Source organism: Geodermatophilus chilensis (genome assembly GCF_002802985.1).
GTDB lineage: Bacteria > Actinomycetota > Actinomycetes > Mycobacteriales > Geodermatophilaceae > Geodermatophilus > Geodermatophilus chilensis.
Genome location: NZ_NVPT01000001.1, coordinates 1 through 55174, shown reverse-complemented (window position 1 = coordinate 55174; position 55174 = coordinate 1). Strand labels below are relative to the sequence as shown.

Sequence of the window (55174 nt, the reverse complement as noted above, 5' to 3'; positions counted from 1 at the left end):
AGCCGCGCCGACCGGCCCGGGGACGACGACACCGCGGCGCCCGTACCGACGGGTGCTGCGGATCGGTGTCCCCGCCGTTGCTAACCTCATCCGACCGAGCAGGGGAGGGCACGTGCTGCAGGCGTTCGCCGCGGCGTTCCGGACGCCAGACCTCCGGCGCAAGCTGCTGTTCTCCCTGGCGATCATCGCCGTGTACCGCCTGGGTGCCGCCATCCCCGGACCGGGCGTCTCGGTGGAGGCCATCAACAGCTGTCTCGAGCAGGCCCAGGCCTCCGACCAGCGGGACCTCTACTCGCTGGTCAACCTGTTTTCCGGCGGCGCACTGCTCCGGCTGTCGGTCTTCGCGCTCGGCATCATGCCGTACATCACCGCGAGCATCATCGTGCAGCTGCTCGTCGTGGTCATCCCACGCTTCGAGCAGCTGAAGAAGGAAGGGCAGTCGGGTCAGGCCAAGCTGACCCAGTACACCCGCTACCTGACGATCGCCCTCGCGGTCCTGCAGAGCACCGGCATCATCGCCCTCGCCCGCAGCGGCCAGCTGTTCCCGGGCTGCTCGCAGGACATCATCCCCTCGGACTCCATCTGGACGACGGTCGTCCTGGTGGTCGCGCTGACCGCCGGCACCGCGGTGATCATGTGGCTGGGCGAGCTGCTGACCGAGAAGGGGATCGGCAACGGCATGTCCGTGCTGATCTTCACGTCGATCGCCGCCCGGATCCCCGCCGAGGGCGGGGCGATCCTGCAGACCCGCGGCGGCGTCGTCTTCACCCTGGTCTGCCTCCTGGCCCTGGTGGTCATCGGCTCGGTCGTCTACGTCGAGCAGGCCCAGCGACGCATCCCGGTGCAGTACGCCAAGCGCATGGTCGGCCGCCGGATGTACGGCGGGACGTCGACCTACCTGCCGCTGAAGGTCAACCAGGCCGGTGTCATCCCGGTCATCTTCGCCTCGTCGCTGCTCTACCTGCCGCAGCTGATCACGCAGCTGCAGGGGGACGAGACCGGCCCGGTGCGCCAGTTCTTCGAGAACTACGTCGTCGACCAGAGCAGCCCGGTGCACATCGCGATCTACTTCGGTCTGATCGTCTTCTTCACGTACTTCTACGTGTCCATCACGTTCAACCCGGAGGAGCGGGCCGAGGACATGAAGCGCTACGGCGGCTTCATCCCGGGTATCCGCCCGGGCCGGCCCACCGCCGAGTACCTGCAGTACGTGCTGTCCAGGATCACCCTGCCGGGGTCGATCTACCTGGGGCTGGTGGCAGTGTTGCCCAACCTGTTCCTCTCCATCACGCAGGAGGGGCAGAACCAGAACTTCCCGTTCGGAGGCACCGCGGTGCTGATCATGGTCGGAGTGGGGTTGGAGACGGTGAAGCAGATCGAAACGCAACTCAACCAGCGTAACTACGAAGGGTTCCTGAAGTAGTGCGCGTCGTCCTGCTGGGCCCTCCCGGAGCGGGCAAGGGGACCCAGGCGCAGATCATCGCCGGCCGGCTCGGCGTGCCGGCCATCTCGACGGGTGACATCTTCCGCGCCAACGTGAGCGGCAAGACCGAGCTCGGGCTGCAGGCCAAGAGCTACATGGACGCCGGCGACCTCGTCCCCGACGAGATCACCGTGGCCATGGTCAAGGACCGGCTGGCCGAGGACGACGCCAAGGGCGGGTTCCTGCTCGACGGCTTCCCGCGGACGATCGCCCAGGCCGAGCAGCTGCGGGACTCGCTCCGCGAGCTCGGCCACGGCCTCGACTGCGTGCTCGAGCTGGCCGTGGACGAGGACGAGCTGGTCCGCCGGCTCTCCGGTCGCCGGACGATGGTCGACGGCGAGTGGGTGCAGCGCTCCGACGACGAGCCCGAGACCGTGCGGCACCGGCTGCGGGTGTACCGGGAACAGACCGCGCCGCTCTCGGGTTGGTACGAGGGCGAGGGGCTGCTCACGCGCATCGACGCCATCGGCGCGGTCGAGGAGGTCACCGAGCGGGCGATGAGCGCGCTGGAGGCCTGCGGGGGCACGCGTCCCGACGGGCCGGGCGCGGGCTGAGGGCAGGCGGCACATGACGGCCGCGGGGATCCTCGGTCGGATCCCGCTGCTGGCGAAGTGGAGTGGACGGATGATCCAGATCAAGACGCCGCAGGAGCTGGAGCTCATGCGGGGTGCGGGCCTCGTCGTGGCGGGCGCGATCGCCGCCGTCCGGGCGGCCATCCGGCCCGGTGTGACCACCGGTGAGCTGGACGCCATCGCCGAGGACCACATCCGCAGCGCCGGTGCCGTGCCGTCCTTCCTGGGCTACCACGGCTTCACCGGCAGCATCTGCGCGTCGATCAACGACGAGATCGTCCACGGCATCCCGGACCGGGGCCGCACCCTCGCCGAAGGCGACAACATCTCCATCGACTGTGGCGCCATCCTCAAGGGCTGGCACGGCGACTCGGCGGTCACCGTGACCGTCGGGCCGCCGTCGGCGGAGGACGCCGCGCTGATGGACGTCACCGAACGGTCGATGTGGGCGGGCCTGGCCAAGGCGCTGGCCGGCGGGCGGCTGACCGACATCAGCCACGCCGTCGAGGGGACGATCACGGCCGAGCAGCACCCGTACGGGATCGTCGACCACTACGGCGGGCACGGCATCGGCACCGAGATGCACCAGGACCCGCACGTGCTGAACTACGGCCGGCCCGGGCGGGGCCCCCGGCTGGTGCCGGGGCTGGCGCTGGCCATCGAGCCGATGGTGACCGTGGGCGACCCGGCCACCGTCGAGCTCGAGGACGGCTGGACCGTGGTCACCAAGGACGGGTCGCGTGCGGCCCACTTCGAGCACACCGTCGCCATCACCCCCGAGGGCCCGTGGGTCCTCACGGCGGAGGACGGCGGCGTCGCGGGGCTGGCTCCCTTCGGGATCACCCCGCGCACCTGAAAGAGGACCCGCCTGCCCCCCACCACTCGCTCCGCTCGTGGCGGGGTCCTGCAGGCGGGCCGCCGTCCTCCCCACCCTCCGCAAGCTCGGGGTCGGACCCGGGACGGGGCCACTGCTCCCACCCTCGTCCCGCTCGTGGCGGGGTCCTGCAGGCAGGCCGCCGTCCTCCCCACCCCCCGCAAGCTCGGGGTGGGACCCGGGACGGGGCGCTGGCCCCACTCCTCGCCGGCTCGCGGTGGGCCGCCAACATGCCTCACGAGGCCGGGGCGGCGCTCTTCCGAGACCGCTGGCTGTGATCGAGGCCGGGTTGGAGAGGCGCGCCGGGGCGGGGTAGAGTGGCCGATGGCGCTCGCGCCGCTCTGTCGTCGTGCTGTGGCCGTACGACCCGGAGCGCCCTCGCGGGAGCGTCTGCACCACCCGTTCTGTACACCACCAAGTGCGTTAGCCCGGGTTCCGGCATGGGCGCCCGAGGACACCAGCACCACCGAGACAGGGAGGCCGTGTAGGGCATGGCGAAGAAGGACGGGGCCATCGAGGTCGAGGGTCGCGTCGTCGAGCCGCTGCCCAACGCGATGTTCCGGGTCGAACTGCAGAACGGGCACCGGGTGCTCGCCCACATCAGCGGCAAGATGCGGCAGCACTACATCCGCATCCTGCCCGAGGACCGCGTGGTCGTGGAGCTCTCGCCCTACGACCTGACCCGCGGTCGCATCGTCTACCGGTACAAGTAACCGCCGCCGCGCGCAGCCCCGAGGGGCGGGCGCGCTCGGCGCACGATCGACAGGAATGAGGGGCGGCACCGGTGAAGGTCCAGCCGTCGGTGAAGAAGATCTGCGACAAGTGCAAGGTGATCCGCCGGCACGGCCGGGTCATGGTCATCTGCGACAACGCCCGCCACAAGCAGCGGCAGGGCTGAGGGAGTACCTGGACATGGCACGACTGGCCGGCGTCGACCTGCCCCGCGAGAAGCGGATGGAGATCGCGCTCACCTACATCTACGGCATCGGCAAGACCCACGCCAAGGAGACCCTGGCCGCGACGGGCGTCAGCCCGGACCTGCGGGCCAAGGACCTCACGGACGAGGACCTGCTGAAGCTGCGCGACTACATCGACGAGCACTTCCGCGTCGAGGGTGACCTGCGCCGCGAGGTGGCCGCCGACATCCGCCGCAAGGTGGAGATCGGTTGCTACCAGGGCCTGCGTCACCGTCGCGGTCTGCCCGTGCACGGGCAGCGCACCCGCACCAACGCGCGCTCGAGCAAGGGCCCGCGCAAGACCATCGCCGGCAAGAAGAAGGCCGGCAAGAAGTAAGCCGCGCCGCGCGCCGTCGCACAGTCCCGTGAGGGCGGGAGCGACGGCGCGCCGCACGTGCTCACCTGGCCACTGATCGTTCAGAAGGAAACCGGAGAGACATGCCTCCCAGGGCTCGCGCCGCGGCTGGTGCCAAGAAGGTCCGCCGCAAGGAGAAGAAGAACGTCGCCCACGGCGCCGCGCACATCAAGAGCACGTTCAACAACACGATCGTGTCGATCACCGACCCCAACGGGAACGTGATCAGCTGGGCCTCGGCCGGCCACGTCGGCTTCAAGGGCTCGCGCAAGTCCACGCCGTTCGCCGCGCAGATGGCCGCCGAGAACGCCGCGCGCAAGGCGCAGGAGCACGGCATGCGCAAGGTCGACGTCTTCGTCAAGGGCCCCGGCTCCGGCCGTGAGACCGCCATCCGGTCCCTCCAGGCCACCGGCCTCGAGGTCGGCCAGATCCAGGACGTGACCCCGCAGCCGCACAACGGCTGCCGCCCGAAGAAGCGTCGCCGGGTCTGACCGGCCACTGACGAGACTGACGAGGAGTACCTGACGTGGCCCGTTACACCGGAGCCGACTGCCGCATGTGCCGGCGCGAGAAGATGAAGCTGTTCCTCAAGGGCAGCAAGTGCGAGTCCCCGAAGTGCCCGATCGAGATCCGGCCCTACCCGCCGGGCGAGCACGGCCGGGGCCGCAGCAAGGACAGCGAGTACCTGCTGCAGCTGCGGGAGAAGCAGAAGGCGCGCCGCATCTACGGCGTCCTGGAGAAGCAGTTCCGCGGCTACTACGAAGAGGCGAACAAGAAGTCGGGCAAGACCGGTGAGGTCCTGCTGCAGATCCTCGAGTCGCGCCTCGACAACGTCGTGTACCGGGCCGGCTTCGCCGAGTCCCGCGACATGGCCCGCCAGCTGGTGCGCCACGGCCACATCCGGGTGAACGGCCGCAAGGTCGACATCCCGTCGTACCGGGTCAGCGCCAACGACATCGTCGAGGTCGCCGAGAAGTCGCGGCGCATGCTGCCCTTCGAGGTCGCCCAGGCCCGCGCCGGTGAGCGTCCCGTGCCGCCGTGGCTGGAGGTCATCAGCAGCCAGCTGCGCGTGCTGGTCCACAGCGTCCCGGCCCGTCAGGTCATCGACACCCCGGTCCAGGAGCAGCTGATCGTCGAGCTCTACTCCAAGTAGGAGTTCGTCGCCTGGTGCAGGGACCCCCGGGGTCCCTGCACCAGGCCGGCTCCGGCGGGCGGACAGATGTCTGCCGGGGCCTGCACCACCCCCTCACGGCGTCATATGGCGGTCGCCGGAGGACTCGAAGGAGAACAGCACCATGCTCATCGCACAGCGCCCCACGCTGACCGAGGAGACCATCTCCGAGCAGCGCTCGCGGTTCGTCATCGAGCCGCTGGAGCCCGGCTTTGGCTACACCCTCGGCAACTCCCTGCGCCGCACCCTCCTGTCGTCGATCCCCGGTGCTGCTGTCACCAGCATCCGGATCGAGGGCACCCTGCACGAGTTCACCACCGTGCCGGGCGTCAAGGAGGACGTCACCGAGATCATCCTCAACCTCAAGGGCCTGGTCGTCAGCTCCGACTCCGACGAGCCGGTGACCATGTACCTGCGCAAGCAGGGCCCCGGTGAGGTCACCGCCGCCGACATCGCGCCCCCGGCCGGTGTCGAGGTGCACAACCCCGAGCTGCACATCGCCACGCTGAACGGCAAGGGCCGGCTGGAGATCGAGCTGGTCGTCGAGCGGGGCCGCGGCTACGTGCCCGCGCCGCAGAACAAGCAGCCCGGCCAGGAGATCGGGCGCATCCCGGTCGACTCGATCTACTCGCCGGTCCTCAAGGTGACCTACGCCGTCGAGGCCACCCGTGTCGAGCAGCGGACCGACTTCGACCGCCTGGTCGTCGACGTCGAGACCAAGCCGTCGATCGCCCCGCGTGACGCGATCGCCAGCGCCGGCTCCACCCTGGTCGAGCTGTTCGGCCTGCTGCGCGAGCTGAACATCGACGCAGAGGGCATCGAGGTCGGCCCGAGCCCGGCCGAGGCCGCGGACATCGCCAACTTCTCGATGCCGATCGAGGACATGGACCTCACCGTCCGGTCCTACAACTGCCTCAAGCGCGAGGGCGTGCACACCGTCGGTGAGCTCGTGACCCGCTCCGAGGCGGACCTGCTGGACATCCGGAACTTCGGGGCCAAGTCCATCGACGAGGTCAAGATGAAGCTGGCGGCCATGGGCCTGGCGCTCAAGGACAGCCCGCCCGGGTTCATCCCCACCTCGGTCGAGAGCTACGACGAGGGCTACGAGACCGACGCCTACCAGGGCCACGGCGAGTTCGCCGCGGGCTATGACCAGGCGCAGTACGACGACGGCTCCTACCAGGAGACCGAGCAGCTCTGACAGCGCGTGCCGGACGGCGGGGCGACCCGCCGTCCGGCACCGCTGCCGGGCCCGCCACACTGGCCCGGAGGCACCACCCGCGCGCAGCGCACGAGACGTCAGCACCACCATGGAACGCAGCCGGCACCGCGGCCCGGCAGCCTGAGGAAGGACCGACATGCCCACCCCCACCAAGGGCCCCCGTCTCGGCGGTTCCCCCGCGCACGAGCGGCTGATGCTGGCCAACCTGGCCACGTCGCTGTTCGAGCACGGGCGGATCACCACCACCGAGGCGAAGGCCAAGCGGCTGCGTCCCCTGGCCGAGAAGCTGGTGACCTTCGCCAAGCGCGGTGACCTGCACGCCCGCCGTCAGGTGATGACGACCATCCGGGACAAGGACGTCGTCCACACGCTGTTCGCCGAGATCGGGCCGCGCTTCGCGGACCGTCCGGGCGGTTACACCCGCATCACCAAGGTGGGCCCGCGCAAGGGCGACAACGCCCCCATGGCGGTCATCGAGCTGGTCGAGGGCCAGACCGTGGCCCAGCAGGCCGTCGGCGAGGCCGAGCGTGCCCGCGGCACCCGGTTCGCCGGTGCCGCCTCGGGTGCCGGTGCCGTTGCCGCCTCCGGTGAGGTCACCGCGGACGCGCTCCAGTCCGCTGACGCCGACGCCACGGACGCCGCGACCACCGACGCCGAGGCGACCGACACCCCGGCCACCGACACCGACACCGACGCCGCTGTGGACGACGCGGACGCCACCACCGAGACCGTCGCGGCCGACGCCGAGACCCCGGGCGACGCCGAGGAGACGGGCGGCACCCGATGAGCGAGCGGGAGCCGGGCGTGGGCGGCAACGCCGGCGCCGCGGGCGTCTCCGCCGGCGGCGGTGACCAGGGCGCGACCTTCGAGGGCGAGACCACCGGCCCCGGTGGCGACACCTCGCCGGCCGTGACCTCCGGCGACGTGGACGCCGAGGCGCAGGAGGTCGTCACCGACCTCTACAACCCCGACGGCGAGCGTCAGGACGACGGCGACGCCACGCCCGAGCCGACCGCTGAGAACACCGCGGTGGTCGCCGACCCGGTGCTGTCCCCGGACGTGGCTGCTGCCGCGGCTGCCGAGGTCGAGGCCGCCGAGCTCGGCGACGCCGCCACCGCCGGCACGCACGCGCCCGGGGGCGAGTCCGCTCCCGACCCCCGGTGAGCGGTCGCTGACCACTCACCGCACTCCTGACGAGCCCGCCACCGCACCCGGTGGCGGGCTCGTCCGTCTCCGGTCCGCCCCGAGTGGCGGTGACGTCCGGCTCCGGTTGGGGCTCGCCTACGACGGCACCGCGCTGCACGGCTGGGCGCGGCAGCCCGACCAGCGGACCGTGCAGGGCGACCTCGAGGAGGCCCTGGCCCGGGTGCTGCGGCAGCCGGTCGCGCTGACCGTCGCCGGGCGCACCGACGCCGGGGTGCACGCCACCGGCCAGGTCGCGCACGCCGACGTCCCGCGCACCGTGTGGGAGGAGCAGCGGGCGAAGCTGGTGCGCAGGCTGCGCGGGGTGCTGCCGCCCGACATCGCCGTCCACTCGGTGGAGGAGGCGCCGCCGGAGTTCGACGCCCGTTTCGGGGCGTTGCGCCGGCACTACGTCTACCGGCTCACCGACGCCGAGAGCGGCCCGCCGCCGCTGCGCCGGGCCGACACGGTCGGCTGGCCCCGCAGGCTGGACGCCGCCGCGATGGCGGCCGCCGCGCAGCTGCTGCTCGGCCTGCACGACTTCGCCGCCTTCTGCCGCCACCGGGAGGGCGCGACGACGATCCGCAGGCTGGTCACCCTGGCGGTGACCCGCGAGGGTGACCTGGTGACCGTGCGGGCGTCGGCGGACGCCTTCTGCCACTCGATGGTGCGCAGCCTCGTCGGCGCCCTCACCGCGGTGGGGGAGGGCCGGCGCCCGCCGGAGTGGCCGGCCGCGCTGCTGGGCCGCAGCGAGCGCTCCAGCGAGGTGCCGGTCGTCCCGGCCGGGGGGCTGACGCTGGTCGCCGTCGACTACCCGCCGGACGACCAGCTCGCCGCCCGGGCGGTCGTCACCCGCGCCCTGCGCTCCTGAGGAGAACGCCCGGAGCGGCCCCGTCCCGGGCCCCGCTGGCCCCCTGCAGGTCCCGCCGGCCGCGTCCCGGGTCCCGCCCCGAGCCTGCGAGGGGTGGGGAGGACGCGGCCCTTCCTACGAGTGGCGGGGAGCAGGCGGTCCTCCCACGAAGGGTGGGGAGGACGGCGTCCTTCGTCAGGGGAGGGCGGCGACGGCCTCGTCGATCGGGATGTCGCCGCTGACCAGTTCGACGACCTCGTTCGTCTTCCCGGCGTCCAGCAGCGCGGCCAGCACCGCGGCCACGTCGTCCCGCGGCACCTCGCCGTACTCGACGCCGTGGGCGAGCGTCACGCGGCCGGTGCCCGGCTCGTCGGTGAGCCGGCCGGGCCGCAGGACGACCGTGTCGAGGCCGGGCCGGGGCAGGATCGCGTCCTCGGCGGCCAGCTTGGCCTGCAGGTAGACGGCGAAGACCGGGTCCATGCCCCGCGGCGTCCCCTGACGGGCCTGCTCGACGCCCATCGACGACACCAGCAGGTAGGGCCGGACGCCGGCCCGCTCGGCCGCGTCGGCGAGCAGCAACGCCGCACCCTTGTCGACGGTGTGCTTGCGGGCCTCGCCGCTGCCCGGGCCGGCGCCCGCCGCGAAGACCACGGCGTCCGCCCCGGACAGCACCTCGGCGACCTGGTCGACGCCGGCCTGCTCGAGGTCGAGGACGACCGGCTCCACACCGTCGGCGCGCAGGTCGTCGGAGTGCGCGGGGTTGCGCACGATGCCGATCACCGTGTCGCCGCGGCCGGACAGCAGGCGGCCGAGGCGGCGGGCGACCTGCCCGTGGGCCCCGGCGATGACGATGCGCATGGAGGAGGCCCTACCCCTGGGGCCGGCGGGGAACCCGGCGGGCTGCCGCGGCCCGGGCGCGGGCGAGGTCGGCCGGGGTGTCGCAGTCGGTCCACGGCGGCGGCTGCCCGGGCGCGACCTGCGGGTGCAGCCGGCGCACCGCGAGCGGGGCGAGTACCCGGCGCACCGAGGTGGGCCCGTCGACGTCGGCGACCGCCGCGCGCAACGCCGCCGTCCGCCACACCCCGAGGAGCAGCTGGTCGCGTCCGGTGTCGTCGACCACCAGCACGCCGTCGCCGGTCAGCCGCTCGCGGAGCGCGTCGACGAGTCCCCGGGTCAGGAACGGCAGGTCCCCGGCGAGCAGCGCCACCAGCTCGGTGGGGACGTGGGCGAGGCCTGCCCGCATCGCGGTCACCGGGCCGCCGCGCGGCGGGTCCTCGCGGACGACGAGGACGCCCGGCGGCACCGGCTGCGGTGGGCCGACGACGATCCGCGGGGAGGCGTCGGGGACGGCGGCCAGGACCGCCTCCAGGATGGTGCGGCCGCCCACCTCGAGCTGCGGCTTGGCCTGCCCGCCCAGCCGCGCCGCGCGGCCGCCGGCCAGGATGACGGCGGCGTAGGGCTGCAGCGCGGGCACCCCGCGACCGTAGGGCGCGGACGTGGGTACCGTCGCCCTCCGTGGGACGAGTCACGAGCCGGACGCCGGTGCTGCGGATCCGCGGCGCCGCGCACAGCACCCGCCCGGACACCGTGGCGGCCGAGGAGCCGCTGGAGATCCGCCTGGCCGGGACACCGCTGGCGGTCACGATGCGCACGCCGGGCGATGACTTCGACCTGGTGCACGGCTTCCTGGCCACCGAGGCGGTGATCGGGTCGGCCGACGACGTCGCCGGCCTGCGCTACTGCAACTCGGTCAACGAGGACGGCCGCAACACCTACAACGTCGTCGACGTCGACCTCGCGCCCGGCGTGGAGCCGCCGGACACCGCGCTCGACCGGAACTTCTACACGTCCAGCTCCTGCGGGGTGTGCGGCAAGGCGAGCATCGACGCGATCCGCACGAAGACGCGGCACGACGTCGCCGGGGACGACGTCCGGCTGCCCCTGGCGACGCTGCTGGCCCTGCCCGACCGGCTGCGTGCCGCCCAGCAGGTGTTCGACAAGACCGGCGGGCTGCACGCGGCCGGGCTGTTCACCGCGGACGGCGAGCTGGTGGCCCTGCGGGAGGACGTCGGCCGCCACAACGCCGTGGACAAGGTGATCGGCGACGCCGTGCGCGAGGGGCGGCTGCCGCTGGCCGGGCACGTGCTCATGGTCAGTGGGCGGGCGAGCTTCGAGCTGACCCAGAAGGCGGCGATGGCCGGGATCCCGGTGCTGGCCGCGGTGTCGGCGCCGTCGTCCCTGGCGGTGGAGCTGGCCGCCGACGTCGGCATCACGCTGGTCGGCTTCCTCCGCGGCGACGGGTGCAACGTCTACACGCGCACCGAGCGCATCGTCGTCGACGACTAGCCCGCGGCGTCTCCGACCGGAGCCCGACGAGGACGCGAACTCGCCGGGGACCGGCAGGTACGTCCGCGGCCCCTCCCGCCGCCAGGTCTGCAGGACCACCTGGACCCGCACGCCGGGGTGGCTCAGCCCGACGGGGGGACGGCAGGTGGCCGCGGTGTCGCCCGGAGGGCGACGTCAGACGTGGTCGCCGCCACGGAGCTGCGAGACCACGTGGGGGAGCAGGGGGCCGAGCACCGCCAGGCCGTCGCGCACGCCGCCGGTGGAGCCGGGCAGGTTGACGACGAGCGTGCGCCCGGCCGTCCCGGCGATCCCGCGGGAGAGCACCGAGGTCGGCACCTTCGACTCCCCGTACCGCCGGACCGCCTCGGCGATGCCCGGCGCCTCCCGCTCGAGCACCCGCCGGGTGGCCTCGGGGGTGACGTCGGTCGGGGAGAGCCCGGTGCCGCCGGTGGTGAGGACGACGTCCGCGCCGGAGCCGATGGCCTCCAGCAGCACCATCTCCAGCTCGGCGACGTCGTCGGGGCGCACGTGCGGGCCCTCGACGGCGAACCCGAGCGCGCGCAGCCCCTCGACGAGGGCCTGCCCGCTGCGGTCCGAGTAGACGCCGGCGGAGGCCCGGTTGGAGGCGGTGACGACGACGGCGCGGGCGTCGTCCGGGAGCGAGGCGTTCACCGCCGCCACTCCCCGCTCTTGCCGCCGGACTTGGCCAGCAGCCGGACGTCGGTGATGGCCGCGCGCGGGTCGACGGCCTTGACCATGTCGATGACGGTCAGCCCGGCGACGGCGACGGAGGTGAGCGCCTCCATCTCCACGCCGGTGCGGTCCGCGGTGCGGGCGGTGGCCACGATCTCGACGGCGTCGTCGGCGACGGTCACGTCCACGGTGACGCCGTGCAGGGCGATCGGGTGGCACAGCGGCACGAGGTCCGGCGTCCGCTTGGCCCCGGCGATGCCCGCGATCCGGGCGACGGCGACGGCGTCCCCCTTGGGCACCCCCTCGCCGCGCAGCAGCGCGACCACCTCGGGGCTGACCAGCACCCGGCCGGCCGCGGTGGCCTCGCGGGCGGTGACCGGCTTGGCCGAGACGTCGACCATGCGGGCGGCCCCGGCCTCGTCGACGTGCGTGAGCCGCTGTTCCGTCACTGGAGTGCTCCCTCGATCAGCACGACGTCCACCGGGGCGCCGGCGGGCAGTTCGGTGACGTCCTCGGGGACGACGACCAGGCAGTTGGCGCGGGCCAGGTGGGCGACCAGGTGCGAGCCGGGCCCGCCGACCTGGGAGACGGTGCCCGCGTCGTAGCGGCCCCGGAGGAACTGGCGGCGCCCGGCGGGGGAGCGCAGCGCGGCGGTGAGCGTCGCCGGCGCGCGCAGTCGGCCGGGGTCGGCGTGGCCCAGGGCGCGGCGCAACGCCGGCCGGACGAAGACCTCGAAGGAGACGAACGAGCTCACCGGGTTGCCGGGCAGGGTGACCACCGGGACGCCGTCCACGGTGCCGGCTCCCTGCGGGCCGCCGGGCTGCATCGCGACCTTGACGAACTCGACGGTGCCCAGTGCGCGGAAGGCGTCCTTGACCACCTCGTAGGCGCCGGCGCTGACCCCGCCGCTGGTGACCAGGAGGTCGGCGGTCGCGAGCTCGGCGCGGACGGTGGACAGGAACTGGTCGACGTCGTCGGGCACGAAGTGCAGCCGCCGCGCCGTCCCCCCGGCGTCCTCGACGGCGGCAACGAGCAGCGCGGAGTTCGACTCGTAGATCTGGCCCGGCAGCAGCGGCTCGCCCGGCTCGACCAGCTCGCTGCCGGTGGAGAGCACCAGCACCCGGGGCCGGCGGCGCACCCACAGCGTCCGTGCGCCGACGGCGGCGGCCAGGCCCAGTTGCGCCGCGCCGAGCGGGGAGCCGGCGGTGAGCGCGACGGTGCCGGCGGTGATGTCCTCACCGGCCCGCCGCAGGTGGGTGCCGGCGGCGGGGGCGTCGCGGATCTCCACGACGTCGGTGGCGCCGTCGGTGAGCTCGACCGGGACGACCACGTCCGTCCCCTCGGGGAGCGGCGCGCCGGTCATGATCCGCTGCACGGTGCCCGGCTCCAGCGGGCGGACGTCGGTGCGCCCGGCCGGGACGTCGTCGGCGACCGGCAGCCGCACCGGCAGGGCGGCGACCTCGGCCGAGCGGGCGGCGTAGCCGTCCATCGCGGAGTTGTCGAAGCCGGGCAGCGACACCTGCGCGGTCACGTCCCGGGCGAGCACCCGGCTGTGCGCGGCCGCCAGCGGCACCTCCTCCTCCCCCAGCGGGGCGAGGAGCGCCGCGACGACCGCCTGGTGTTCCTCGACCGTGCGCACGGGGCACATCCTGACCGATCCACGCCGCGAGCACCGGGGAGGGCGGACAGCGATGGCCGACGTCGTGGTCCTGGGCCAGGTCGGCCGCGACCTCGTCCTCCGCACCCCGGCCCTGCCGGAGGCCGGCGGCTCGGCGACGGTCGGCGAGCGCCGCGAGCTGCTCGGCGGGAAGGGCGCCAACCAAGCGGTGGCGCTGGCGCAGCTCGGCGTGCCGGTCGCGCTGGTCGGCGTCGTGGGCGACGACCACCCCGGTGTGGAGGCGGTCGCGCAGGCCGCGGCCGACGGGATCGACGTCTCGGCGGTGGTGCGCCGCCGCGGCGCCAGCACCGCGCTGCTGGTCGACCTCGTGGAGGACGGCGGGGTGCGCCGGCTGCTCGAGGACGTGCCCGACGTCGTCCTGCTGACCCCGGACGACGTCGCCGCGGCCACCGACCAGATCGCCGCCGCGCAGGTGGTGAGCCTGCAGCTGCAGCAGCCCGGGCCGGCCGTGGTCGCCGCGCTGCAGCGGGTGCCCGAGGGGGCGGTGGTCGTCGTCGACGGTGCGCCGGAGGACGACGCCACCCGTGACGCGGTGCTGGCCCGGGCCGACGTCGTCCGCGCGGACGCCATCGAGGCGCGGCTGCTCGCCGGCCGCGAGCTGTCCGGGGTGGACGACGCCCGGGACGCGGCGGCCGAGTTGCTCACCGCCGGGGCGCGGGTGGTCGCGATGGGCGTGGGGGAGGAGGGCGACATGGTCGCCTGGCGGGCTGGGCCGCGCTTCGGCGTGGCCGCGGGGGAGCTGGAGGTCGACCCCGGTTGGGCCGACGGCGACGTCGTGGTCCCGCTGCTCGGCGGGCAGCCGGTCGACCCGACCGGGGGCGGGGACGCCTACGTCGCCGCGCTCACCGCCACGCTGCTCGGGGGCGCCGCCCCGGAGGACGCCGCCTGGGTCGCCTCCGCCGCGGCCGGGCTGACCGTGGGGCACTCCGGCGGGCGCCCCGAGCTGACGCCGGACCGGCTGCGCGAGGCCGTCCGCCTCTCCCGCGGCCGCTGACCTGCCCGGCTAGGGTCGCAGGACCTGGCTGGTGCGCGACGGAGGTGGGCGATGTCCGAGGTCGACCGGATGCTGGCGGCGAACGCGCAGGGGGCACCGCAGCCGCCCGCGGAGCTCCCGGCGCGGCCGGGCCGTGGAGTCGCCGTCGTGGCCTGCATGGACGCGCGGATGGACGTCTACCGGATCCTCGGCCTCGAACCCGGCGACGCTCACGTCATCCGCAACGCCGGTGGGGTGGTCACCCAGGACACCCTGCGCTCGCTCGCCATCTCCCAGCACCTGCTGGGCACCCGCGAGGTCCTGCTCGTGCACCACACCGGCTGCGGCATGCAGGGCGCCGACGAGGCCGCGGTCCTCGACCGGATCGAGCAGGTCACCGGCACTCGGCCCGACTGGGCGGTCCAGGGCTTCGCGGACGTCGACGAGGACGTGCGCGAGTCGGTCCGGCGACTGCGGGAGTGCCCGTACCTGGTCGCCACGGAGGTCCGCGGGACCGTCTACGACGTGACGACCGGCAAGCTGCGCGAGGTCGACGCGGAGGGCTGACCGCGCCGCGGAGGGGCCGGGGCGTCGGCTGGTATCGTGATCGGCTGGCGCGCGCGGCCGGCTGGTGCCCGCGTGTCCCGCACCGTCTCCCGTGCTCGGTGAGGCGATCCCACCAGCCGATCCGACGACGACGGAGGACACGAGCGCCGTGCGCACGTACACCCCGAAGCCCGGCGACATCAGCCGGGCCTGGCACGTCATCGACGCCACCGACGTGGTGCTCGGTCGACTGGCCAGCCAGACCGCGATCCTGCTCCGCGGCAAGCACAAGCCCCAGTACGCCCCGCACGTCGACGTCGGCGACTTCGTCGTCATCGTCAACGCGGGCAAGGTCGCGCTGACCGGCTCCAAGCGCGACGAGAAGATCGCCTACCGCCACTCCGGCTACCCGGGTGGCCTCAAGCGGATCCCCGTCGGCGACCAGCTGCGCACGCACCCCGACCGCGTCATCGAGCGCGCGATCAAGGGCATGCTGCCGCACAACAGCCTGGGCCGTCAGATGCTCAAGAAGCTGAAGGTGTACGCCGGGCCCGAGCACCCGCACGCCGCTCAGCAGCCCCAGTCCTACGAGATCAAGCAGGTGGCCCAGTGACGACCGCCCTCACCGTGACCGACGCCGAGGGGCGTCCGGTGCAGACCGTCGGCCGGCGCAAGGAGGCCATCGTCCGCGTGCGCCTGCTGCCGGGCACCGGCCAGTTCCGACTCAACGGCCGCACCATCGAGGAGTACTTCCCGAACAAGGTGCACCAGCAGCTCATCCGTGAGCCGTTCGTGACCGTCGAGCGGACCGAGCAGTACGACGTCGTCGGCATCCTCCGGGGTGGCGGCGTCAGCGGCCAGGCCGGCGCGCTGCGCCTGGCCATCGCCCGCGCGCTCATCGCCGTCGAGGCCGAGGACCGCCCGGCCCTCAAGAAGGCCGGCTTCCTGACCCGGGACCCCCGCGTCACCGAGCGCAAGAAGTACGGGCTCAAGAAGGCCCGCAAGGCGCCCCAGTACTCGAAGCGCTGACCGGTACGTCCGTGGGTCGCCTCTTCGGGACCGACGGCGTCCGGGGTCGGGCCAACGCCGACCTCACGCCGGAGTTGGCCCTCTCGGTGGCACGTGCTGCCGCCGGCGTGCTCGCCGACCGCGACGGGACCCAGCGTCCCGTCGCGGTCGTCGGCCGCGATCCCCGCGCCAGCGGGGAGATGCTCGAGGCCGCCGTCGTGGCCGGCCTCGCCAGTGCCGGCGCGCAGGTGCTGCGGGCCGGGGTGCTGCCCACCCCGGCGATCGCGCACCTCACCGCGCACACCGGCGCAGACCTCGGCGTGATGATCTCCGCCAGTCACAACCCGATGCCCGACAACGGCATCAAGCTCTTCAGCCGGGGTGGGCACAAGCTGCCCGACGCGGTCGAGGCCGCCATCGAGCAGGCCGTGACCGCCGGTCAGGGCGACGGTCCGCGTCCCACCGCTGCCGAGATCGGCCGGGTCTCCGACCTCCCCGGCGCGGGCGCGGTCTACGTCGAGCACCTGCTCTCGACCGTCGACCGGCCGCTGTCCGGCCTCACCCTCGTCGTCGACTGCGCCCACGGCGCGGCCGCCGTCTGCGCGCCCGAGGTCTACCGGCGGGCCGGGGCGACCGTGCACATCATCGGTGGCGAGCCCGACGGCTGGAACATCAACGACGGGATCGGCTCCACCCATCTGGGCCCGCTGACCGAGGCCGTCCGTGCCCACGGCGCCGACCTCGGCATCGCGCACGACGGGGACGCCGACCGCTGCCTGGCCGTCACTGCCCAGGGCGACGTGGTCGACGGCGACGCGATCCTCGCCGTCTGCGCGCTCGGGCTGCACGAGCACGGCCGGCTCACCGGCGACACCGTCGTCGCCACGGTCATGAGCAACCTCGGCTTCCACCACACCATGCGCGACGCCGGCATCGCCGTGCACACCACCGCCGTCGGCGACCGGTACGTGCTCGAGGCGCTGCGGGCGCGGGGGCTGAGCCTGGGCGGCGAGCAGAGCGGCCACCTGGTGTTCCTCGACCACGCCACGACCGGCGACGGGCTGCTCACCGGACTGTCGCTGCTGTCCCGCATGGCCGAGACCGGATCCTCGCTGGCGGAGCTGGCCTCGGTGGTGCGGCGGCTGCCGCAGACGCTGGTCAACGTGCCGGTCCGCGACCGGCTGGCGGTCGTGGAGAGCGACGAGGTCGCCGCTGCGGTCAACCGGTGCGAGGCCGAGCTCGGGGACGACGGCCGGGTGCTGCTGCGCCCCTCCGGCACCGAGCAGCTCGTGCGCGTGATGGTCGAGGCGCCCACCCAGGAGCGGGCCGACGCCATCGCCCGGCGCCTCGCGGACGTCGTCGCCGCCGTCGACTGAGAAAGGACCCCGTCCTCCCCACCCTTCGCAGGCTCAGGGCGGGGCCCGGGGTGGGGAACGGCACCTGGCCGCGGTGTCGTCCGGTAGGACGACGGTGTCATGGCGGTGTCGTCGGGTGGGACGACGATGTGACGACGCTCGCGTCACATCCGTCTCGTCCCACTCGTGTGAGGGACGGGTCCGGCCGGTCCCGCCGGTAGCCTCGCTGGAATGTGCGGCATCGTGGGATACGTCGGCCCGCAGAGCGCCCTGGACGTCGTCCTGGAGGGTCTGCGCCGGTTGGAGTACCGGGGGTACGACTCGGCGGGCGTCGCCGTCCTCGCTGACGGTGGGCAGGCGGCGGCGAAGAAGGCCGGCAAGCTGGCCAACCTGGAGAAGGTCCTCGCGGACTCCCCGCTGCCCGAGTCGACGATCGGTATCGGGCACACCCGATGGGCCACGCACGGCGGGCCGACCGACCGCAACGCCCACCCCCACCTGTCCGCGGACGGCAAGGTCGCGGTCATCCACAACGGGATCATCGAGAACTTCGCCGCGCTGCGCGCCGAGTGCGAGGCGGCCGGCGTCGAGTTCTCCTCCGAGACCGACACCGAGGTCGCCGCACACCTGCTGGCCACGACCTACGCCGAGACGCCCGAGGGCCCCGGCCGCCTGGCCGAGGCGATGCGCGTGGTCAGCCGTCGCCTCGAGGGTGCGTTCACGCTGGTCGCCTCGCACGCCGACGAGCCCGACACCCTGGTGGCCTCCCGCCGCAACAGCCCGCTGGTCGTGGGCGTCGGCGACGGCGAGTACTTCCTCGGCTCCGACGTCGCCGCCTTCATCGCGCACACCCGCGAGGCCCGTGAGCTCGGCCAGGACCAGGTCGTGGAGATCCACCGCGACCGCGGGCTGACCGTCACCGACTTCGACGGCACCGTCGTCGAGCCCATCGCCTACACCGTCGACTGGGACGCCGCGGCCGCCGAGAAGGGCGGTCACGACTGGTTCATGCTCAAGGAGATCGCCGAGCAGCCGCAGGCGGTCGCCGACACCCTCCTCGGCCGGCTCGGCGACGACGGCCAGCTGGTGCTCGACGAGGTGCGCCTGACCGACCAGGACCTGCGCGACGTCGACAAGGTCTTCGTGGTCTCCTGCGGGACCTCGTACCACGCCGGCCTGATCGCCAAGTACGCCATCGAGCACTGGACCCGCATCCCGGTTGAGGTCGAGGTGGCCAGCGAGTTCCGCTACCGCGACCCGGTGCTCGACCGCTCCACGCTGGTCATCGTCATCAGCCAGTCCGGCGAGACGATGGACACGCTGATGGCGCTGCGGCACGCCAAGGACCAGAAGGCCCGCGTGCTGGCGATCTGCAACGTCAACGGCTCGACGATCCCGCGGGAGTCCGACGCCGTCCTCTACACGCACGCCGGCCCCGAGATCGCCGTCGCGTCGACCAAGAGCTTCCTGGCGCAGATCGTCGCCTGCTACCTGGTCGGCCTCTTCCTCGCCCAGATCCGCGGCATGAAGTACGCCGACGAGGTCGCCGCGATCGTCGAGGACATCCGCGGCCTGCCCCGGGCCGTCGAGCAGGTGCTCACCCAGATGGAGCCGGTGCGCGCCCTGGGCCGGACGCTCGCCGACGCGGACACGATCCTCTTCCTCGGCCGCCACGTGGGCTTCCCCGTGGCGCTGGAGGGTGCGCTCAAGCTCAAGGAGCTCGCCTACATCCACGCCGAGGGCTTCGCCGCCGGCGAGCTCAAGCACGGGCCGATCGCCCTGATCGACCAGGGGACGCCGGTCGTGGTCGTCGTCCCTTCGCCGCGCTCGCGGGAGTCGGTGCACGGCAAGGTCGTGTCCAACATCCAGGAGGTGCGGGCCCGCGGGGCGCGCACGATCGTGATCGCCGAGGAGGGGGACGACGACGTCCTGCCCTACGCCGACCACGTCATCCGGGTGCCCCGTACGCCCACGCTGCTGGCGCCGATCGTGACGACGGTGCCGCTGCAGGTGCTCGCCTGCGAGATCGCCGACTGCCGCGGCTACGACGTCGACCAGCCGCGCAACCTGGCCAAGAGCGTCACCGTCGAATGAAGGACCCCGACCCTCTCGAGAAGGACCCCGTCCCCCTCACCCCTCGCACGCTCGGGGCGAGCCTCCGGACGGGGCCTTTCGCGCTCGGGTGAGCCTCCGGTCGGGGCCGGGACTACGAGCTGGACGGCGGCAGGGACGGCGGCACGGCAGACTGACCCGGTGATCATCGGGGTCGGGATCGACGTGGTGCCGGTCGACCGCTTCGCCGAGTCCCTCGTCCGCACGCCGGGCCTGCGCGACCGGCTGTTCACCGCCGAGGAGCAGCGCACGCCCCGCGGCGGCGTGCGCACCGGGGAGTCGCTGGCCGCCCGGTTCGCCGCCAAGGAGGCCGTCGCCAAGGCCCTGGGGGCGCCCGGTGACCTGCGCTGGCACGACGCGGAGATCACCGTCGGCGAGCACGGCCGGCCGCACCTGACGGCGCGCGGGACGGTGGCCGGCCGGGCGGCGCAGCTCGGCGTCACCTCCTGGCACCTCTCGCTCAGCCACGACGGCGGCATCGCCTCCGCGGTCGTCGTCGCGGAGGGCATGCCGCACGGGGAGGGACCGTGATCGGGCTGTACACCGCCGCCGAGGTGCGCGCGGCCGAGGAGCCGGTCCTGGCCGCCACCCCGGAGGGCACGCTCATGCAGCGGGCCGCGACCGGCCTGGCCACCACCTGCCTGGGGCTGCTCGGCCGTGCGCACGGCACCCGGGTGACCGTCCTCGCCGGCGCCGGCAACAACGGCGGGGACGCCCTCTTCGCCGGCGCGCACCTGGCCCGCCGGGGCGCGCGGGTGACCGCCGTCCTGCTCGACCCTCAGCGGGTGCACGCCGCCGGGCTGGCCGCGCTGCGCGCGGCGGGTGGGCGGGTCACCGCCCCCGACGGGCCGACCGGGCTGGAGCGCGCGGACCTCGTCCTCGACGGGATCGTCGGCATCGGCGGCCGCGGGGGCCTGCGCCCGCCGGCCGCCGCGCTGGTCGAGCGGGCCGCCACCGGGCCTGGGCTGATGGTCGCCGTCGACGTCCCCAGCGGGGTGGACGCCGACACCGGAGCGGTTCCCGGAGCCGCCTTCCCGGCCCAGCACACGGTCACCTTCGGCGCGCTGAAGACCGGGCTGGTCGTGGGGGAGGGCCGCGGGTACGCCGGCCGGGTGCACCTGGTCGACATCGGCCTCGACCTACCACCAGCCGGCGCGCACCGGCTGACCGACGCCGACGTCGCCGACCGCATCCGCCTGCCGCACGCCGGCGACGACAAGTACACGCAGGGCGTCGTCGGGATCGTCGCCGGCTCCTCGACCTACCCCGGCGCCGCCGTGCTGTGCACCGGGGCGGCGCTGCGCGCCCGCCCGGGGCTGGTCCGCTACGCCGGGACGGCGGCCCCGGGGGTGCGGGCCGCCTGGCCGGAGGTGATCGTCACCGAGGGCCGGCCCTCCGACGCCGGGCGGGTGCAGGCGTGGGTCGTCGGCCCCGGGATGGGCACCGACGACGACGCGCGCAGTGTGCTGGCCGAGGTGCTGGCCACCGACCTGCCGGTGCTGGTGGACGCCGACGCGCTCACGACGGCCGCGCAGGAGCCCGACCTGGTGCGGCAGCGGCGCGCGCCGACCGTGCTCACTCCGCACGACCGCGAGTACGCCCGTTTCGGCCAGGAGGTGGGGCACGACCGGGTCGGCGCGGCCCGCCGGCTGGCCGCCGACCTGGGCGCCGTCGTCCTGCTCAAGGGCGACGCGACCGTCGTGGCCGCGCCGGACGGCACCGCCTACGTCAACGGCACCGGCACGCCGTGGCTGGCCACGGCCGGCACCGGCGACGTCCTCTCCGGGCTCACCGGGGCGCTGCTGGCCACCGGCCTGCCGGCCGCCGAGGCCGCGGCCGTGGGCGCGCACGTGCACGGGCTGGCCGGGCAGCTGGCAGCGGAGGAGGGGCCGCTGATCGCGGGCGACCTGGTCCGCGCCCTGCCGGCCACGCTGGCCCGCCTGCGCCGGGCGCCGGCGGACCGGCTGGGACACTCGGGCGCGTGAGTGATCGAGCCCGGGCCGAGGTGGTCGTCGACCTCGACGCCATCGCCGCCAACACCGCGGCGCTGCGCGAGCGCGTCGGCCGCCCGCTGATGGCGGTGGTGAAGGCCGACGGCTATGGCCACGGCATGGTCCCGGCCGCGCGCGCGGCGCTGGCCGGGGGAGCCGACGCGTTGGGCGTCGCGGTGCTGGAGGAGGCGCTGGGGCTCCGTGCGGCCGGCGTGACCGCTCCGGTGCTGGCCTGGCTGCACGCCCCCGGCACCGACTACGCCGCCGCCCTCACCGCCGACGTCGAGGTGTCGGTCAACGCCGAGTGGGCCCTGGCCGAGGTGGTCACAGCCGCCCGCGCGACCGGCCGCACCGCCCGGGTGCACCTGTTCGCCGACACCGGTCTCTCCCGCGAGGGCGCCACCGAGGCCGAGTGGCCGGGCCTGGTCGCCGCCGCGGTGCGGGCGCAGGCCGACGGCGAGCTGGAGGTCGTGGGCCTGTGGAGCCACATGGCCTACGCCGACGCTCCCACCCACCCGACGATCGGCGCGCAGGTGCGGGTGTTCGAGGAGGCGGTCGCGCTGGCCCGGGCGGCCGGGCTGACGGAGGCGCGGCTGCACCTGGCCAACTCCGCGGCGACGGTGGCGCTGCCCGACACCTGGTACGACATGGTCCGCCCGGGGGTCGCCGTCTACGGGCTGGACCCGCTCGGCGGGGACCCGGCCGCCTACGGGCTGCGGCCGGCGATGACGGTGCGGGCCCGCGCCGCGCTGACCAAGCGGGTGCCCGCCGGCGTCGGCGTCTCCTACGGCCACACCTACTTCCCGGACACCGAGACGACGTTGCTGCTGGTGCCGGTCGGCTACGCCGACGGCGTGCCGCGGGCGGCGGGCAACCGGGCGCCGGTCCTGGCCGCCGGGGCGCACCGGACGATCGCCGGTCGCGTCTGCATGGACCAGTTCGTGCTGGACGTCGGCGACGCCGAGGTGCACGCGGGCGACGAGGTGGTGCTCTGGGGGCCGGGGGACGGCGGTGAGCCGACGGCGCAGGACTGGGCCGACGCGGTCGACACCATCCACTACGAGCTGGTCACCCGGATCGGTGGCCGCTTCACCCGCCGCTACGTCGGCTCGGCGGGGGCGGTCTGATGGCGGCGCACCGGCACGCCAGGCCGCGCCGGCAGTCGACGCCGCAGCCGCACCACCGGGCCGGGGTCCTCGGCGCCGTCCTCGGCCTGGCCGCGGCCGGCACCGCCGTCGGCGTCGCGGTCAGCCGGGCCGCCGCCCGGCGGGTGGGCGCCGAGCGAGTGGGCTCCGCGGCCGGGCTGCCGGCGGGGGCGACCGACGCCGAGCTGCGCGAGGACGACCCGCTCGGCCTGGCGTCCCGCCGCGCCGACCGCACGGCGCTGGTGACGGCGGACGACGGCGTGCTGCTGGCCGTGGAGGAGGTCGGCCCGCCCAACGCCCCGCTGACCGTCGTCTTCTGCCACGGCTACTCGCTGTCGATGGCCTCGTGGACCTTCCAGCGCAAGGCGCTGGGCGCCGCGTTGGCCACCGCCAACGGCTCCCGCCCGACGGCGCGACTCGTCTTCTACGACCAGCGCGGGCACGGCGCGTCCGGCCGCGGGCCGGCCGAGCACTCGACGATGGCCCAGCTGGGCCGCGACCTCGACGCGGTGCTGCGGTCGCGGGTGCCCACCGGGCCGGTGGTGCTGGTCGGGCACTCGATGGGCGGCATGACCGTCATGGCCCTGGCAGCGCTGCGCCCGGAGCTGTTCGGCACCCGGGTCGTGGGCGCGGCGCTGATGAGCACCTCCAGCGGCAACCTCGCCGACCTGGACTTCGGCATGCCCGAGTTGCTCACCCGGGTGCGCGCGGCGGTGGTGCCGATCGCGGCGTACACGATGCGCCGCCGTCCGGGTCTCGCGGAGGGCACCCGCCGGCTGGCCGCCGACCTGATCTCGCGCGTCACCTGGTCGCTGTCGTTCGCCTCGCGGGACGTCGACCCGGCGCTGGGCCGCTACGTCGACTCGATGATCGCCGGCACCCCGGTCGAGGTGATCGCGGAGTTCTACCCGGCGCTGGCCGGCCTGGACGAGACCGCCTCGCTGGTGCCGCTGCGCGCCGTCCCGGTGCTGGTGCTCACCGGCGACAAGGACACGCTCATCCCACCGAAGCACAGCGACATGATCGTGGAGCCGCTCGGCGGGTCCGAGGCGCCGGGCGTCGACCACGTCGTCGTCGCGGACGCGGGCCACATGGTGCCGCTGGAGAAGCCCGACCAGGTGACCGCGGCGCTGTCGGCGCTGCTGCGCCGGGTGGTGGCCGACCTGTCGACCGGGGTGGACCGGTGACCCGCGCACCGCGCTTCGACGCCGCGGCCGAGGAGGTCGCCCGCGTCGCCGCGGCCGCGCCCGACTGGGAGGCGCTGGCCGCCGCCGCCCGGCCCTGCGTGGCCTGCCCCGAGCTGGCCGCCACCCGGCAGCACGTGGTGGTGGGCGACGCCCCGGCCGGCGGGCGCCCGCGGTTCGCGCTGGTCGGGGAGGCGCCGGGGGCGACCGAGGACGAGACCGGCCGGCCGTTCGTCGGGAAGTCCGGTCAGCTGCTCGACCAGCTGCTGGCCGAGGCCGGGCTGGACCGCGCCGAGGCCGCCGTGCTCAACATCGTGAAGTGCCGCCCGCCGGGCAACCGGACGCCGAAGACCCCGGAGGTGGCCCGCTGCAGCGGCTGGCTGCGCCGCCAGCTCGAGCTCCTGGACCCGCCGGTCGTCGTCGCGCTGGGGCTCTCGTCGGCCAAGTGGTTCCTCGGCCCGCGCACCGTACTGGCGCAAGCCCGCGGCCGGGCCCACGACGTCGACGGCCGGGCCGTCTGGGCGACCTACCACCCATCGGCGGCGATCCGGTTCGGCCCGAACGGGGCGCCGCGGGCCGGGCTGCTGGCCGACCTCACCGCGGTCGCGGGGACGCTGGCGTGAGGCGCGAGCACGTGCTGCCGACCCCGGCGGACACCCGGGCGCTCGGCGCCGCGCTGGCCGGGGTGGTGAGCGCCGGTGACCTGATCGTGCTCGTCGGGCCGCTCGGTGCGGGCAAGACCGCGCTGACCCAGGGGCTGGGCGAGGCGCTCGGGGTGCGCGAGCCGGTCACCTCCCCGACCTTCGTCATCGCCCGCGTGCACCGCGGCGGCCGGCTGCCCCTGGTGCACGTCGACGCCTACCGCCTCGGCGGGGTCGCCGACGTCGACGACCTGGACCTCGACGCGTCCACCGACGAGTCGGTCACCGTCGTCGAGTGGGGCCAGGGGCTGGTGGAGCAGCTGGCCGACGAGCACCTCGAGGTGCGGCTGGACCGCCGCGACGACGACGTCCGGACGGCGGTGCTCGTGCCGCACGGTCCCGGCTGGGAGCAGCGCCTGGACGGCGAGCCGCGGTGACCGCCGGCGGCCCGCGGGTCGAGGTCCTCGCGCTGACCGGCCCGGTGTTCGCCGCCCTGGCCGACGGGGACCTGGCCGCCGCGAACGCCGCCGCCCCGGTGCCCCTGACGCCCGTGTTCGCCGGACCGGAGTGGGCGCCGGTGTGGCGGATGCGGGCGGCGCAGGTGGCGGCCGATCCCGCGTCCGCCGCGTGGGTGACCGGCGTCGTGTGGGACCCCGACCGGCGGCTGGCCGTCGGCCGCGCCGGCTTCCACGGCCCGCCGGACGACCGCGGCATGGTCGAGGTCGGCTACGCCACCGCTCCCGGGCACCGGCGCCGCGGATACGCGCGCGCCGCCCTGGCCGTCCTGCTCGACCGCGCCCGCCGCGAGCCGGACGTGCGGGTGGTGCGGCTGTCCATCGCCCCGGACAACGCGGCCTCGCGGCGGGTGGCGCTGCCGTTCGGCTTGGTCGAGGTGGGGGAGCAGGTCGACGAGGAGGACGGCCTCGAGGTCGTGTACGAGCTGCCCACGGCGGAGGACACCTGACGCCGGGCAACTAGGCTGGGTGGTCGTGCTCGTCCTCGCGCTCGACACCGCCACGCCGACGCTGGTCGCCGGCCTCGCCCGGTGGTCGCCGGACGGCGCGACCGAGGTGCTCGCCGAGCGGGCGGTGCCCTCCGGCAACCGGCACGCCGAGCTGCTCACCGTCGCGGTCACCGAGGTCCTGGGCGACGCCGGTCTGGCGCTCGCCGACGTCGACGCCGTCGTGACCGGGCTCGGCCCCGGGCCGTTCACCGGCCTGCGCGTCGGGGTGGTCACCGCCGCGGCCATCGGCGACGCCCGTGGGCTGCCCGTGGTGGGGGTCTGCTCGCTGGACGCCGTCGGCTCCGGCGCCCGCACGGTGGTCACCGACGCCCGGCGCAAGGAGGTCTACTGGGCCGCCTACGACGCCGACGGTGCGCGCACCGACGGTCCGGGCGTGGTGCGCCCCGAGGAGTCGGCGGTCGCCGGCCCGGTCGTCGGCGACGCCCGGTTCGCCGAGCGCCTGGGCGTCGAGGTCACCCCGGCCGAGGTGACGACGGCGGGGCTGCTGCGGGCCGCGGCGCCGCAGCTGGCCGACCCGTCGTCCGCCGGCCCGTTGGTGCCGCTGTACCTGCGCCGCCCGGACGCCGTCCCGCCGACGTCCTTCAAGCCGGTGACGACGGCGTGAGCGCCCGGCTGCGGCCGATGCGGCTGGCCGACCTGGACGCCGTCCTCGAGCTCGAGGAGCAACTCTTCGCTCCGGACACCTGGACCCGGGCGATGTACCGCGACGAGCTGGCGCGCACCGACACCCGCTCCTACCTGGTGGCCGAGGACGGCGACCGGGTCGTCGGCTACGCCGGGCTGATCGCCTACGACGACGAGGCGCACGTGGCCACCATCGGCGTGGCCGAGGACCGGCAGGGCGAGGGGATCGGCGCCGCGCTGCTCGACGCGTTGCTGGCCGAGGCCGACCGGCGCAGCCCCGTGGTGCTGCTGGAGGTGCGCGCCGACAACGAGGTGGCGCAGGGCCTGTACCGGCGGCGCGGGTTCACCGAGATCGGCCGGCGCCCGCGGTACTACCAGCCGAGCGGCACGGACGCCGTCGTGATGAAGCGGGAGAGGTTGTGAGCGGCTCTGCAGTCCTGGCGGCTCCGCCGCCCGGGAGCGAACGGGAGAGGTTGCGTGGCTGAGCCGCTGGTCCTGGGGTTCGAGACCTCGTGCGACGAGACCGGGGTCGGCCTGGTGCGCGGGCGCACGCTGCTGTCCGACGCCCTGGCCACGTCGATGGCGGAGCACGAGCGCTTCGGCGGGGTGGTGCCGGAGATCGCCTCGCGGGCGCACCTGGAGGCGATGGTGCCGACCGTGCACCGCGCGCTGGCCGAGGCCGGGGTGCGCGCCTCCGACGTCGACGCGGTGGCGGTCACCGCCGGGCCGGGGCTCACCGGCGCGCTGCTGGTCGGGCTGGCCGCGGCCAAGGCCTACGCCCTCGCCCTGGACAAGCCGCTGTACGGCGTCAACCACCTGGCCGCGCACGTCGCCGTCGACGAGCTGCAGCACGGCAGGCTGGCCGAGCCGTCGCTGGCGCTGCTGGTCTCCGGCGGGCACAGCTCGCTGCTGCTGGTGCCCGACCTCGCCCGCGAGGTGCAGTCGCTGGGCCGCACCATCGACGACGCGGCGGGGGAGGCCTTCGACAAGGTCGCCCGCGTGCTCGGCCTGCCCTTCCCCGGCGGCCCGCCGATCGACCGGGCCGCGCGCGAGGGCGACCCGGCGGCGATCGGCTTCCCACGCGGGCTCACCGGCCCCCGTGACGCGCCCTACGACTTCTCGTTCTCCGGCCTGAAGACCGCCGTCGCCCGGTGGGTCGAGGCCCGGCAGCGGGCGGGGGAGCCGGTGCCGGTGGCCGACGTCGCGGCGTCCTTCCAGGAGGCCGTCGCCGACGTGCTGACCGCCAAGGCCGTGCGCGCCTGCCGCGACCACGGCGTCGACCACCTGGTGCTCGGCGGCGGGGTGGCGGCCAACTCGCGGCTGCGCGCGCTGGCCGAGGAGCGGTGTGCTGCGGCCGGGATCGTGCTGCGGGTCCCCAGCCCGCGGCTGTGCACCGACAACGGTGCGATGGTCGCGGCGCTGGGGTCGCGGTTGGTCGAGGCCGGGGTGGCGCCGTCCGCCCCGGACGTCGGCGCCGACAGCTCCCTGCCGATCGACGTCGTCACCCGCTGACCGGAGGAGGTCCGTCGGCGTTCCGCCCACGGACCCACCCCGCACGGGGGGTGTCCGGCTCAAGAACGGGGAGAACCGGCCGATACAGGGGGAACTCGCGTGGCCGTGGCGGCCGCGGAGCTGTCGATGCCCGTTGGAGGCGCCGGTGTCCACGAGCGTCGGATCACGTCGGAGCCACCGCCCGTGGCGCCGCGGGAACGAGGCGGACGCCGCGGCCGCCGGCGTGGTGGAGGTGGCGGAGCAGGCCGGGCGACTGGGCATCGAGCTGGTCGACATCGCCGGCAACGTCGACACCATCGCCGAGACGGTCGCCGGCCAGGCCGAGACCCTGACGCGCCTGCACGAGCGGGCGGGGGAGATGCAGGCGGGCAACGCGTCGGTCTCCCGGGCCGCGGATGCGGTGCTCGACTCCTCCCGGCAGGCCGCCGCCGACGTCGAGGCGTCCCGGATCGCGGTGCGCGACTCGCTGGCGGCCATCCACACGCTGGTGGGCTGGGTCGGCTCCGTAGCCGGGGAGCTGGACTCCAGCCGCCAGGCGCTGAGCGACATCGGGCAGATCGCCAGGCAGATCCACGCCATCGCCGAACGGACGCACATCCTCGCCCTCAACGCGCGGATCGAGGCGGCGCGATCCGGAGAGGCCGGCAAGGGGTTCACGGTGATCGCCGACAACGTCCGCCAACTGGCCGACCAGTCGATCGAGGCGGCGGGCAGCATCGACGCGACGCTGGGGAAGCTCGGCGACCAGATGGGGGTGCTGGTCGAGCACGGCGGCGAGGCCCGCGAGCACGCCGAGGCCGCCCGGACGGCGACCGGCTCCATCAGCGGCCTGCTCGACACCTTCGGCGCCGCCATGGACGGTGTCGAGGAGCAGGTGTCGGTGATCGCCGAGACGGCCACCGGCAGCGGCCGGCAGGTCGAGGAGTTCCTGTCCGGCCTGTTCGGGCTGGTGGCGGGCGTGGAGACCTCGAGCCGGGAACTCGTCGCCGCCCGCACGCGGGTGCACACCTTGCTCGACGTCTCGGAGGCACTGATCGGCGGCATCGCGTCGATGGGCGCCCCGACACCGGACACGCCCTTCATCGATGCCGTGCAGCGCGCGGCCGCGGAGATCTCCTCGCTCTTCGAGCAGGCCGTCGGCTCCGGTGCCGTGCGGATCGACGACCTGTTCGACCAGGACTACCGGCCGGTCCCCCGCTCGGCCCCGCTGCAGCACACGACGCGGTACACGACGTTCACCGACCGGGTCCTCCCGGCCGTCCAGGAGCCCCTGCTGACCCTCGACGAGCGGGTCGCGTTCGCCGCCGCCGTGGACCGCAACGGGTACCTCCCCACGCACAACCGCCAGTTCTCCCACCCGCAGACCGACGATCCGGTCTGGAACACCGCCCACTGCCGCAACCGCCGGGTCTTCGACGACCGCACCGGACTGGCCGCGGCCCGGAACACCAAGCCCTTCCTGCTGCAGACCTACCGCCGCGACATGGGCGGGGGGACCTTCGCGCTCATGAAGGACGTGTCGGCGCCGATCGTGGTCCGCGGCCGGCACTGGGGCGGCCTGCGCCTGGCCTACCGCGTGTGACCCGCCGTCGCATGTGTCCCGTCCCGACGAGGCGCGTCAGGTCAGGTCGCACACCAGGGCGGTGGGGGCGCCGGCGACCCGGGTGACGACGACGGTCGCCGTCCCCGCGCCCTCGCCGCGCAGCTGGCGGGTGAGGGTCTCCGGCTCGATCGCCGAGCCGCGCTTCTTGACCACCACCCGGCCGACGCCGCGCGTCCGCAGCAGCGCCCTGAGCTTCTTGAGGTTGAACGGCAGCACCTCGTCGACCCGGTACGAGGACACCCACGGGGAGTCGGCCCGCGCGTCCGAGGTCAGGTAGGCGATCGTCGGGTCGACCAGCGTCGCGCCGAGGTCGGCGGCGACCAGCGACACCAGGCCCGAGCGGATCACCGCCGGGTCGGGCTCGTGCAGCCAGCCGCGCACCGGTCCGGACGGCGCGGGCCCGGGGTCGGCGTCCGCGGTCAGCTCCAGGACGGCGTCCCCGTGGACCAGCGACGCCCGGCGCCAGGCCGACGAGACCCCCCGGCCCCACAGCAGTGCCTCGACGATCGACCCGCCGGCTGACACCCACTCCGCCTCGACGCCGGCCGGGACCCGCTCGTGGTCCAGCCCCGGCGCCACCTTGACCACCGCGCGCGGCACCCGGTCCAGCAGCGTCGCCACCGTCGCCCAGGGCGGCGACCAGCGGTCGGGGTCCAGCTGCCGTCGTCCGCCGGCCCGCCGCGCCGGGTCCAGGACGGCGGCGCCGCACCCGGCCACCTCACCGCCGCGCGCGGCGTCGACCAGCTCGACGGCGTCCCCGGCGACCACCCACACCCGGTCGGCCACACCCAGCGCCTCGGCGTTGGCGGCGGTCAGCTCGCGGGCCACCGGGTCGAGGTCGACGGCCAGCACGCTGGCCCCGGCCCGCGCGAGCGCGACGGTGTCGGTGCCGGAGGCGCAGCCGAGGTCGGCGGCCGAGTCGACGTCGTCGGAGAGCAGGCGCCGTGCCCGCCGGGCGGCCAGGGCGGGGCGGCCGGCCTGCTCGAGGGTGTCGGCGGTGAGGAGGAGGACGTCGGCGTCCGCGCCGAACACCGGCCGCGCCCGCGCCCGCAGCCGCGCCAGCTCCCAGGCCGGGCCGGCGTGCTCCGCGCCCACCTGTGCCCGCAGCCGGGCCAGCGCGGGCAGCACGTCGAGGCCCGAGTCCACCAGCTGCGCGGCGAGCGCGGTGGCCGCCGCCCCCTCGGGCGTGCGCAGCCACCGGAGCTGCTCGAGCGCGTCGTCGGCCACGTGGCACAGCGTGGCGCACGGGTCCGTGGCCACCGCCGGGGACCCGGTTGAGTGGCTGGCACTCTCGTAGGTAGAGTGCCAATCGACACGGGCACGGGCGCCTGACCCCCGCGACGGCAGGCACCGGCACCGTGCCACAGCATCAGAGCAGAACCCACCAGCCGTCCGATCCCGAAGGGGGCGTCGCTGACGTGACGACCGCTACCAAGGTCAACATCAAGCCGCTGGAGGACCGCGTCGTGGTCCAGGCCAACGAGGCCGAGACCACCACCGCCTCCGGTCTGGTCATCCCGGACACCGCCAAGGAGAAGCCGCAGGAGGGCACGGTCGTGGCCGTGGGCCCCGGCCGCGTCGACGACAACGGCAACCGCGTCCCGCTCGACGTCAACGTCGGCGACGTGGTCATCTACTCGAAGTACGGCGGCACTGAGGTCAAGTACGCCGGCGAGGAGTACCTGGTGCTCTCCGCCCGCGACCTGCTCGCCGTCGTGGAGAAGTGACCTCTCCGCGACACCGGCTCTCCTGAGCTCGAACGACCGCCCCGGGCGACCCGAATCCTCGGGTTCCGGGGCGGTCGTCTTTCGTCCGGCACCACCTGATCGGAAGGGCCCATGGCCAAGATCATCAAGTTCAACGAGGACGCCCGCCGCGCGCTCGAGCGCGGTGTCGACAAGCTGGCCGACGCGGTCAAGGTGACCCTCGGCCCGCGTGGGCGCAACGTCGTCCTCGACAAGAAGTTCGGCGCCCCGACCATCACCAACGACGGCGTGACGATCGCCCGCGAGGTCGAGCTCGAGGATCCGTACGAGAACCTCGGCGCCCAGCTGGCCAAGAACGTGGCCACCAAGACCAACGACGTCGCCGGCGACGGCACCACCACCGCCACCGTGCTGGCCCAGGCCCTGGTGCACGAGGGCATGCGCAACGTCGCCGCGGGCGCCAGCCCGACGGCGCTCGGCGTCGGCATGCGCGCCGCCGCCGACGCGGTCAGCAAGGCCCTCGACGAGGTCGCCATCCCGGTCGCCGACCAGCAGGCCATCGCCGGCGTCGCGACCGTCTCCGCGCAGGACGTCGAGGTCGGCGAGCTGATCGGTCAGGCCATGGAGAAGGTCGGCAAGGACGGCGTCATCACCGTCGAGGAGAGCACCACCCTCTCCACCGAGCTCGACGTGACCGAGGGCGTGCAGTTCGACAAGGGCTACCTCTCGCCCTACTTCGTCACCGACCAGGAGGCGATGGAGGCCGTCCTCGAGGACGCCCTCGTGCTGCTGGTCAGCGGCAAGATCAGCGCGCTGGCCGACCTGCTGCCGCTGCTGGAGAAGGTCCTCTCGACCGGCGGCCGCCCGCTGCTGATCGTCGCCGAGGACGTCGAGGGCGAGGCGCTGTCCACCCTCGTCGTCAACTCGATCCGCAAGACCATCAAGGTCGTCGCGGTGAAGTCGCCGTACTTCGGCGACCGCCGCAAGGCGTTCATGACCGACCTCGCCGTCGTCACCGGCGGTCAGGTCGTCAGCGAGGACGTCGGCCTCAAGCTCGACCAGGTCGGCCTCGAGGTCCTCGGCACCGCGCGCCGGGTCACCGTCACCAAGGACGAGACGACCATCGTCGACGGCGGCGGCACCGGTGAGGCCATCGGCGACCGGGTCGCGCAGATCCGCCGCGAGATCGAGGCGACCGACTCCGACTGGGACCGCGAGAAGCTGCAGGAGCGGCTGGCCAAGCTCGCCGGCGGCATCGGCGTCATCCGCGTCGGGGCGGCCACCGAGGTCGAGATGAAGGAGAAGAAGCACCGGATCGAGGACGCCATCGCCGCCACCCGCGCCGCGGTGGAGGAGGGCGTCGTCCCCGGTGGTGGCTCGGCGCTGGTCCACGCGGCCGCGGCGATCGACGCCCTCGACCTCTCCGGTGACGAGCTGACCGGTGCCCGCGTGGTCCGGCGGGCGCTGGACGCCCCGCTGGTACGGATCGCCGGCAACGCCGGGTTCGAGGGCCAGGTCGTGGTGGCCAAGGTCCGCGAGGCCGGTGCCGGCCAGGGCTTCAACGCCGCGACCGGCGAGTACGGCGACCTGGCCGCCCAGGGCGTCATCGACCCGGTCAAGGTCACCAAGGCCGCGCTGGGCAACGCCGTCTCGATCGCCGCGATGGTGCTGACCACCGACTCCGCCGTCGTCGAGGCCCCCGAGGAGGAGCACGACCACGCCGGCGCCGGGCACCACACCCACGGCCACTCGCACGGCCACGGGCACGCCCACTGAGAGACCCCGCACGGTGATCAGCTGAGCTGATCACCGCGGCTCCTGGCTCACCACTGGTCGTGAGCCAGGAGCCGCGACCGCGGGCCAGGACGCTGTCCACCCACTCCACGAACGCCGAGAGGGCCGGTCCAGCAGCTGCTGGACCGGCCCTCTCGATGTCTGTGGGTGGCCCCCTCCAGGGTCCTGCCCCGAGCCTGCGAGGGGGTGGGGAGGAGGGCGGCCTCCCTGCAGGGTCCCGCCGCGAGCCTGCGAGGGGTGGGGAGGAGGTCCTTCTTCAGACCCCCGCGGCGACGGCGGCGGGTTCCGCGGCGATCAGCCGGGCTCGCTCCTCCTCGCTCATGCCGCCCCAGACCCCGTAGGGCTCGCGGACCGACAGTGCGTGCTTCAGGCAGGACTCGACGACCGGGCAGCGGGCGCAGACCGCCTTGGCGGCTGCCTGGCGGCGGGCCCGGGCCGGACCACGCTCGCCGTCCGGGTGGAAGAAGAGAGCCGTGCTCTCCCCGCGGCAGGCGCCGTGCAGCTGCCAGTCCCAGACCTCGGCGACGGGGGTGGGCAGGCGGCGGATGTCGGCCATTCGTCCTCCTCGGCTCGATGCGAGCCGGAGGGGGCGGTCCGGCTGCATGGGGGCCGGTGCCCGAGGCCTCCGTGGGTCAAACACACGGTGACCCTGCATTTTGTCGGCTCCGCTCTAACCCCGCTGGGTGAGAGCGGGTGTTGTCGCCCCCCGGAGTCGATCAAGGTGACTGCAGGCCGTGCCGAACACCGCCACGGGACACCCCGCCGGAGGTGCCGGTTCCGGCCGGAGCGACGGCGACGGGTCCCCGGGCGGGGACCGCACGTCCGAGCGACACCCGGCCGGGGGAACCGGGCGGTGGGGACCGGTCCCGTGACGTGTGGCCGGCGAGCGAGGAGCAGGCGTGATCGACGACAGGATGCGCGGACCCGGCCACGGCACCACGTGCGTGTGGGTCTACGACGAGCGCCGACGGGTCCGCGACGACATCGCGGGCCGCCTGGTGGCACTGCCGTTCGTGGGACGGGTGGAGGTCGTCGGGGACGCCACCGCCCTGATGACCCGGCTGGGCACGCGCCAGCCCGACGTCCTGCTCATCGGCACCCAGCGGGCCATGGACTCCGGGCTCACCGTCGCCACCCAGGCGCTGCGGGCCCACCCGCGGCTGCCGGTGCTGGTCCTCGGCGCCCCCGACGACGGCGAGACCGTCCGAGCGGCGGTCGCGGCCGGCGCCCGCGGCTACCTCCGCTGGGACGCGACCGCGCTGGAGATGGGGCTGGGCCTGTCGCGGGTCGGCCTGCGGGTCGACGGCCGCGGCCCGGCGTCGTCCGTCCCGCCCCAGCCGGTGCCGCTGGCCTCGGTCGGCGCGCACGCCGGTCACGGCAACGGGACGCCGGCCTGGAACGGGGCCACCCCGCTGGCCGGTGCCGCGCCCACCACGGTGCGCTCGACTGTCCGCGAGCCCGCGCCGGTCAGCCTCTCGATGCGCGAGATGCAGGTGCTCACCGGCATGAGCCAGGGCAAGAGCAACGCCCAGATCGGCCGCGAGCTCTACCTCTCCGAGGACACCATCAAGACCCACGCCCGCCGGCTGTTCCGCAAGCTGGGCGCCAAGGACCGCGCCGAGGCGGTGGCCACCGGCTTCCGCCGCGGCATGATGTCCTGACCAGGTCGAACACCCGCTGAGCGCCCTCTCCCGCATCCGGAGGGGGCGCTCAGCGTGTCGGGGGCGACGACAGTGCGCTGCTTCGGGGTAGTTGCGCCTGCAGAGCACTTCCAGGCAGCACCTTCCCGGAAGTAGCGCCCTGCTCGGTCGTCTCTCGCGTGCTGCCGGTGCTCAGCCCTCGCCGCCGGGCTCCTCGCGCTCGGCCATCGCGGCGACCCCGTCGGCGTAGCCGCTGGCGTAGTCCCAGCTGACGTAGTCGTCGGGGTCGGGGTCGAACGGCGGCTCGTGCCGGCCGGTCTGGCCCTCCTCGAGCAGCTGGCGGAGATTGGCCTGCATCAGGGCCCAGTCGACGTGGTGTTCCTCGTCGCAGTCCGGGCAGTCGACGACGATGCCCTTGATGCCGGTCGGCTCCAGGAGCGTCCGGAACACCTCGAGTTCGGCGAGGTCGTCCAGGACGCCGGCCCGCTCCTCCATGGTCAGCGGCGGCGGACCTGGCTGGTCGGCGGACCCGAAGTCGGGCCCGGAAGCGTCGTCCCAAGAACTCACGGGTGCCACGGTAGTGGCCCGACGGACATCACACAGAGTCCCGCGGGGCGCCGCCTACGATCGGAAGCGGCTCCCCGCGCGCCCAGGAGGGTGCCGGCCGATCCGGAGGGGTGGCGGCAACCGATGCAGCCCGATGAGTTCGTCCCCGAGCTGCCGGCGAAGTTCGCGCCGCTCGGCCTGACCTACGACGACGTCCTGCTGATCCCGGGCGCGTCCGACGTCGTGCCGGCCGAGGTGGACACCAGCAGCCGGCTGACCCGCGGCATCCGGCTGGCCGTGCCGCTGCTCTCCAGCGCGATGGACACCGTCACCGAGGCCCGCATGGCGATCGCCATGGCGCGGGTCGGCGGCATGGGTGTGCTGCACCGCAACCTCGCCGCCGAGGAGCAGGCCGGCCAGGTCGACCTGGTGAAGCGCTCCGAGGCCGGCATGGTGACCAACCCGGTCACCTGCTCGCCGGACAGCACCCTCGCCGAGGTCGACGCCCTCTCCGCCCGCTACCGCATCTCCGGCGCCCCCGTGGTGGACGCCGACGGCGTGCTGGTCGGCATCGTCACCAACCGCGACATGCGCTTCGAGACCGACCAGTCGGTGCTGGTCCGCGACGTGATGACGCCGATGCCGCTGGTCACCGCGCCGGTCGGCGTCGACCCGGACACCGCGCTGGCACTGCTCCGCAAGAACAAGATCGAGAAGCTGCCGCTGGTGGACGACGCCGGGCGGCTGCGCGGCCTGATCACGGTCAAGGACTTCGTCAAGCGCGACCAGTTCCCGAACGCCACCAAGGACGCCGACGGCCGCCTCGTGGTCGGCGCGGCCCTCGGTGTCGGCGAGGACGCCTACAAGCGGGCCGGGCTGCTGGTCGACGCGGGCGTGGACGTGCTCGTCGTCGACACCGCGCACGGCCACCAGCGGGCCGTGCTGGAGATGGTGGGCCGGGTCAAGGCCGACTTCGGCGTGCAGGTCGTCGGCGGCAACGTCGCCACCCGCGCCGGCGCCCAGGCCCTGGTCGAGGCCGGGGTGGACGCGGTGAAGGTCGGCGTCGGCCCGGGCTCGATCTGCACCACCCGCGTGGTCGCGGGCGTCGGCGTCCCGCAGGTCACCGCCATCTACGAGGCGGCGCTGGCGGCCAAGCCGGCCGGCGTCCCGGTGATCGCCGACGGCGGGCTGCAGTACTCCGGCGACATCGCCAAGGCGCTGGTCGCCGGCGCGGACACGGTGATGATCGGCGGGCTGTTCGCCGGCGTCGAGGAGGCGCCGGGCGAGCTCGTCTTCGTCAACGGCAAGCAGTACAAGACCTACCGCGGCATGGGGTCGCTGGGGGCGATGCAGAAGCGCGGCAACCAGTCCTTCAGCCGCGACCGCTACTTCGCCGACGACGTCCTCTCCGACGACAAGCTCGTCCCCGAGGGCATCGAGGGCCAGGTGCCCTACCGCGGCCCGCTGGCCGGCGTCGCCCACCAGCTCGTCGGTGGGCTGCGCGCCTCGATGGGCTACGCGGGGGCGCAGACCATCGCCGACCTGCAGGAGCGCGGTCAGCTGACGCGGATCACCTCGGCGGGCCTGGTGGAGAGCCACCCGCACGACATCCAGATGACTGTCGAAGCCCCCAACTACCGCGGTCGGTGAGCCACGTGTCCGACAACGGTCCTCGCCTGACCGAGATCGTCCGAGCACCGAACTACCGGGGACGCTGACCATGCCCACGCGCGACACCGTCGAGATCGGTCTCAACCGCTTCGCCCGCCGGGGGTACGACCTCGACGAGGTTTCGATCGTCCCCAGCCGGCGCACCCGGGACATGGACGACGTCTCGACCGCCTGGCAGATCGACGCCTTCCGGTTCGACATCCCGCTGGTGACCAGTCCGTCCGACGCGGTGGTCAGCCCGGCCACGGCGATCGCCGTCGGGCAGGCCGGCGGCCTCGGCGTGCTCAACGCCGAGGGGCTGTGGACCCGCTACGACGACCCGGCGCCGGTCTACCGGCGGCTGCGTGACGCGGCCGGGGACGGGCCGCCGCCGGTGGCCCTGCTCCAGGAGGTGTACGCCCGACCGGTCGACCCGGACCTGATCACCGCCCGGGTCAAGGAGATCCGCGACGCCGGCGTGATCACCGCGGTGCGCGTCTCCCCGCAGCACACCGTCCAGCTGGCTCCGACGGTGCTGACCGCCGGGGTCGACCTGCTGGTCATCCAGGGCACGATCGTGTCGGCCGAGCATGTGACGACCCACGGCGAGGCGCTCAACCTCAAGGACTTCATCGCCGACCTGGACGTCCCGGTGATCGTGGGGGGGGCGGCGAACTACCAGACCGCGCTGCACCTGATGCGCACCGGCGCGGCGGGCGTGATCGTCGGCGTCGGCGCCGACACCTTCTCCACGACCGACACCGTCATGGGCATCCGGGTGCCGCTGGCCAGCGCGATCGCCGACGCCGCCGCGGCCCGCCGCGACTACCTCGACGAGACCGGCGGCCGGTATGTGCACGTCATCGCCAACGGCCGGATCGAGACCAGCGGCTCCATCGCCCGCGCGCTGGCCTGCGGTGCGGACGCCGTCCAGATCGGTGAGCCACTGCGTGCGGCCGCGGAGGCGCCCGGCGGCGGCATCTGGTGGGACTCGGTGGCCGCCCACCCGCGGCTGCCCCGCGGCGGGACCTCGGCCCCGGTCGCCCCGGCGGGCTCCCTGCACGACGTCCTCCTCGGGGAGGCGAGGAGCGCCGACGGGCGGACCAACCTGTTCGGCGCCCTGCGCCGGACGATGGCCAAGACCGGCTACCGGGACCTCAAGGAGTTCCAGCGGGTCGACCTGGTCATAGGGGGAGGGACCCCTCGGGGAGGGGCCCCCGGGCAGCAGAGCATCGGCGGCTACGAGCCGGCCACCCAGGACGACTGATGGACTTCCCGACCGTCCTCGTCGTCGACTTCGGCGCCCAGTACGCCCAGCTCATCGCGCGGCGCATCCGGGAGGCAGGGGTCTACTCCGAGATCGTCCCCTCCGACGTCCCGGCCGAGGAGATCGTCGCCCGCAAGCCCGCGGCGATCGTGCTCTCCGGCGGACCGTCCAGTGTCTACGCCGACGACGCCCCGCAGATCGACCGGACGCTGTTCGAGGCCGGCGTCCCGGCGTTCGGCATCTGCTACGGCTTCCAGGCGATGGCTGCCTCGCTCGGCGGCACGGTCGCGCGCACCGGCGACCGCGAGTACGGCGGCACCCCGCTGACGGTCACCACGCAGGGCCGGCTGTTCGGCTCGCTGCCGGTCGAGCAGTCGGTGTGGATGAGCCACGGGGACGCCGTCAGCGCCGCCCCGCCCGGGTTCACCGTCACCGCCACCTCCACCGGTGCGCCGGTCGCCGCCTTCGAGGACGTCGACCGCAAGCTCGCCGGCGTGCAGTTCCACCCGGAGGTCCGGCACACCGCGCACGGGCAGACGGTGCTCGAGCACTTCCTGTTCGACATCGCCGGGCTCGAGCCGACCTGGACGATGGCCAACGTCGTCGAGGAGCAGGTCGAGCGGATCCGCGCCCAGGTGGGCGACCGGCGGGCGCTGTGCGCGCTGTCCGGCGGGGTCGACTCCGCGGTCGCCGCGGCGCTGGTCCAGCGCGCCATCGGTGACCGGCTGACCTGCGTCTACGTCGACCACGGGCTGATGCGCGAGGGCGAGACCGAGCAGATCGAGCGCGACTTCGTCGCGGTCACCGGCGCCGACCTGCGGGTGGTCGACGCGCGCGAGCAGTTCCTCGGCGCGCTGGCCGGGGTCAGCGACCCGGAGCACAAGCGCAAGATCATCGGCCGGGAGTTCATCCGGGTCTTCGAGCAGGCAGCAGCCGACGTCGTCTCCGATGCGAAGGCGCACGGCGAGACCGTCGACTTCCTCGTGCAGGGCACGCTCTACCCCGACGTCGTCGAGTCCGGCGGCGGCACCGGGACGGCAAACATCAAGAGCCACCACAACGTCGGCGGGCTGCCCGAGGACCTCACCTTCACGCTGGTCGAGCCGCTGCGCACGCTGTTCAAGGACGAGGTGCGCGAGGTCGGCCTGCAGCTCGGCCTGCCTGAGTCCCTGGTGTGGCGGCAGCCGTTCCCGGGACCCGGGCTGGGCATCCGGATCATCGGCGAGGTCACCCAGGAGCGGCTCGACGTGCTGCGGAAGGCCGACGCGATCGCCCGCGCCGAGCTCACCGCCGCCGGCCTGGACCGCGAGATCTGGCAGTGCCCGGTGGTGCTGCTGGCCGACGTCCGCTCGGTCGGCGTCCAGGGCGACGGGCGCACCTATGGCCACCCCGTGGTCCTGCGCCCGGTGTCCAGCGAGGACGCGATGACCGCGGACTGGACCCGGCTGCCCTACGACGTCCTGGCCCGCATCTCCACCCGGATCACCAACGAGGTGCCCGAGGTCAACCGCGTAGTGCTCGACGTGACCAGCAAGCCGCCGGGCACCATCGAGTGGGAGTAGTCGCCACCGGCTCTCCGATCACCCCGGGCCGTGACCCCTACGGTCCGGGGGGTGGGAGCGGCGCCCAGCCGACCAGGTGCGCCGACTCGAAGTAGACCCCGTCGGGCTCGACCAGGCGGAGCGGGTCCCCGCGCAGCGCCGTCAGGGTCGCCGCCAGTGCCTCGCACTGACCCTCGTACGTGCGGTAGTGGGTGTGGAAGACCAGCCAGACGGCGCTGCCGCCGGCTCGCGCGGAGAGGTCGCGCCCGTACGCCGCCGGGTCGGCGCCTGAGTTCCGTTCCGCGTAGTCGACCCAGTCGACGCGCTCCGGCGACCCGCCGGTCGGGTACACCTCCTGCCGCAGCGAGCCCGGCAGCAGGCGGCTGGTGGCGGGGCCCAGCTGGTCGGGGCAGTAGACGACGACGTCGCCCGGCAGCGCCTGTGCCCGCAGCGCGTCGGCGACCAGCCCGGCCTGGGTCTTGTACTCGAAGTACACGTCCGGCACCGCGCTCCCGAACCCGGTCACGACGGCGACCGCGAGGACCGGCGTGCCGATCGCGCGCGGCAGCCGGGCGAGACCGACGGCGACCAGCAGCAGGAACAGCGGCAGGACCACGCTGGTGTAGCGCGCGTCGAACGCCGCGCCGGTGAACCGGCGCACCGCCAGGGCGAGCACGAGGGTCGCGCCGACCACGACGGCCAGCGCCCGACCGGGCGGTCGCCCGCGGAGGTCGAGCACGACCCGCGAGCCGGACGCCGAGACCGCGGTGGCCCCGATCCCGGCGAGCAGCAGCAGCACGGTCACCAGCACCAGTGTCGTGGTCCGGCCTCCTCCACCGCCCCACACGACGACCATCCACTGCAGCGCGGCGAACCAGCCCATCGGACTGGCCCAGGGCGTCCCCGTGTGCGTGAACTGGTAGAGGAACGACGGCAGCCAGGGGAGGAAGAACACTCCGCCCGCGACCATCCACCCGGCGGCGCGGGCGGGTGCTCTGCTGCGCGTCCGCCATGCGAACGCCAGCAGACCCCCGCCGACGACGGTGAGCAACAACAGCGACCAGTAGTGGGTCAGGGCCAGCGCCGCCGAGACCACCGCCACCAGGACGCCCCGTGCCGCTCCCGGCCGGCGCAGGTAGCCGTCGAGGGCGAGGAAACCGCAGAGGACCAGCAGCATGACGAGGCTGTACATGCGCGCCTCGCTCGAGTAGTAGATGGCGAACGGCGAGGTCGCGAACAGCAGCAGCGCGGCGACCGCTCCGGCCCTGCCGGCCAGCCGGGCACCGGCCACGGCGGCGGCCGGCAGCGCGGCGACGCCGAGAAGCGCTGACAACCACCGCACCTGCGTGGCGGAGTCCCCGACCACCCGCTCCCAGCCCCACAGCAGCAGCGGGTACAGCGGCGGCGCGCCGTCCCGGCGGAGCGCCTCGGGGACCTCGCGGAGCGGCAGGCCGGAGATGCTGGCGCTGATCGCCTCGTCGAGCCACAGCGGGGAGGGGGAGTGGGTCCGCAGGGCGACGCCCAGTGCGACGGCGACACCGACTGCCGCAGCCCCCCAGCGAACGGCACGGCGTCCGCCTGAGCCGGCCGCACGGTCGGCCTCGTGGAGGGACGGGTCGCCGAGCAGGCCGGCGCTCACACCTGCTCCCGGTTGGCCCGGGTGGCGGGGTGGCACGCCTCGCCCGGCAGCACGACGACCGCCACGGCGACGGGTTCCTGCGTCGGCGGGTGGGGCGGCTGCGGCGGGAGGACGTACCCGACCAGCCCCGCGCCGGTCGACCACAGCTCGCGCCGGCTGCCGTCTGCCTGCCGTTGCTCGACGCACCACCGGAGGTGACCGGCGTCGCGACCCGCCGGCAGTACGTCGCGGTACCACCGTTCCACCGTCGCCGCGCTGACGCCGCCGGGCATGCACCAGGGGACGGCGTCGGGGGGCGCGAGGTCCTGCTCGGCGCACCGGCCGGCCGACGGGGGCACGGGGACGCCGGCGTCGGTCCACCGCGCGGTCGCAGGCAACGGCGTGCGCTGCGTCAGCGTGCTGAGGACGGGCCAGGGAGTCGACGTGAGCAGGAGGGCCAGCCCGACGACCGTGATGGCGGCCAGCACGGCACGCCTGTCGGCGTTCACCGGCGCCAGCGTACGCACCGGCACGCACGAGGGCCCGGGGAGTCGCTGGTGTGGCGACAGCTGTTCCCGGGCCCGGACTGGGAATCCGGATCACCAGGGAGGCACCCACGAGCGGCTGGACGTGCTGCGCCGGGCCGAGGCGATCGCCGTGCTCGACGTGACGAGCAGGCCGCCGGGCACCCTCGGGTGGGAGGGACCGGAACCCGGTCGACCGGCCGCTGACCTCCGTGGTCCGATCGGCGGCGTGGACGCCGCCATCCGGCCGCTGGCCGACGCCGACGCCGACGTCGACGCCGTCGTCGCGTTCTCCCTCGGCGCGTGGGCGCCGGTGTTCGCGAGCTTCCAGCAGGTCATGGGACCGCGGGTCTTCGGCCTGGTCTATCCGGACTGGCGGGCGGCGCAGGCGCGTGCGGTGGCTGAGGTGTGCCGGTCCGGGGACGTCGACGCCTGGGTCGCCGACGTCGACGGCGCCCCGGTCGGCTTCGTCGCCGTCCGGTGGACCGAGGAGGACGCCACCCCGGTCGGGGAGGTCGAGATGATCGCCGTCGCGCCGAGCTCCCAGCGGGCCGGCATCGCGGGCCGGCTGCTGGACCGCGCGGTGGCCGAGATCGCCGGGCGAGGGGTCCCGCTCGCCGTCATCGGCACCCGGCGGCGACCCCGGGCACCCCCCGGCCCGCGCCCTCTACGAGCGGCACGGGTTCACCGGACTGCCTCTGGTGCGGTACTACCGCCCCCTCTGACCGCGGAGTCCGCCCTCTGCTGCCAGCATGGCAGGAGAGTGGGGTACTGGAGTGGGGGAGCAGGCGTGAACGGATCGGTCCCGGCGAGGGTCCAGGGGATCTACGACGAGGTGCTGCGGCGCAACCGCGGTGAGACGGAGTTCCACCAGGCGGTGCGCGAGGTGCTCGAGTCGCTGGCCGTGGTGCTGGACCGGCACAGCGAGTACAGCGAGATGAAGACCGTCGAGCGGATCTGCGAGCCGGAGCGGCAGATCATCTTCCGCGTCCCCTGGCAGGACGACCGCGGCGAGGTGCAGATCAACCGCGGCTTCCGCGTCGAGTTCAACTCCGCCCTCGGGCCCTACAAGGGCGGCCTGCGCTTCCACCCCTCGGTGGACCTGGGGATCGTGAAGTTCCTCGGCTTCGAGCAGATCTTCAAGAACGCGCTCAGTGGCATGCCGATCGGCGGCGGCAAGGGCGGCTCGGACTTCGATCCCAAGGGCCGGTCGGACGCCGAGGTCATGCGGTTCTGCCAGTCCTTCATGACCGAGCTCTACCGGCACCTGGGTGAGTACACCGACGTGCCGGCCGGCGACATCGGCGTCGGCGCCCGCGAGATCGGCTACCTCTTCGGGCAGTACAAGCGGATCACCAACCGCTACGAGTCCGGCGTGATCACCGGCAAGGGGCTGGGCTGGGGCGGCGCGCTGGTCCGCACCGAGGCCACCGGCTACGGCGCCGTCTTCTTCGCCGAGGCGATGATGGAGACGGCAGGGGAGTCCTTCGACGGCCGGCGGGTCGTGGTGAGCGGCTCGGGCAACGTGGCCGTCTACGCCGTCGAGAAGGTGCACCAGCTCGGCGGCACGGTGGTGGCCTGCTCGGACTCCAGCGGCTACGTCGTCGACGAGAAGGGCATCGACCTCGACGTCCTCAAGCAGGTCAAGGAGGTCGAGCGGGGCCGCATCGACCGGTACGCCGAGCGGGTGGGGACGGCGGGTTCGTGGCCGACGGCAGCATCTGGGACGTCCCGTGCGACGTCGCCATGCCCTGCGCCACCCAGAACGAGCTGGGCGAGGACGCGGCGCGGACGCTGGTCCAGAACGGCTGCCGCTACGTTGTCGAGGGCGCCAACATGCCGACCACGCCGGACGCCGTGCGGGTGCTCCGCGAGGCCGGCACCGCCTTCGCCCCGGGCAAGGCCGCCAACGCCGGCGGCGTGGCGACCTCCGCGCTGGAGATGCAGCAGAACGCGTCCCGCGACCGCTGGACCTTCGAGCACAGCGAGACCCGGCTGGAGACGATCATGCGGGGCATCCACGACCGCTGCCACGCCACCGCGGAGGAGTACGGCAGCCCCGGTGACCTGGTGCTCGGCGCCAACGTGGCCGGCTTCCTCCAGGTGGCCGAGGCGGTGCACGCCCACGGCCTCATCTGAGGCGGGTGGACGCACGAGGGCCCGGGGAGCGATCGCTCCCCGGGCCCTCGTGTGCGGGAGGTCAGCGCCTGCGGCGGGCCCGGCGTAGCTCGGACACCAGCAGTGCGACGCCGCCGCCGATCAGCACCAGCCACAGCAGGCCGCCCTCGGTGACCAGGCCGACCGGCAGCACCGCGCCGGCCATCAGCACGACCGCCAGGACGACGAAGAACAGTCCCGGGACCAGGGCGGTGAGGTCGACGCCGCGGCGCTCGGACCGGGGCGGGTCCTCGGTCCCCAGCGGGGTCACGATCTGCCAGTCCCTCAGCTGCTGTTCCTGCCAGGCGGTCGGGGTCGTCGGGAACTCGCTGTAGTCAGGCACGGTCCACCTCCACGTCGCCCATGCCGAGGTTGACGGTCAGCACGATCTCGGGGTCGTCGTCCCCGCTCCAGGCGGAGCCGGTCCCGCGGGAGAAGCCGCCGTCCGAGTCGACATCGAGGACGTCGACGTCGCCCATCCCGTTCTGCACCTCAACCTGGACGTCGGCCGAGCGGGGGACGAGCACCTCGAGGTTGCCCATGCCGACCTCCAGTCGCGTGGTCACCGGACCGGCGGGGCCGCCCAGCTCGACACCGGACAGGTCCAGCCGCAGGTCGCCGGCGCCGAGCCGGTACTCCGGTTGCACCTCGCCGACGGTGTCCGGTGCGTACCTGCGGTCACCGACCCCGCCCTCGACGGCCCGCCACGGCTCGGCGGCGACCGCGACCAGCGCGACCGACAGCAGCACGCCGAGCGTGATCAGCCCGCCCCTGGCCGTCCGCCCGCCGAAGAAGGCGGCGGCGACCAGGCCGAGCCCGACCACCAGCAGCCCGGTGCCGAGCACGATGCGGGGGCCGACGTCCCAGTCGGTGAGCCGGCTGAGCAGGACCAGCGAACCGACGACGATGAGCAGCCCGGCCAGCGTCAGCCCCGGTACCGGCGACCGCGGGCCGGCGACGCGGGGGGCGCGGGCGACGGCGGCGGAGTCCCCGGCCGGGCCGCTCGGCATGAGCAGCCACAGCAGCAGGTAGACCGGGACGCCGGGGCCGGCGAGCGCCAGCGCGACGAGGCCGACCCGCCACAGCAGCGCGTCGATGCCGCTGTAGTCGGCCAGGCCCCCGGCGACGCCACCGATGACCTTGTCGCTGCGGCTGCGCCGCAGCGGCGGCCGCACCGGGAGCCCGGGCGGCGGGGCGTACGCGGCCGCCGGCGGGTCCGCCGACGGGGGAGCGGGAGGCGGTGCGGATGTCATGGCACAGACCCTGCTCGCGGCCGGGCACGCGGTCCATCAGGGAACGCCCCCATCCGACCCGGGTCCACCGACCCGGGTGGTTCCTGGTGCCGCGGACCGCCGTCCCGGTGCGACGATCGGCACCGTGACCACGACCCTGCCCGTGCCCGTGCGGCCACCCCTGGTGCGCCCGCGCTCCGGGCGCCTGCTGGCCGGCGTCGCCGCGGGGACGGCGGTGCACCTGCGGGCCGACCCGCTCGTCGTCCGCGTGGCCTTCGTCGTGCTCGCCGCGACCGGCATCGGCGTCGTGGCCTACGCGCTGCTGTGGTTCTTCATGCCGGTCGCCGACGCGGACACCGCCCCGGTCGTCGACGAGGGCGCCGAGGAGCCCAGCCGCCGGCAGACCCTGGGCCTCGGGTTGCTCGGCCTCGGCGCGCTCGTCCTGGTGACGCAGCTCGGCAGCTGGGGCGGCGGCAACCTGGTCCTGCCGCTGCTGCTGGTCGGCGTGGGGCTGACCGTCATCTGGCGGCAGCTGGACACCGACCGCACGCTCGCCGGCCCGGGCGTGCGCTGGCTGCTGGCCGGCGGCGTGCTCCTCGGCGTCGTCGGCGTGGTGCTGCTGCTGAAGACCACCGGGCAGCTGGCCAACGCCCGCAACGGCTTCGCCGCGACGCAGGTCATCCTGGCCGGCGTCGCGCTGGCCACCGCGCCGCTGTGGCGCCGGCTGCTCACCTCCCGCGAGGCCGAGCGGACCGCCCGGGTGCGCTCCGAGGAGCGGGCCGCGGTCGCCGCCCACCTGCACGACTCGGTGCTGCAGACCCTCGCCCTCATCCAGCGGCACGCCGACGACGCCACCGCGGTGTCCCGGCTGGCCCGCAGCCAGGAGCGCGAGCTGCGCACCTGGCTCTACGAGCCGGCGGCGGCCGTGGGCGGCGGGACGTGGGCGGCGCTGGTGTCCGGGGTGGTCGCCGAGGTGGAGGCCGACCATGCGTTGACCGTCGAGTCGGTCGTCGTCGGCGACGCCCCGCTGGACGACGCGCTCACCGCCCTCGGCGCGGCCACCCGCGAGGCGCTGGTCAACGCCGCCAAGCACTCCGGGGCGACCGTCGCCGACCTGTACACCGAGGTGAGCCCGCAGCGGGTTGCCGTCTTCGTCCGCGACCGGGGTGCCGGGTTCGACCCGGCCGCGGTGCCGGGCGACCGGCGTGGGCTGCGCGACTCGGTGACCGGCCGGCTGACCCGCCTGGGCGGGACGGCGACGGTGCGGTCGGTACCCGGGGAGGGCACCGAGGTGGAGCTGTGCCTGCCCCGCCAGGAGGTGGCCGCGTGAGCACCCGGGTGTACCTCGTGGACGACCACGCGATGGTGCGCTCGGGCGTGCGGGCGGAGCTCGGCGGTGCGGTGGACGTCGTCGGTGAGGCCGCGGACGTCGAGGGCGCCGTGGCGGGGATCCGGGCGACCGTGCCGGACGTCGTCCTGCTCGACGTGCACCTGCCGGGCGGCGGCGGGCGGGCGGTGCTCGAGACGCTGCGGGCCGAGCTGCCGTCGGTGCGCTGGCTGGCGCTGTCGGTGTCCGACGCGGCCGAGGACGTCATCGCGGTCATCCGCGCCGGTGCCCGCGGGTACGTCACCAAGACCATCTCCGGGCCGGACCCGCGGGACGCCGTCGCCCGTGTCGCCGACGGGGACGTCGTCTTCAGCCCGCGGCTGGCCGGGTTCGTCCTCGACGCCTTCGCCGCGACGACGCCGTCCGCCCCGCAGCCCGAGGACCCGGCCACCGACCCCGGCCTGGACCTGCTCAGCGCCCGCGAGCGGGAGGTCATGCAGCTGCTGGCCCGCGGCTACACCTACCGGGAGATCGGTTCGCGGCTGTTCATCTCGGTGAAGACGGTGGAGTCGCACGCGTCGAACGTGCTGCGCAAGCTGCAGCTGTCCAACCGCAACGAGCTCACCCGCTGGGCCGCCACGAACCGCCTGCTCTGACCTGTTCCGGATCGCCTTCCGCGCGCGGAAGGCGATCCAGGAGAGTCAGGCGGTGTGGACGACCTGGAAGGCCTCGCCGAGCCGTCCCGGGGGCAGGCCCAGGCGGCGCCCGGTCTGACGCATCCAGTCGGTGACGAACTCCTCCAGGTCGTCCACGTGACTGACCTGGGTGACGTGGCTCTTGAGCGCGGCGAACTTCAGCTCGACGAGGTCGGTCACGTCGACGACGTGGTCGGCGCGCGGGCTGGCGCCCAGCCACACCTCGGACACCGTCCAGGCCTCGAGGCCCTCGTCGGCGAGCAGTTCGGGGAAGGCGAAGGGGTTGCGGGCGTCGGGGTAGACGGCCCGCAGCGTGGACTCGCCGACCGTCATGTGGTCGGGGTGGCTGGCGCCGATCCGGTCCCACATCCGCTCGGGCGAGCTGGTCAGCACCCGCTGCGGGCGCACCTGGCGGATCACCCGGCTGATGTCGCGACGCAGGTCGAGGGTGAGCTCCAGCCGCCCGTCGGGGTAGCCGAGGAAACGCACGTCGGTGACGCCGACCGCCTTGGCCGCCGCCTCCTGCTCCGCCCGCCGCAGCGGCCCCATCTGGTCGCGGGGGGTGTCGTCGAACCCGCCGGCGTCCCCGTCGGTGACGATCAGGTAGGTGACCTCGGTGCCGGCCGCCGTCCAGGTGGCCACGGTGCCGGCGCTGCCGAAGTCGACGTCGTCGGGGTGGGCCAGCACGCACAGCGCGCGCTCCACGTGGGCGGCGGGCCTGGGGGACTGCGGGGAGGTCACCCGGGCGAGCCTAGGTCGACTCCGTCGCCGTCGTCGGCAGGCCGGTGAGCTTCTCCGGGTTGCGCACGATCAACACCTGCTCGACCAGTCCGTCGACCAGGACCAGCGACATCGTCATGAACGGTGCACCCCCCACCCACGCGACGACACCGGGAGCACCGTTCACGTCGGTGACCTCGACGTGCAGGCCGGGGATGGACAGCCCCTGGGCGGCGGTCGCCAGCAGGAACCGGGTCACCTTCCCCGCACCCACGATCGGCCGCAGCGCCGCCTTGGCCCTGCCCCCGCCGTCGGTCACCAGGACGACGTCCGGCGCGAGTGCGGCGAGCAGGGCCTCGACGTCTCCGCCGGCGCAGGCGGCGAGGAAGCGCTCGGTGACGACCCGCTGGGCCGACCGGTCGGCGTCGAAGCGCGGCTGCCGGGCCCGCACGTGCTCGCGCGCCCGGTGCGCGGTCTGCCGGACGGCGGCCTCGCCGCGGCCCAGGATCGCGGCCACCTCCGCCGCCGGCAGCCCGAACACCTCCCGGACGAAGACGGCGCGCTCGGTCGGGGTCAGCGTCTCGAGGACCACCAGGAGGCGAGCGAGACCTGCTCTCCCAGCACCGCCACGTCGTCCGGGTCCGGTGGCGGAGGGGCACCCGCGACGGAGTCCCGACCGGTGAGCAGCGGCTCCGGCAGCCACGGACCGACGTAGCTCTCCCGCCTGCTGCGGGCCGAGTCGAGCCGGTCCAGGGCCAGCCGGGAGGTGATCCGCACGAGGTAGGCCCGCGGGTCGGCGACGTCGGACCGGTCGGTCGCCGACCACCGCAGCCACGCGTCCTGGACCACGTCCTCGGCGTCGGCGACGCTGCCCAGCAGCTGGTAGGCGACCGTGAACAGCAGCCGCCGGTGCCGGTCGAAGGGGGTCAGGACGTCGGTCATGCCGGGGCCGGGAGCTCGCAGCGGTCCCGGAAGCCCTGGCTGGTCAGCCCGAGCGCGCTGTTGAACCGCGACCGGACGTTCTCCACGGCCACCATCATGGTGAGCTCGACCAGTTGTGCGTCGTCCAGCTCGCGCCGCAGGCCGGCCACCATCTCGTCGGTGACGGCGACCGGCGTCGCCGTCACCGCCTCGGCGTAGGCCATCACCCGCCGCTCCAGGTCGCTGAAGACGTCGCTGTCCCGCCAGCGCGGCACGGCACGCAGCTTCTCGGGGTCCACCCCCTCCTGGCTGCTGATCCAGTACCCGAAGTCGACGCACCAGGAGCAGCCGATCGAGACCGCGGAGGCCATGACGGCGAGGGACTTCAGCGTCCGGTCCAGCCGGTCCCACCGGGCGAGCGAGGCCTCGAAGCGGACGTCGATGAGCAGGACCCGCGGGTGGTGCGCCATGGCGGCGAGCGGGTCGGGCACGACGCCGTAGGTCCGGTGGGCGTACCACTCGGTGAGGCGGTAGAGGCGGTAGAGGCGGTAGAGGCGGGTGCGGGGCGGGTCGAGCGGGATGCGGGCCATGGTCGTCGTCCTCTCCGTGGGGTGCTGCACATGGAGACGGGACGGCGCGCCCGGGTGTGACATGCGGGCCGGGACCGGGTCGGTGGCACCTTCCGCGGCCGGGCCTCCGGTCGCATGCTGGCCCCGCTCGGTGCCGCGATGGGCGCGCTCGGCGGCACACCCGAGTGGGGGGAGAGGGGCATGGACGCCGCACTGTCCCGAGCTCTGGAGCGCGTCGCCGCCGGGCTGGCGGCGATGGCGGCCGGGAACCCCGGCCCCTACACGGCCTGCTGGGCCGACTCCGCCGACGTGACCCTGTTCGACGCCTGGGGTCCGATCGAGAAGGGGCACCACGCCGTCGCACGGACCTTCGAGTGGGTCGGTAGCCGGTTCAGCGACGGTGGGCTCGTGCCGCGTTACGAGGTGGTCGAGATCAGCGGCGACCTCGCCTACACGGTCGGCTCCGAGCACGGCACGGTGCGCGTGGACGGCGGCGAGGCCCGGCCCATGACGATCCGGGTCACGCACGTCTACAAGCGGATCGAGGACGACTGGTGGCTGGTGCACCGCCACGCGGACTTCCCCCCGGCCGACCAGCGCGGCGACTGACCGTGGAAGGCCCCCGTCCTCTCTGCAAGGTCCCGTCGGCCCCGTCCAGAGGCTCGCTGCGAGCCTGCGAGCGGTGAGGAGGACGGGGTCCTTCTACCTCTCTCAGAGGCGGCCGCGGCCCTGGCGCAGCAGCATCATGCCGAGCGCGGCGCCGTCCGGACCGAGCGCGGACTGGAACCGGGCGAGCACCTGCTGCTCGCGGGCCAGCGAGAGTCGGGTGCCGCCGGCGGCGCGGCGCAGCTCGCCGATCTCGTGCGACACGGCCAGCCGGCGCTGCACGAGCGCGATGATCTCGGCGTCGCAGGCGTCGATCTGCCCGCGCAGCTCGGCGATGCGCTCGTCGGCGGCGGGCGTGGTGGGGAGAGTCGCGGTCATCGTGTCCTCCGGGGCGGGGCGGTGGCCGTCGGACCCCGGGAACGAGAAACGCCCCGGGCTCCTCGGGCCCGGGGCGTCTGTTGTGGCGGTTGCTCAGCCAGCGGTGACGGACACCGGATCCCGGTGGCCGTAGTAAAAGCTGACGGTGGCGAGCAACACGCCGGCGAGTGTGCCACAGGGTCGACGGCGGTGGCCAGCACGACCCCTGGGGACGACGGTCCGCGGCGGCGGGCCGTGTTCCCCGACCGAACTACAGTGGTGTGGTCATGAGCAGCGTCCAGCAGGCCCTCCCCGGCACCGCGTCCCTCCAGCGTTCCGCGTCCGGCTCGGTGGGCCGGGAGCTGGACCGCATGCTCGCCGGGCTCAACGGCCCGCAGCGGCAGGCCGTCGTCCACGAGGGCAGCCCGCTGCTCATCGTCGCCGGCGCCGGCTCGGGCAAGACCCGGGTGCTCACCCACCGGGTCGCCTACCTGCTGGGCGCCCGCGGCGTGCAGCCCGGCGAGGTCCTCGCGATCACCTTCACCAACAAGGCCGCCGGGGAGATGAAGGAGCGCGTCGCCGCGCTCGTCGGCCCGCGCGCCCGGGCGATGTGGGTGTCGACGTTCCACTCGATGTGCGTGCGCATCCTGCGCGCCGAGGCCGCCAAGCTGGGCCTGAAGTCGTCGTTCACGATCTACGACCAGGGCGACTCGGTCCGGCTGATGACGATGGTCGCCCGCGACCTGGACCTCGACGCCAAGCGCTACCCCGGCCGCAGCCTGGCCGCCCAGGTGTCGAACCTGAAGAACGAGCTCATCGACGAGGAGAGCTACGTCCCCGGGACGGCGCCGGAGAAGGTGCTCGCGGAGGCGTACCGGCTCTACCAGCGGCGGCTGCGCGAGGCGCACGCCATGGACTTCGACGACCTGATCATGACGACGGTGCACCTGCTGCAGGCGTTCCCGGACGTCGCCGAGCACTACCGCCGCCGCTTCCGGCACGTGCTGGTCGACGAGTACCAGGACACCAACCACGCGCAGTACGTGCTGGTCCGCGAGCTGGTCGGCACGGGAGAGGGGCCGGTGCCGCCGGCCGAGCTGTGCGTGGTCGGTGACGCCGACCAGTCGATCTACGCCTTCCGCGGCGCGACGATCCGCAACATCGACGAGTTCGAGCGCGACTACCCGCAGGCCACGACGATCCTGCTGGAGCAGAACTACCGCTCCACGCAGCGCATCCTCAAGGCGGCCAACCAGGTCATCTCGAAGAACACCGGCCGCCGTCCCAAGAACCTGTGGACCGATGCCGGCGACGGCGAGCTGATCGAGGGCTACGTCGCCGAGAACGAGCACGACGAGGCCGCCTGGGTCGCCGAGCAGATCGACGCGCTGGTCGACGACGGCGTGGCGAAGCCCAAGGACATCGCCGTCTTCTACCGGACCAACAACGCCTCCCGGGTGTTCGAGGAGGTGTTCATCCGGGTCGGCATGCCCTACAAGGTCGTCGGCGGGGTGCGCTTCTACGAGCGCAAGGAGGTCCGCGACGCGCTGGCCTACCTCAAGCTGGTCGCCAACCCGGCCGACGTCGTCAGCCTGCGTCGGATCATCAACGTGCCCAAGCGGGGGATCGGCGACAAGGCCGAGTCCTGCATCGAGTCCTTCGCCGACCGGGAGCGAATCGCGTTCGGGTCGGCGCTGCGCCGGTGCTCCGAGGTGCACACCCTGGCGCCGCGGTCGCTCAAGGCGATCCAGGAGTTCGTGACGCTGCTGGAGGAGTTCGAGCAGCTGGCCGAGACCGGCTCCGGTCCGGCCGCGCTGCTGGAGAGCATCCTCGACCGCACCGGCTACCTCGCCGAGCTGCAGGCCAGCACCGACCCCCAGGACGAGGGCCGCGTCGACAACCTCAACGAGCTCATCTCCGTGGCTGCGGAGTTCGAGGCGGCCAACCCCGGCGGCTCGGTCACCGACTTCCTCGAGCAGGTCTCGCTGGTCGCCGACGCCGACCAGATCCCCGTCGCCGGGGACGAGGCCGGCGTCGTCACGATGATGACCCTGCACACGGCCAAGGGCCTGGAGTTCCCGGTCGTCTTCCTGACCGGCATGGAGGACGGCGTCTTCCCGCACCTGCGCGCCCTGGGCGACCCGCGTGAGCTGGAGGAGGAGCGCCGGCTGGCCTACGTCGGCATCACGCGGGCGCAGCAGCGGCTGTTCATCTCGCGGGCGACGGTGCGCACCAGCTGGGGGCAGCCGGCCTACAACCCGCCGTCCCGCTTCCTCGACGAGCTGCCGCCGGACACCGTGAAGTGGGCGGGCAAGGAACCGACGCCGGCACCGAGCACCGGCTACCGGTCGGCGCAGCAGCGGGTGGCGGCCACCGGGCTGTCCACCGGCGGGCTGCGCGGCGGCGCGGGCAACCGGGCGGTCATCTCCGTCGACGTCGGCGACCGGGTCAGCCACGACGCCTTCGGGCTGGGCACCGTCGTGGAGGTCAACGGCGCGGGTGACAAGGCGCAGGCCACGGTCGACTTCGGCTCCGGCGGCACCAAGCGCCTGGTCCTCCGCTACGCCCCGCTCGTCAAGCTCTAGGCTCGAGGAGCGGGAGCCCGGAGGGTTCCCCGACGAGGGTCAGGGAGCCGCGGCACGGGCAGATGGCACTCGAGTCTCGCGACGCCTGAGGGGAGCCGCCCTGCGAGGTGCTGTGAGGAGTGGGGGCCCGGAGGGCTCCCCCGACGAGCGGCAGGTAGGGCTCAACGCAGCAGGGGCACGGCACCTGGCTGCGGTCGTCGGCCGGAGGCCGACAGGTCAGATGACCACGCCGTGCTCGGCGAGCCACTCCTGCGGGTCGATCGGGCGGCCGGTCATGCCGCCGCGGTGGATCTGGTAGTGCAGGTGCGGGCCGGTGGACTGGCCCTCGTTGCCGATCTTGGCGATCTGGTCGCCCGCGTGCACGATGTCGCCGGCCTCGACGTCGTAGTAGCGCATGTGGCCGTAGACGTGAACGTTGCCGTCGGGGTCCTGGATGTAGACGGCGTTGCCGTAACCGGAAGCGCGGCCGGCGCGGATGACGACGCCGTCGGTGGCGGAGTAGATCGGCGTGCCGAGCGGCCCGGCCAGGTCGAGGCCGTAGTGCATGGTGCCCCAGCGCATGCAGAAGCAGGTGGTGAGCCGGCCCTGCGTGGGCAGCACGGTCTTCGGCTCGCGGGCGGCGCGGGAGGCGGCGAGCTCGCCGAGCCGGGCCTGGGCCTCGGCCTCGGTGATGCCGCGGCGCACGCCGGCGTCCTCCAGGTCGCCGCTGAAGCCGACGTCGGAGGCGACGCCCAGGCCGTAGTCGGCGGCGCTGACGGGGAGCCCGGTCGTGTCGCTGCCGAGGGTGCTCGGCAGGGCGGCGACGACGGCGCCGGCGACGAGTGCGGCCAGCCACACCGGCCCGCGCCGACCGGGCGGGCGGGGCAGGCGGCGACCCCGGCCGGCAACGGTCTCCTCGGCGTCGAGGGTCGCCACGACCGGCGCCTCGGCGGGCTCGACGGCGGCGGGGACGGCCGGGATGGCGCCGGTGGCGGCCCCGTCGTCGGTGCGCGGTCGCTCCAGCAGCGCGGGGCCGGTCGAGCGGATCACGGGGCACCTTCTTCGGGAGCGCCTCCCCGCACGGGTGCCACGGGGGCGACCCGTCGGGGGAGCGACGGCGGCGGGGACGTCCGCGGACGTCCGCCGGTGGGTACCGGCACCGTGATCGGACCGTAACGATCAGTCAGCTCCGCGACGGGTCACCGACACGGGAGTGTCGACACGCCTGCGCCGGGTGGGACCCGTGGGACGGGAGTGGCTGTGTCCCGACGCACGACCACCCGCCACACGCGACCGGTGTGGCGGGTGCGACGGGGGTGACGGCCCCTGCAGGTCCCGGCCCGAGCCTGCGAGGGTCGGGGGCAGGGGGCGGCCCTCCTGCAGGGTCCCGCCGCGAGCTTGCGAGCAGTAGGGGCAGGAGGGTCCTTCTCAGGCGACGGCGGCCCGCGCCGGGGCCGCGATCTGCGGACGCCGGCGGCCGGCGAGGGTGGCGGCGACCTCGTCGAGGACGGTGCGGTGGAAGGGCAGCGACATGTGCCCGATCCCGCGGACCAGCACGTTGCGGGCCTGCAGGTCCGGGTGGTCGCACCGTCCGGCACTGGTGGGGAGGACGACCTGGTCGAGGTCGCTGTAGATCGCGGTCACCGGCGTGCGGATGCCCGGCGCCGGCTCGGCGAGCTCCTGCAGCACCGCCGAGCCCGGCCGGAGCTGGCGCACCAGCGGGGTGGGCAGCAGGTGTGCCAGCACCGAGCCCTGGTGCGGCGTCCCCAGCGTCACCAGCGACTCGACGTGCCGGTCGCCGCCCTGGCGCTGCACGTGGTAGCGGGCGAGCAGGCCGCCCAGGCTGTGCCCCACGACGTGCACCCGCTCGTGCCCGGTCTGCTCGCAGACGCGCTCCAGGTGCGCACCGAGGTCCGCGGCACCCCGCGCGACGTCGGCCAGCAGGGGGCTGTAGTTCCAGGAGCAGACGGAGGTGAACCCGCGGCGGCGCAGGCTGCGCCGCATCACGGCGAACACCGAGTGGTTGTCGATCAGGCCGTGCACGAGGACGACGGGCACGCGGGCGGCCAGCGGGTCCGCAGCGAACAGGGCGCGCACCGCGGGCGGCTGCTCACCGGGGCGACACCGCGGGTCGGGGCGCAGCCGCTCGGTGCGGGTGCCCAGCGGGTAGATCAGCGCGTGGGCCCCGACGAGGGCGAGCTCGGTCAGTCCGCCGGTCAGCGTCGCGAGGGTCAGCAGCGAGCGCACGGGGTGCCGTGGCGCTCCCGGCCCCACCGCGCCGGTGTGCGACGCTGGATCGGACTCCGGGTCGCTGAGTGGGTGCATCGTTCCTCCCGGTGCGGAACCGCTGACCAGGCTGGTCCCCCCCGGGTTTGGAGGCCTGCCTGGTGTGCCCGGTTCACCTGACGGTAAAGCGGCCGTGTGGTGATCGTCACATCGACGCCACGGGCCGAGGCCAGTTCGTGACCCAGACGAAGGGGGGACCGTGGTCGCCCGCGACGGCTCCACCCGCGATCGTGCGACCAGGTCAGGAGGCGGGACGGTGCGTCCGTCCGCCCGCCGCGCCGGACCACGCCGCCCGCCCGAGCCCGCCCCCGCGGTGTCGGCCGACGGGCTGGTCGTCGGCCGACACCGCGGGGG

At 74.3% G+C, this 55174-nt stretch carries 60 protein-coding genes and 1 pseudogene; 42 read left to right on the top strand and 19 right to left on the bottom strand.

Annotated elements, in window-relative coordinates; translation table 11 throughout:
- Positions 1 to 112: 112 nt before the first annotated feature.
- From secY to truA, 12 genes are all read left to right on the top strand, one after another.
- Positions 113 to 1423 carry a preprotein translocase subunit SecY gene (gene secY, locus CNO22_RS00295; protein ID WP_100497374.1) on the top strand — a complete coding sequence of 437 codons (1311 nt, stop codon included), beginning with the start codon at positions 113 to 115 and terminating at the stop codon, positions 1421 to 1423.
- Positions 1423 to 2037 (top strand): adenylate kinase, encoded by a 615-nt coding sequence (locus CNO22_RS00290; protein ID WP_100497373.1) that lies wholly within the window; start codon positions 1423 to 1425, stop codon positions 2035 to 2037. The genes secY and CNO22_RS00290 overlap by 1 nt, the downstream gene beginning before the upstream one ends.
- 13 nt (positions 2038 to 2050) lie before the next feature.
- Entirely contained in the window at positions 2051 to 2911 is an 861-nt protein-coding gene (gene map / locus CNO22_RS00285; protein WP_232806688.1) for a type I methionyl aminopeptidase, read from the top strand.
- A 509-nt stretch (positions 2912 to 3420) separates the two neighbouring features.
- Entirely contained in the window at positions 3421 to 3642 is a 222-nt protein-coding gene (infA, locus tag CNO22_RS00280; RefSeq protein ID WP_012950459.1) for a translation initiation factor IF-1, read from the top strand.
- Between the two features lie 71 nt (positions 3643 to 3713).
- Positions 3714 to 3827, top strand: coding sequence for a 50S ribosomal protein L36 (gene rpmJ, locus CNO22_RS00275; protein ID WP_012950458.1), 114 nt, complete (start codon positions 3714 to 3716; stop codon positions 3825 to 3827).
- A gap of 14 nt (positions 3828 to 3841) precedes the next feature.
- Entirely contained in the window at positions 3842 to 4222 is a 381-nt protein-coding gene (gene rpsM / locus CNO22_RS00270; RefSeq protein ID WP_091380978.1) for a 30S ribosomal protein S13, read from the top strand.
- 101 nt (positions 4223 to 4323) lie between these two features.
- Positions 4324 to 4731, top strand: a complete 408-nt coding sequence (gene rpsK / locus CNO22_RS00265; RefSeq protein WP_014377968.1) for a 30S ribosomal protein S11 — start codon at positions 4324 to 4326, stop codon at positions 4729 to 4731.
- A 35-nt stretch (positions 4732 to 4766) separates the two neighbouring features.
- A complete protein-coding gene (gene rpsD / locus CNO22_RS00260) occupies positions 4767 to 5393 on the top strand; it encodes a 30S ribosomal protein S4 (protein ID WP_100497371.1) in 627 nt (208 codons plus the stop codon).
- A gap of 142 nt (positions 5394 to 5535) precedes the next feature.
- Entirely contained in the window at positions 5536 to 6612 is a 1077-nt protein-coding gene (locus tag CNO22_RS00255; RefSeq protein WP_091213383.1) for a DNA-directed RNA polymerase subunit alpha, read from the top strand.
- A gap of 157 nt (positions 6613 to 6769) precedes the next feature.
- Positions 6770 to 7420 (top strand): 50S ribosomal protein L17, encoded by a 651-nt coding sequence (gene rplQ, locus CNO22_RS30340; RefSeq protein ID WP_100497370.1) that lies wholly within the window; start codon positions 6770 to 6772, stop codon positions 7418 to 7420.
- Positions 7417 to 7797, top strand: a complete 381-nt coding sequence (locus CNO22_RS00245; RefSeq protein WP_100497369.1) for a hypothetical protein — start codon at positions 7417 to 7419, stop codon at positions 7795 to 7797. Before rplQ ends, CNO22_RS00245 begins: the two co-directional genes overlap by 4 nt.
- Before the next feature lie 106 nt (positions 7798 to 7903).
- Positions 7904 to 8686 carry a tRNA pseudouridine(38-40) synthase TruA gene (gene truA / locus CNO22_RS00240; RefSeq protein ID WP_232806687.1) on the top strand — a complete coding sequence of 261 codons (783 nt, stop codon included), beginning with the start codon at positions 7904 to 7906 and terminating at the stop codon, positions 8684 to 8686.
- A gap of 174 nt (positions 8687 to 8860) precedes the next feature.
- Here truA and CNO22_RS00235 read toward each other — a convergent pair whose 3' ends face one another.
- Complete coding sequence (locus CNO22_RS00235) at positions 8861 to 9523, bottom strand: NAD(P)-binding oxidoreductase (protein ID WP_100497367.1); 663 nt, start codon at positions 9521 to 9523, stop codon at positions 8861 to 8863.
- Between the two features lie 10 nt (positions 9524 to 9533).
- Complete coding sequence (gene mobA, locus CNO22_RS00230; protein WP_100497366.1) at positions 9534 to 10139, bottom strand: molybdenum cofactor guanylyltransferase; 606 nt, start codon at positions 10137 to 10139, stop codon at positions 9534 to 9536.
- 41 nt (positions 10140 to 10180) lie between these two features.
- Here mobA and fdhD point away from each other — a divergent pair, with 41 nt between their 5' ends.
- Positions 10181 to 11011 (top strand): formate dehydrogenase accessory sulfurtransferase FdhD, encoded by an 831-nt coding sequence (gene fdhD, locus CNO22_RS00225; protein ID WP_100497365.1) that lies wholly within the window; start codon positions 10181 to 10183, stop codon positions 11009 to 11011.
- A 174-nt stretch (positions 11012 to 11185) separates the two neighbouring features.
- Here fdhD and CNO22_RS00220 read toward each other — a convergent pair whose 3' ends face one another.
- The 3 genes from CNO22_RS00220 to moeA are packed head-to-tail and all read right to left on the bottom strand — an operon-like array spanning position 11186 to position 13352.
- Positions 11186 to 11683 carry a MogA/MoaB family molybdenum cofactor biosynthesis protein gene (locus CNO22_RS00220; RefSeq protein ID WP_100497393.1) on the bottom strand — a complete coding sequence of 166 codons (498 nt, stop codon included), beginning with the start codon at positions 11681 to 11683 and terminating at the stop codon, positions 11186 to 11188.
- Positions 11680 to 12153 carry a cyclic pyranopterin monophosphate synthase MoaC gene (gene moaC, locus CNO22_RS00215; protein WP_100497364.1) on the bottom strand — a complete coding sequence of 158 codons (474 nt, stop codon included), beginning with the start codon at positions 12151 to 12153 and terminating at the stop codon, positions 11680 to 11682. The genes CNO22_RS00220 and moaC overlap by 4 nt, the downstream gene beginning before the upstream one ends.
- Positions 12150 to 13352, bottom strand: a complete 1203-nt coding sequence (gene moeA / locus CNO22_RS00210; RefSeq protein ID WP_232806686.1) for a molybdopterin molybdotransferase MoeA — start codon at positions 13350 to 13352, stop codon at positions 12150 to 12152. The genes moaC and moeA overlap by 4 nt, the downstream gene beginning before the upstream one ends.
- 43 nt (positions 13353 to 13395) lie before the next feature.
- On the opposite strand from moeA, the gene CNO22_RS00205 reads away from it, so the two are divergent.
- The 17 genes from CNO22_RS00205 (at position 13396) to CNO22_RS00125 (ending at position 29079) form a co-directional block, all read left to right on the top strand.
- The gene (locus CNO22_RS00205; RefSeq protein WP_100497362.1) at positions 13396 to 14376 is read left to right on the top strand and encodes a PfkB family carbohydrate kinase; all 981 of its coding nucleotides are present in this window, start codon (positions 13396 to 13398) and stop codon (positions 14374 to 14376) included.
- A gap of 51 nt (positions 14377 to 14427) precedes the next feature.
- Positions 14428 to 14922: a beta-class carbonic anhydrase gene (locus CNO22_RS00200; RefSeq protein WP_100497361.1), complete on the top strand. Its 495-nt coding sequence runs from the start codon at positions 14428 to 14430 to the stop codon at positions 14920 to 14922.
- Between the two features lie 148 nt (positions 14923 to 15070).
- The gene (rplM, locus tag CNO22_RS00195; RefSeq protein WP_100497360.1) at positions 15071 to 15514 is read left to right on the top strand and encodes a 50S ribosomal protein L13; all 444 of its coding nucleotides are present in this window, start codon (positions 15071 to 15073) and stop codon (positions 15512 to 15514) included.
- Entirely contained in the window at positions 15511 to 15930 is a 420-nt protein-coding gene (gene rpsI / locus CNO22_RS00190) for a 30S ribosomal protein S9 (RefSeq protein WP_012950442.1), read from the top strand. Before rplM ends, rpsI begins: the two co-directional genes overlap by 4 nt.
- An 11-nt stretch (positions 15931 to 15941) precedes the next feature.
- The gene (gene glmM / locus CNO22_RS00185; RefSeq protein ID WP_100497359.1) at positions 15942 to 17285 is read left to right on the top strand and encodes a phosphoglucosamine mutase; all 1344 of its coding nucleotides are present in this window, start codon (positions 15942 to 15944) and stop codon (positions 17283 to 17285) included.
- 210 nt (positions 17286 to 17495) lie between these two features.
- The gene (glmS, locus tag CNO22_RS00180; RefSeq protein WP_100497358.1) at positions 17496 to 19358 is read left to right on the top strand and encodes a glutamine--fructose-6-phosphate transaminase (isomerizing); all 1863 of its coding nucleotides are present in this window, start codon (positions 17496 to 17498) and stop codon (positions 19356 to 19358) included.
- A 159-nt stretch (positions 19359 to 19517) separates the two neighbouring features.
- Positions 19518 to 19907 (top strand): holo-ACP synthase, encoded by a 390-nt coding sequence (locus CNO22_RS00175; RefSeq protein WP_100497357.1) that lies wholly within the window; start codon positions 19518 to 19520, stop codon positions 19905 to 19907.
- Entirely contained in the window at positions 19904 to 21361 is a 1458-nt protein-coding gene (locus CNO22_RS00170) for an NAD(P)H-hydrate dehydratase (protein WP_100497356.1), read from the top strand. The genes CNO22_RS00175 and CNO22_RS00170 overlap by 4 nt, the downstream gene beginning before the upstream one ends.
- Positions 21358 to 22494: an alanine racemase gene (alr, locus tag CNO22_RS00165; RefSeq protein WP_100497355.1), complete on the top strand. Its 1137-nt coding sequence runs from the start codon at positions 21358 to 21360 to the stop codon at positions 22492 to 22494. Before CNO22_RS00170 ends, alr begins: the two co-directional genes overlap by 4 nt.
- Positions 22494 to 23699, top strand: a complete 1206-nt coding sequence (locus CNO22_RS00160; protein WP_100497354.1) for an alpha/beta fold hydrolase — start codon at positions 22494 to 22496, stop codon at positions 23697 to 23699. Before alr ends, CNO22_RS00160 begins: the two co-directional genes overlap by 1 nt.
- On the top strand, positions 23696 to 24319 hold the full coding sequence (locus tag CNO22_RS00155) for a uracil-DNA glycosylase (protein WP_100497353.1): 624 nt from the start codon (positions 23696 to 23698) through the stop codon (positions 24317 to 24319). Before CNO22_RS00160 ends, CNO22_RS00155 begins: the two co-directional genes overlap by 4 nt.
- Entirely contained in the window at positions 24316 to 24774 is a 459-nt protein-coding gene (tsaE, locus tag CNO22_RS29585; RefSeq protein ID WP_100497352.1) for a tRNA (adenosine(37)-N6)-threonylcarbamoyltransferase complex ATPase subunit type 1 TsaE, read from the top strand. The genes CNO22_RS00155 and tsaE overlap by 4 nt, the downstream gene beginning before the upstream one ends.
- Entirely contained in the window at positions 24771 to 25301 is a 531-nt protein-coding gene (locus tag CNO22_RS00145) for a GNAT family N-acetyltransferase (RefSeq protein WP_198588007.1), read from the top strand. Before tsaE ends, CNO22_RS00145 begins: the two co-directional genes overlap by 4 nt.
- Positions 25302 to 25326: 25 nt before the next feature.
- Positions 25327 to 25965, top strand: coding sequence for a tRNA (adenosine(37)-N6)-threonylcarbamoyltransferase complex dimerization subunit type 1 TsaB (tsaB, locus tag CNO22_RS00140; RefSeq protein WP_100497391.1), 639 nt, complete (start codon positions 25327 to 25329; stop codon positions 25963 to 25965).
- Complete coding sequence (rimI, locus tag CNO22_RS00135) at positions 25962 to 26408, top strand: ribosomal protein S18-alanine N-acetyltransferase (protein ID WP_100497351.1); 447 nt, start codon at positions 25962 to 25964, stop codon at positions 26406 to 26408. Before tsaB ends, rimI begins: the two co-directional genes overlap by 4 nt.
- Before the next feature lie 54 nt (positions 26409 to 26462).
- The gene (tsaD, locus tag CNO22_RS00130) at positions 26463 to 27497 is read left to right on the top strand and encodes a tRNA (adenosine(37)-N6)-threonylcarbamoyltransferase complex transferase subunit TsaD (RefSeq protein WP_100497350.1); all 1035 of its coding nucleotides are present in this window, start codon (positions 26463 to 26465) and stop codon (positions 27495 to 27497) included.
- Positions 27498 to 27642: 145 nt separating this feature from the next.
- Positions 27643 to 29079 carry a methyl-accepting chemotaxis protein gene (locus tag CNO22_RS00125; RefSeq protein ID WP_100497349.1) on the top strand — a complete coding sequence of 479 codons (1437 nt, stop codon included), beginning with the start codon at positions 27643 to 27645 and terminating at the stop codon, positions 29077 to 29079.
- Positions 29080 to 29115: 36 nt separating this feature from the next.
- Here CNO22_RS00125 and CNO22_RS00120 read toward each other — a convergent pair whose 3' ends face one another.
- Positions 29116 to 30327 (bottom strand): class I SAM-dependent methyltransferase, encoded by a 1212-nt coding sequence (locus tag CNO22_RS00120; RefSeq protein WP_232806685.1) that lies wholly within the window; start codon positions 30325 to 30327, stop codon positions 29116 to 29118.
- A gap of 191 nt (positions 30328 to 30518) precedes the next feature.
- Here CNO22_RS00120 and groES point away from each other — a divergent pair, with 191 nt between their 5' ends.
- A complete protein-coding gene (gene groES / locus CNO22_RS00115; RefSeq protein WP_012950428.1) occupies positions 30519 to 30827 on the top strand; it encodes a co-chaperone GroES in 309 nt (102 codons plus the stop codon).
- Between the two features lie 111 nt (positions 30828 to 30938).
- On the top strand, positions 30939 to 32582 hold the full coding sequence (gene groL / locus CNO22_RS00110) for a chaperonin GroEL (protein WP_100497348.1): 1644 nt from the start codon (positions 30939 to 30941) through the stop codon (positions 32580 to 32582).
- 274 nt (positions 32583 to 32856) lie between these two features.
- On the opposite strand, the gene CNO22_RS00105 is transcribed toward groL, so the two are convergent.
- Positions 32857 to 33156, bottom strand: a complete 300-nt coding sequence (locus tag CNO22_RS00105) for a WhiB family transcriptional regulator (protein ID WP_091156592.1) — start codon at positions 33154 to 33156, stop codon at positions 32857 to 32859.
- Between the two features lie 343 nt (positions 33157 to 33499).
- On the opposite strand from CNO22_RS00105, the gene CNO22_RS00100 reads away from it, so the two are divergent.
- Positions 33500 to 34261, top strand: coding sequence for a response regulator transcription factor (locus tag CNO22_RS00100; RefSeq protein ID WP_100497347.1), 762 nt, complete (start codon positions 33500 to 33502; stop codon positions 34259 to 34261).
- A gap of 171 nt (positions 34262 to 34432) precedes the next feature.
- Here the strand turns inward: CNO22_RS00100 and CNO22_RS00095 are convergent, their stop codons facing one another.
- Positions 34433 to 34807: a DUF5319 family protein gene (locus CNO22_RS00095; RefSeq protein WP_100497346.1), complete on the bottom strand. Its 375-nt coding sequence runs from the start codon at positions 34805 to 34807 to the stop codon at positions 34433 to 34435.
- A 123-nt stretch (positions 34808 to 34930) separates the two neighbouring features.
- Here CNO22_RS00095 and guaB point away from each other — a divergent pair, with 123 nt between their 5' ends.
- The 3 genes from guaB (at position 34931) to guaA (ending at position 39265) form a co-directional block, all read left to right on the top strand.
- Positions 34931 to 36436, top strand: a complete 1506-nt coding sequence (gene guaB / locus CNO22_RS00090) for an IMP dehydrogenase (protein ID WP_100497345.1) — start codon at positions 34931 to 34933, stop codon at positions 36434 to 36436.
- A 70-nt stretch (positions 36437 to 36506) separates the two neighbouring features.
- Positions 36507 to 37703: a GuaB3 family IMP dehydrogenase-related protein gene (locus CNO22_RS00085; RefSeq protein ID WP_232806684.1), complete on the top strand. Its 1197-nt coding sequence runs from the start codon at positions 36507 to 36509 to the stop codon at positions 37701 to 37703.
- On the top strand, positions 37703 to 39265 hold the full coding sequence (guaA, locus tag CNO22_RS00080) for a glutamine-hydrolyzing GMP synthase (protein ID WP_100497344.1): 1563 nt from the start codon (positions 37703 to 37705) through the stop codon (positions 39263 to 39265). The genes CNO22_RS00085 and guaA overlap by 1 nt, the downstream gene beginning before the upstream one ends.
- 37 nt (positions 39266 to 39302) lie before the next feature.
- On the opposite strand, the gene CNO22_RS27355 is transcribed toward guaA, so the two are convergent.
- A complete protein-coding gene (locus CNO22_RS27355) occupies positions 39303 to 40883 on the bottom strand; it encodes a glycosyltransferase family 39 protein (RefSeq protein WP_198588006.1) in 1581 nt (526 codons plus the stop codon).
- Positions 40880 to 41371, bottom strand: coding sequence for a hypothetical protein (locus CNO22_RS28680; protein WP_232806683.1), 492 nt, complete (start codon positions 41369 to 41371; stop codon positions 40880 to 40882). The genes CNO22_RS27355 and CNO22_RS28680 overlap by 4 nt, the downstream gene beginning before the upstream one ends.
- Here CNO22_RS28680 and CNO22_RS30335 point away from each other — a divergent pair.
- Both CNO22_RS30335 and CNO22_RS30330 read left to right on the top strand, forming a co-directional pair.
- Positions 41337 to 43013 (top strand): annotated as a pseudogene (locus tag CNO22_RS30335) (GNAT family N-acetyltransferase); the annotation flags it as partial. The gene CNO22_RS28680 and the pseudogene CNO22_RS30335 overlap by 35 nt on opposite strands.
- Positions 43014 to 43132: 119 nt before the next feature.
- A complete protein-coding gene (locus CNO22_RS30330) occupies positions 43133 to 43525 on the top strand; it encodes a dehydrogenase family protein (RefSeq protein ID WP_269799560.1) in 393 nt (130 codons plus the stop codon).
- A gap of 61 nt (positions 43526 to 43586) precedes the next feature.
- Here the strand turns inward: CNO22_RS30330 and CNO22_RS00060 are convergent, their stop codons facing one another.
- Positions 43587 to 43886, bottom strand: coding sequence for a hypothetical protein (locus CNO22_RS00060; RefSeq protein WP_100497343.1), 300 nt, complete (start codon positions 43884 to 43886; stop codon positions 43587 to 43589).
- Positions 43879 to 44796, bottom strand: a complete 918-nt coding sequence (locus CNO22_RS00055; RefSeq protein WP_100497342.1) for a PspC domain-containing protein — start codon at positions 44794 to 44796, stop codon at positions 43879 to 43881. Before CNO22_RS00055 ends, CNO22_RS00060 begins: the two co-directional genes overlap by 8 nt.
- A gap of 124 nt (positions 44797 to 44920) precedes the next feature.
- Between CNO22_RS00055 and CNO22_RS00050 the strand changes: the two genes are divergently transcribed.
- Both CNO22_RS00050 and CNO22_RS00045 read left to right on the top strand, forming a co-directional pair.
- Positions 44921 to 46105 carry an ATP-binding protein gene (locus CNO22_RS00050; RefSeq protein WP_100497341.1) on the top strand — a complete coding sequence of 395 codons (1185 nt, stop codon included), beginning with the start codon at positions 44921 to 44923 and terminating at the stop codon, positions 46103 to 46105.
- Positions 46102 to 46758 (top strand): LuxR C-terminal-related transcriptional regulator, encoded by a 657-nt coding sequence (locus CNO22_RS00045; RefSeq protein ID WP_100497340.1) that lies wholly within the window; start codon positions 46102 to 46104, stop codon positions 46756 to 46758. The genes CNO22_RS00050 and CNO22_RS00045 overlap by 4 nt, the downstream gene beginning before the upstream one ends.
- A gap of 45 nt (positions 46759 to 46803) precedes the next feature.
- On the opposite strand, the gene CNO22_RS00040 is transcribed toward CNO22_RS00045, so the two are convergent.
- From CNO22_RS00040 to CNO22_RS00030, 4 genes are read right to left on the bottom strand one after another with little or no spacing between them, the layout of a single operon-like run.
- Entirely contained in the window at positions 46804 to 47538 is a 735-nt protein-coding gene (locus CNO22_RS00040; protein WP_100497339.1) for a PIG-L deacetylase family protein, read from the bottom strand.
- A 10-nt stretch (positions 47539 to 47548) separates the two neighbouring features.
- Entirely contained in the window at positions 47549 to 48109 is a 561-nt protein-coding gene (locus CNO22_RS28670) for a sigma factor-like helix-turn-helix DNA-binding protein (RefSeq protein WP_232806682.1), read from the bottom strand.
- On the bottom strand, positions 48091 to 48459 hold the full coding sequence (locus CNO22_RS28665) for a sigma factor (RefSeq protein ID WP_232806681.1): 369 nt from the start codon (positions 48457 to 48459) through the stop codon (positions 48091 to 48093). The genes CNO22_RS28670 and CNO22_RS28665 overlap by 19 nt, the downstream gene beginning before the upstream one ends.
- Positions 48456 to 49028 (bottom strand): carboxymuconolactone decarboxylase family protein, encoded by a 573-nt coding sequence (locus CNO22_RS00030; RefSeq protein ID WP_100497338.1) that lies wholly within the window; start codon positions 49026 to 49028, stop codon positions 48456 to 48458. Before CNO22_RS00030 ends, CNO22_RS28665 begins: the two co-directional genes overlap by 4 nt.
- A 180-nt stretch (positions 49029 to 49208) precedes the next feature.
- Here CNO22_RS00030 and CNO22_RS00025 point away from each other — a divergent pair, with 180 nt between their 5' ends.
- Positions 49209 to 49616, top strand: coding sequence for a YybH family protein (locus CNO22_RS00025; protein ID WP_100497389.1), 408 nt, complete (start codon positions 49209 to 49211; stop codon positions 49614 to 49616).
- A 102-nt stretch (positions 49617 to 49718) separates the two neighbouring features.
- On the opposite strand, the gene CNO22_RS00020 is transcribed toward CNO22_RS00025, so the two are convergent.
- Entirely contained in the window at positions 49719 to 49991 is a 273-nt protein-coding gene (locus CNO22_RS00020) for a chorismate mutase (RefSeq protein WP_100497337.1), read from the bottom strand.
- A 266-nt stretch (positions 49992 to 50257) separates the two neighbouring features.
- Here CNO22_RS00020 and pcrA point away from each other — a divergent pair, with 266 nt between their 5' ends.
- On the top strand, positions 50258 to 52555 hold the full coding sequence (gene pcrA, locus CNO22_RS00015; protein WP_100497336.1) for a DNA helicase PcrA: 2298 nt from the start codon (positions 50258 to 50260) through the stop codon (positions 52553 to 52555).
- 216 nt (positions 52556 to 52771) lie between these two features.
- Here pcrA and CNO22_RS29570 read toward each other — a convergent pair whose 3' ends face one another.
- The gene (locus CNO22_RS29570) at positions 52772 to 53584 is read right to left on the bottom strand and encodes a M23 family metallopeptidase (protein WP_100497335.1); all 813 of its coding nucleotides are present in this window, start codon (positions 53582 to 53584) and stop codon (positions 52772 to 52774) included.
- Positions 53585 to 53962: 378 nt separating this feature from the next.
- Entirely contained in the window at positions 53963 to 54781 is an 819-nt protein-coding gene (locus tag CNO22_RS00005; RefSeq protein WP_232806680.1) for an esterase/lipase family protein, read from the bottom strand.
- Positions 54782 to 55174: the final 393 nt, after the last annotated feature.

Excerpts from the sequence above, each read along its gene's own strand:
- pcrA (WP_100497336.1), top strand. The coding sequence starts at position 50,258 with ATGAGCAGCGTCCAGCAGGCCCTCCCCGGCACCGCGTCCCTCCAGCGT.
- CNO22_RS00235 (WP_100497367.1), bottom strand. The coding sequence starts at position 9,523 with ATGCGCATCGTCATCGCCGGGGCCCACGGGCAGGTCGCCCGCCGCCTC.
- CNO22_RS00245 (WP_100497369.1), top strand. The coding sequence starts at position 7,417 with ATGAGCGAGCGGGAGCCGGGCGTGGGCGGCAACGCCGGCGCCGCGGGC.
- CNO22_RS00030 (WP_100497338.1), bottom strand. The coding sequence starts at position 49,028 with ATGGCCCGCATCCCGCTCGACCCGCCCCGCACCCGCCTCTACCGCCTC.
- glmS (WP_100497358.1), top strand. The coding sequence starts at position 17,496 with ATGTGCGGCATCGTGGGATACGTCGGCCCGCAGAGCGCCCTGGACGTC.
- CNO22_RS00105 (WP_091156592.1), bottom strand. The coding sequence starts at position 33,156 with ATGGCCGACATCCGCCGCCTGCCCACCCCCGTCGCCGAGGTCTGGGAC.
- CNO22_RS00200 (WP_100497361.1), top strand. The coding sequence starts at position 14,428 with ATGTCCGAGGTCGACCGGATGCTGGCGGCGAACGCGCAGGGGGCACCG.
- CNO22_RS00205 (WP_100497362.1), top strand. The coding sequence starts at position 13,396 with ATGGCCGACGTCGTGGTCCTGGGCCAGGTCGGCCGCGACCTCGTCCTC.
- guaB (WP_100497345.1), top strand. The coding sequence starts at position 34,931 with ATGCAGCCCGATGAGTTCGTCCCCGAGCTGCCGGCGAAGTTCGCGCCG.
- infA (WP_012950459.1), top strand. The coding sequence starts at position 3,421 with ATGGCGAAGAAGGACGGGGCCATCGAGGTCGAGGGTCGCGTCGTCGAG.
- CNO22_RS30330 (WP_269799560.1), top strand. The coding sequence starts at position 43,133 with ATGCCCTGCGCCACCCAGAACGAGCTGGGCGAGGACGCGGCGCGGACG.
- rpsK (WP_014377968.1), top strand. The coding sequence starts at position 4,324 with ATGCCTCCCAGGGCTCGCGCCGCGGCTGGTGCCAAGAAGGTCCGCCGC.
- CNO22_RS00055 (WP_100497342.1), bottom strand. The coding sequence starts at position 44,796 with ATGACATCCGCACCGCCTCCCGCTCCCCCGTCGGCGGACCCGCCGGCG.
- moeA (WP_232806686.1), bottom strand. The coding sequence starts at position 13,352 with ATGTGCCCCGTGCGCACGGTCGAGGAACACCAGGCGGTCGTCGCGGCG.
- map (WP_232806688.1), top strand. The coding sequence starts at position 2,051 with ATGACGGCCGCGGGGATCCTCGGTCGGATCCCGCTGCTGGCGAAGTGG.
- CNO22_RS00255 (WP_091213383.1), top strand. The coding sequence starts at position 5,536 with ATGCTCATCGCACAGCGCCCCACGCTGACCGAGGAGACCATCTCCGAG.
- guaA (WP_100497344.1), top strand. The coding sequence starts at position 37,703 with ATGGACTTCCCGACCGTCCTCGTCGTCGACTTCGGCGCCCAGTACGCC.
- CNO22_RS00025 (WP_100497389.1), top strand. The coding sequence starts at position 49,209 with ATGGACGCCGCACTGTCCCGAGCTCTGGAGCGCGTCGCCGCCGGGCTG.
- rpsM (WP_091380978.1), top strand. The coding sequence starts at position 3,842 with ATGGCACGACTGGCCGGCGTCGACCTGCCCCGCGAGAAGCGGATGGAG.
- CNO22_RS28665 (WP_232806681.1), bottom strand. The coding sequence starts at position 48,459 with ATGACCGACGTCCTGACCCCCTTCGACCGGCACCGGCGGCTGCTGTTC.
- CNO22_RS00020 (WP_100497337.1), bottom strand. The coding sequence starts at position 49,991 with ATGACCGCGACTCTCCCCACCACGCCCGCCGCCGACGAGCGCATCGCC.
- CNO22_RS00085 (WP_232806684.1), top strand. The coding sequence starts at position 36,507 with ATGCCCACGCGCGACACCGTCGAGATCGGTCTCAACCGCTTCGCCCGC.
- CNO22_RS00160 (WP_100497354.1), top strand. The coding sequence starts at position 22,494 with ATGGCGGCGCACCGGCACGCCAGGCCGCGCCGGCAGTCGACGCCGCAG.
- groL (WP_100497348.1), top strand. The coding sequence starts at position 30,939 with ATGGCCAAGATCATCAAGTTCAACGAGGACGCCCGCCGCGCGCTCGAG.
- rplQ (WP_100497370.1), top strand. The coding sequence starts at position 6,770 with ATGCCCACCCCCACCAAGGGCCCCCGTCTCGGCGGTTCCCCCGCGCAC.